We start from the raw sequence: 56127 nt of genomic DNA, 5'->3' as shown, positions 1-56127 counted from the left end.
CTACTGCGAGATAAGAGGGTTCGCCACCTACGGCAACGCCTATCACATGACCGGTCTGACACGGGAGGGCCTGGAGATGTCCGAGGCCATCGACCACGCGCTGGGACACGCGCGTATCGACAGTTCCGAGATCGACTACGTCAACGCACACGGCTCCGGCACCCAGCAGAACGACCGCCACGAGACCGCCGCGGTCAAGCGCTCGCTGGGCGAGCACGCGTACCGCACCCCGATGAGCTCGATCAAGTCCATGGTCGGACACTCCCTCGGCGCCATCGGGGCGATCGAGGTGGTGGCCTGCACCCTGGCCCTGGCCCACGGGGTGGTGCCGCCGACCGCGAACTACGACAAGCCCGACCCGGAGTGCGACCTCGACTACGTACCGCGGACCGCCCGTTCGCTGCCGCTGCGCCATGTGCTCTCGGTGGGCAGCGGGTTCGGCGGCTTCCAGTCGGCCGTGGTCCTCAGCCACGGGGGTGCGTCATGAGGGAGCGGGCGACCGGACACGGCCGTGGCGCGGTCATCACCGGCCTCGGCATCGTGGCGCCGAACGGTGTGGGCACCGACGCCTACTGGAAGGCCGTACGGGAGGGCATGACCTTCCTGGACGAGCTCTCCCGGGAGGGCTGCGAACACTTCCCGCTGCGGGTCGCGGGCCAGGTCCGCGGTTTCGAACCGGGCGCGGTGATCGAGGAGCGCTATCTCGTCCAGACCGACCGCTTCAGCCATTTCGCAATGGCGGCGGCCGATCTGGCCGTGGAGGACGCCCTGCTCCCGGCCGCGGAGATGTCGCCGTTCGCGGTGGGCGTGGTGACGGCGGCGGGCTCGGGCGGCGGTGAGTTCGGTCAGCGCGAGCTCCAGCAGCTCTGGGGCAAGGGCCCGCGGTATGTGGGCCCGTACCAGTCGATCGCCTGGTTCTACGCGGCCAGCACCGGCCAGATCTCCATCCGCGGCGGCTTCAAGGGGCCGTGCGGGGTGGTGGCCAACGACGAGGCGGGCGGTCTGGACGCGATCGCGCACGCCTGCCGGTCCATCCGGCGCGGCGCGGACGCGATGGTGGTGGGCGCCGCCGAGGCGCCGCTCGCCCCCTACTCGATCGTCTGCCAGCTCGGCTACGAGGAGATGAGCCTGGCCCGTGAACCGGGCCGGGCCTATCTGCCGTTCACCGAGGACGCCCGCGGATTCGCCCCCGGGGAGGGCGGCGCGATGCTGGTGGTCGAGGAGGAGGGCGCGGCGCTGCGCCGTGGCGCGCGGGTCCGCGGCCGGATCATCGGCCATGCCGCGACCTTCACCGGACCGTCCCAGTGGGAGCGCTCCCGGGAGGGGCTCGCCCAGGCCATCCGGGTCGCCCTGGCGGACGCGGACTGTGCGCCGGAGGAGATCGACGTGGTGTTCGCGGACGCCCTCGGCGTCCCGGCGGCGGACCGCGCCGAGGCGCTCGCGCTCACCGACGCGCTGGGCACCCACGGCCGGCGGGTCCCGGTGACCGCCCCCAAGACCGGCTTCGGCCGGGCGTACTGCGCGGCTCCGGCCCTGGACGTGGCGGCCGCGGTGCTCGCCATGGAGCACCGTGTGGTCCCGCCGACCCCGTACGTCACCGACGTATGCCATGACCTCGACCTCGTCACCGGTACCTCCCGTTCCGCGGAACCGCGGACGGCGCTGGTGCTGAGCCGGGGGCTCATGGGCTGCAACGCGGCGCTCGTGCTCCGCGGCCCGGAAGGAGATAACTGATGTCCACTCAACTGTCCTACGGCGAACTGGCGACGCTCATGAAGAGCTGCGCCGGGCTCACCGTCGATCCCCAGCTTCTCGAAACCCGTCCCGACGCCACCTTCGAGGAGTTCGGACTGGACTCGCTCGGGCTGCTCGCCATCGTCGGCGAGCTGGAGAACCGCTACGGCACCCCGATCGAACCGGGCGCCGAGTCCTCCAAGACCCCCGGCGACTTCCTCGACGTCATCAACACCTCACTCACCACGGGAGCATGAGATGGCCGCCCACACCGACAACGAGATCGTGATCGCGGCTCCCCTGGACCTGGTCTGGGAGATGACCAACGACCTGGAGAACTGGCCGGAGCTGTTCAGCGAGTACGCCTCGGTGGAGGTCCTCCAGCGCAGCGGTGACACCACCACCTTCCGGCTGACCATGCACCCCGATGAGAACGGCAAGATCTGGAGCTGGGTCTCCGAGCGGGAGACGGCCCGCGATGTGCGGACCGTCTGGGCGCGCCGGGTCGAGACGGGCCCCTTCGCCTTCATGAACATCCGCTGGGAGTACGACGAGGAGCCCGAGGGCACCCGGATGCGCTGGACCCAGGACTTCGAGATGAAGCCCGACGCCCCGGTGGACGACGCCGGGATGACGGAGCACATCAACCGCAATTCCAAGATCCAGATGGAGCTGATCCGGGACAAGATCGAGCAGCGCGCCCGCGCGCGGGTGGGTGCGTGAGCCATGTACCGATCCCTGATCGTCGCCAGGATGAAGGAGGACGCGGCTCCGGACATAGCCTCGGTCTTCGAGGAGTCCGACCGCGGTGAACTGCCGGAGCTGATCGGTGTCAGCGGCCGCAGCCTGTTCCAGTTCGGCGATGTGTACCTGCACCTGATCGAGGCCGACCGGCCGCCGGGACCCGAGGTCGCGCGGCTGGCCGGCCATCCGGAGTTCCGCGACATCAGCGACCGGCTCGCCGCGTACGTCCAGGCGTACGACCCCGCGACCTGGCGGGAGCCGAAGGACGCGATGGCCCGCGAGTTCTACCGCTGGGAACGGGACCGGAGCCGCCCGTCCGCGAGCTGAAGGGAGCGTCACGTGGTCGCCGACTGGGTGCGCTGCGCGGGCTGTGCCGGGCTCGTCTACGGCAAGCGGTTCACCCGGTGCGCGCATGTCTGCCCGGACTGCGGCCGGCACGGCCCCCTCACCGCGCGGCAGCGGCTGGACCAGCTACTGGATCCGGGCACCGCGGAACCGCTGCAGGCGGTGCGGACGGTGGAGGACCCCCTCCGTTTCACCGACACCCGGCCCTATCCGGACCGGCTGGCCGAGGCGCGAGCGGCCACCGGCCTGGAGGAGGCGGTGGTCTGTGTCCGGGGCCGGATCGAGGACCGGCCGGTGGTGGTGGCGGCGATGGACTTCCGCTTCCTGGGCGGCAGTCTGGGCTGTGCGGTCGGTGAGCTGATCACCGAGGCGGCACGGACGAGTCTGCGCCACCGCGTCCCGCTGCTGCTGGTGACCGCCTCGGGCGGGGCGCGGATGCAGGAGGGCGTGCTCTCCCTGCTCCAGATGGCCAAGACCGCGCAGGCGCTGGCCGCGCTGGACGCGGCGGGTGTGCTCACCGTCTCGCTGGTGACCGACCCGACGTACGGGGGCGTGGCGGCGTCGTTCGCCACGCTCACCGACGTGATCATCGCTGAACCCGGTGCCCGGCTCGGTTTCGCCGGACCGCGGGTCATCGAGCAGACGACCCGTCAGCGGTTGCCGGAGGGCTTTCAGACCGCTGAATTCCTGCTGGAGAACGGCATGGTGGACACCATCGTGCCGCGTCCCGGGCTGCGGTCCGCGCTCGGCCGGCTGCTGGGTCTGGGGCGGCCCGCCCCCTCTCCCGGCTCCGGTGCGGACCCCGCCGGTGCGGACCCCGCCGGTGCGGACCCCGCCGGGGAACCGCTGCGGCCCGGTGCGGCCGATGTGCTCCTGCGGAACCCGGAGGAGCTGGCGGAGCGGGATCCGTGGGAGGCGGTACGGCTGGCCCGGCACCCCGGGCGCCCCACCGCGGCCGACCACATCGGCCATCTCCTGGACGACTTCCTGCCGTTGCACGGCGACCGGCTGGCCGGGGACTGCCCGGCCGTGATCGGCGGGCCCGGACGGCTGAACGGCACACCGGTGATGGTGATCGGCACCCACAAGGGCGGTCCCACGCTGGCCGAACGGCAGGCCCACTCCTTCGGGATGGCCACCCCCAGCGGCTACCGCAAGGCGGGCCGGCTGATGCGGCTGGCCGCCAAACTGGGACTGCCGGTGATCACCCTGGTGGACACCCCCGGCGCCCACCCCGGGACCGACGCCGAACGCGGCGGCCAGGCGCTGGCCATCGCGGAGAACCTGCGGCTGATGTCCGGGCTGCCGGTGCCCATCGTGGCGGTGGTGACCGGGGAAGGCGGCAGCGGTGGCGCCCTCGCGCTGGCCGTCGCCGACCGGGTGCTGATCAGCGAGGGCGGGGTGTACTCGGTCATCAGCCCCGAGGGCTGCGCCGCCATCCTGTGGAAGAGCCCGGAGGCCGCGCCCGCCGCGGCGGAGGCGCTGCGCATGGATCCGCGGGAACTGCTGCGCCTGGGCGTGGTCGACGGGGTCGTGGCGGAGCCGCCGGACGGCGCCCACAGCGACCATGCCAAGGCGGCGGCGCTGCTCGGTGACGCGCTCACCGCCGTCCTGGGCGAGTTGGTCCCGTGGGACCCGGACCGGTTGCGGCAGGAGCGGGTCCGCCGCTTCCAGCGGATCGGCGTCGCCACCGGATCCGCCGGGGCGGCCGTCGCCACCCCGGCGGCGGACCGGAGCGGTGCGGACAGGAGCGGTGCGGACCCGCACGACGGCGACGCGGGGGCAGACGACGGAAGAGGTGCATGACCATGGACGGCCCTGTGACGAACACGGCGGAGCACCGGGAGAACGGCCACCACCGGCCCGGCACGGTGGTGCTGCCCCCGCACCCCACCCTGGACTCCCTGTGCCGCAGTGTGACCGAACTGGCGAAGGCCGCCGACCAGCAGCCGCGCCGGATCACCCTGCGGCACGGACAGATCACGGTCGAGATGGAGTGGCCGGATCCGGGCGGGGCCGCTCACGCGCCACCGGCGCCGCCCGGCGCGGCCACCGCCCCGGCGCCCCAGGCCGCCCCCGTCGACGGGACACATCCCCGGCAACAGCCCCCACAGCCGCAGCACACCGCGCAGCCCGGGAAGGCGCCGCAGGCCGCCGCGGCGGGGCTGAGCTATGTGCAGGCCCCCACGGTCGGCACCTTCTACCACGCGCCCGAGCCCGGCGCCCCGCCGTTCGTCGCCGTGGGCGACCTCGTCGCACCGGGGCAGCCGGTGGGCGTGCTGGAGGTCATGAAGATGATGAGCACCGTCGAAGCGGACACCGCGGGGCGGGTGGTGGAGATCCTGGTGCCCAACGCCCAGCCCGTGGAGTACCAGCAGCGGCTGCTCGCGGTGGAGCCGCTGTCCGGCACCGGACCGGGGTGAGGACGGTGTTCTCCACCGTCCTCGTCGCCAACCGCGGCGAGATCGCGATCCGGGTGGTGCGCGCCTGCCGTGAACTGGGCATGCGCACCGTCGCGGTGTACTCCACCGCGGACCGGGAATCGGCCGTCGTCCGGCTCGCGGACGAGGCCGTGCACATCGGTCCGGCGCAGTCCCGGCGCAGTTACCTCGCCATCCCGGCCCTGATCGAGGCGGCCAGGCGCACCGGCGCCCAGGCCATCCACCCGGGGTACGGATTCCTCTCCGAGGACCCGGACTTCGCGGAGGTCTGCGAGGACAACGGCATCACCTTCATCGGTCCCCCGGCCGCGGTGATGCAGCGGCTCGGGGACAAGTCCGCGGCGCGCGCCCTGATGGAACAGGCCGGGCTGCCGGTACTGCCGGGGAGCACCGGCGCGGTGGCGACCCCGGCGGAGGCCCGGGAGATCGCCGAGCGGATCGGCTATCCGCTGATCCTCAAGGCGGTGGCGGGCGGCGGCGGCCGGGGGATGGCGGTGGTGCGCCAACCCGACGCTCTGGTACGGGCCTTCAACGAGACGCGCGCGCACGCGCGCGCGGTTTTCGGGGACGAACGCCTCTACATGGAGCGGTTCGTCGACCGGGCGCGCCATGTCGAGGTGCAGGTGATCGCGGACCGGCACGGCCGGGTGGTCCATCTCGGCGAACGGGACTGCTCGGTGCAGCGGCGCCACCAGAAGATGGTGGAGGAGGCCCCGGCGCCGAACCTCCCGCCGGAGCGCCGGGAGGAGATGTGCGCGGCGGCGGTGCGCGGCGCGGAGGCGGTGGGCTATGTCGGCGCGGGTACCTTCGAGTTCGTGCTCTCGCCGGGTCATGAATTCCATCTGATGGAAATCAACTGCCGTCTGCAGGTGGAACATCCGGTGACCGAGATGGTCACCGGTATCGATATCGTCCGGGAACAGATCCTCATCGCCGCCGGACAGCCGCTCTCCATCCGCCAGGAGGACGTGGTGCGGCGTGGGGTCGCCATCGAATGCCGGGTGAACGCCGAGGATCCGGACCGGGAATTCATTCCGGCCCCTGGACTCCTCACCGAATTCATTCCGCCCGGCGGCCCCTTCGTGCGGGTGGACACCCATGCCTTCCCGGGCTGGCGGGTGGGTCCCGACTACGACTCGCTGCTGGCGAAGACCGTGGTCTGGGCGCCTGACCGGGAGCAGGCGCTCGCGCGCATGGACCGGGCCCTGGGTGAGTTCCGGGTCACCGGCGAGGGGGTGCGGACCACCCTCGGCTTTCTGCGGCGCACGCTCGCGCATCCGGATTTCCGCTCCGCCACCCACACCACTGGGCTTATCGGAACGATGTCCGCCGAGAAGGTGACGCGGCATCAGTCCATTCGCGCGGCGAAAGAGTGATCATTGCGCTTATCTCCACTCGGAGGGTCTAACGCCGACCGGATTGCAGGCCGCGTCAGGTGGCAGTGGAGCCCCTCTTCGCTGACGGTGGATAAGACGCCTACGCGATCCCTTTGTCTGGCAAATAGTCAGTCATCGTGCAGGCGCCGGAAGGAATGACTCATGCGATCTACTCGCGCACTCTTCACCGGGGCGGCGATTGCCGCCACCCTGACCCTGGGCGCCCCCGCCGCCGCGTTCGCCGCCGACGTCTCGGACCCGGGCCACGGTGGGTACTCGAGCAGCCAGGAGTCCTCCGAGGACGAAGGCGGCCGGGGAGGCGACTCCTGGAAGGACCGTAAGCACCACGAGGAGGAGGGCAAGGAGGAGGGCAAGGACGAGGGCGGCTGGTCCGGCAAGGAGAGCAAGGAAGGCAAGGACGAGGGCGGCTGGTCCGGCAAGGAGGAGAGCAAGGACGAGGAGGGCTGGTCGGGCAAGAAGCACGACTGGCAGGGCGGCGACTGGAAGCACGAGAAGCCGAAGGGCGGCGTCCACACCGGCGGTGGCGGTATGGCCTCCACGGGCGGCGGCATGGCCGCGGGCTCCGTTCTGCTCCTCGGTGGCCTCGGCGCCGGTGCCTACGCGCTGCGTCGCCGTAAGCCGGCGGGCACCGCTATCTGAGCCTGACTCTTCCGTATTCCGTGCTGCCGTGGCACCTCCGCACTGCGGTGGTGCCACGGCAGCGCTACGGGGGCTGCGAGAAAGGCACACACCTCCATGAGCAAGCAGGGCAAGCAGGGCGGCGCCGACGGCAACACCCGCGTGCTCCGGTGGGCCGCGGCCTCGGCCCTCATCGGTGTCTTCCTGATCTACAACTCCGTCGACGCGGCCTCCCAGAACACTCCGTCGGCCACACCCACGACGGCCGCCACGGCGAGCCGGCCCGAGACGCTTCCGGACACGGCGCCACCGCCGCTGCCGCGGCGGGACTCCGCCGAGGGCACGACGACCGCCCCGCAGTCCCGTCCCGGCCCCGCGCTCCCCCGCTCCCCCGCGACCCATCTGGACATCCCGTCGATCGGGGTGAGCGCACCGTTCACCGAGCTGTCGCTGGACGCCAACGGCACCCTGATCCCCCCGCCCGACACCGACAACAACCTGGTCGGCTGGTACAAGGACGGCCCCTCCCCCGGGGAGCGCGGCAACTCCATCGTGGCGGGACATGTGGACACCAAGATCGGCCCGGCCGTCTTCTACACGCTCAGCTCCCTCAAGGTGGGCGGCAAGGTGAACATCACCCGGGCCGACGGCATCGTCGCCACCTTCACCGTGGACAAGATCAAGACGTTCAAGAAGAACGCCTTCCCGGACAAGAAGGTCTACGGGGACACCCCCAACGCCCAGTTGCGCCTGATCACCTGTGGTGGCGCCTACGACCACAACGTCAAGGACTACACCGCCAACGTGGTGGCCTTCGCCCACCTCACCACCTACCAGTGGTCCTGAGCCCCTCCCGGATCCCCCGTGGGGGCGCGGGGGGGGGGGCGCGGGGGGGGGGGGGGGGCCCCCCGGGGGGCGGGGGGGGGGGCCCCCCCGGCCCCCCCGGGGGCCCGCCGCGGGGGGCCCGGGGGGGGCCCCCCTGGGGCGACGGGGTGACGGCGATTCAGCCCGGCACCCTGCTGTCGAAGGCGTGGAGGTAGCCGTTGACCGGGCGGACGTCGGTGACGATGAGCCCGGCGGCGGTCATCCGCTCCGTCATGCTCTCCGTGGTGTGCTTGCGGCCACCCACGTTGAGCAGCAGGAACAGATCCATCGCGGTGGTGAAGGAGGCGGGGCTGTTGTCGACCAGGTTCTCGATGACCACGACCCGGGCGCCCGGCCGCGCGGCCTTGACCACGTTGGCCAGGGTGCGGCGGGTGCTGTCGTCGTTCCACTCCAGGATGTTCTTGATGATGTACAGATCGGCCTGGACCGGGATCTCCTGACGGCAGTCGCCGGGCAGCAGCGTGGCGCGGTCGGCCAGCGGGCCGCCGTCGCGCAGCCGGGGGTCGGCGCCCGCCACCACGGGCGGGAGGTCCAGGAGCGTACCGCGCAGCGCCGGATGGCGCTCCAGCAGACCGGCCAGCACATGTCCCTGGCCGCCGCCGATGTCCACGACCTCCTTGATGCCCTCGAGGTCGAGGAAGGCGGCGACGTCCTCGGCGGACTGCCGGCTGGAGGTGGTCATCGCCCGGTCGAACACCCGGGCCGACTCGGGGGCGTCCTCGTGGAGGTAGCGGAAGAAGTCCTTGCCGAAGATCTCGTCGAAGATGACACCGCCGGACCGGACCGCGTCGTCGAGCCGCGGCCAGGCCTCCCAGGTCCATGGCTCGGTGCACCACAGCGAGATGTAGCGGAGGCTGTGCGGCGCGTCCTCGCGCAGCAGCCGGGAGACCTCGGTGTGGGCGAAGCGGCCGTCCTCGGTCTCGGTGAAGATGCCGCAGCAGGCCAGCGCGCGCAGCAGCCGCCGCAGCGGATCGGGCTGCGCGTCGACGGCGGCGGCCAGTTCGCCGACGGTGGCGGGCTGCTCGCCCAGGGCGTCGGCGACGCCGAGCCGGGCGGCGGCGCGCACGGCGGCCGCGCGGGCGGCGCCGAAGGCGATCTCGCGCAGCTGCCGGGTCGCCTGCGGCGGGGCGGGGGCGGAAGGGGTGGTCCCGGTGGTGGTCATGGCGTCGCCTCTCAGCACCGGCCCGCGGGGACGGAGGTCCCGCAGACGTTGTCGGTGAAGGTGTTCCTCGGGCCCTTGTCCCGGTCGGCCAGGTCGACCGGCCGGTTGCCGTTCATCACGTTGCGGCTGATGGCGTTCGTGGTGTTCGCTACGCCGACGAAGCTGTTGAAGAGCACCACACCACCGGACATCGGGGTGCGGCCCTTGTTGTTGAACACCTGGTTGCCGGTCACCTGGCTGCCCGCGGATCCGGTGAGCACGATGCCCGCGCCCTGGATGGCGGGGAGCCGGTTGCTGGCCGGGCAGAGCCGGTTGTTCTCCAGCACGATGTTGTGCCGGAGGGTCAGGGCACCGGCGCGGGGCTTGTTCTCGTCACCGATGACGAAGAGTCCGCCGCAGTTGCCGGCGATGACGTTCTGCTCGACGGTGACATGGCGCATCCGCCGGATCACCACGCCCAGACCGTTGCCGCTCAGCCGGTTGCCCGCCACCTCGGTGCCGCGCGCGTTGAGGGCTCCGGCCTCCTGGGTGTTGGTGTTGACGATGTGGATGCCGGATTCCCGGTTGCCGCGCAGGACGTTGCGGGTGAAGGCGGCGCGGGTGGACAGCTCCTGGCCGATGCCCTGCTGGCCGTTGCGGGCGGCGGTGACCCGGCGGATCCGCAGCCGGTCGGTGCGCGAGGCCCAGATGCCGTTCTTGGGAAAACCGCTGACCGTGAGCGACTGGATGCGGACATTGGTGACGGGCCGCTGGGCCGTCCCGGTGACGCACAGTCCGTGGCCCGCCTTGCCGCAGGCGTTGGCCGACGCCTTCCTGGCCGGCCGGAGCACGGTGCGGGGGCCCGCGCCGCGGATGGTCAGCCGGGAGGCGGTGATCTGGACGTTCTCCCGGTAGACGCCGGGCAGGAGCTGGATGGTGTCCCCGGGCCGGGCAAGCTCCACGGCCGTCTGGATGGACTGGCCGGGACGGACGACATGGAGGGGTTCGGGTCCGCCGCTCACCGCGGACCCGGTGGCCTGGGCGCTGGGGAGAGCGGCGAGTTCAAGGGCGAGGGCGGCCGCGGTGACGGCCGTGAGCAGGCAGAGTTTTCGTGTACGCATGAACAGGAAGCTAGGCGGGCCCCGCACCACTCGCCACTTATGATCCATTTGCCGGATTCGCCGGAATGCCCCTCATCCGAGTACGCGGGAGCCGCCGATCGGCAGGTCCCACAGCGCCTCGCGCGGAGCGCCGGTGGCCTCCCAGGCGGCCCGCACCCGGTGCAGCGGCTGCAGCGGCGGTTCGGCCGAGAGCAGGAAGGTGGACCAGTGCATGGGCACCAGCGCCCGTGCCCCCAGGTCGCCGAAGGCCCGTACGGCCTCCTCCGGATCGGTGTGCACCGTCCGCAGCATCCAGCGCGGGTCGTATGCGCCGATGGGCAGCAACGCCAGGTCGATACCCGGGTAGCGGCGGCCGATCTCCCGGAACCAGTGGCCGTAGCCGGTGTCCCCGGCGAAGTACACCCGCTGTCCGTCCGGCCCGGTGAGCACCCAGCCGCCCCACAGCGAACGGCAGGTGTCGGTCAGGGTGCGCTTGCTCCAGTGGTGCGCCGGGACGAAGTCGAAGCGGACCGGGCCGCCCTCACCGCCGAGTTCGGCCCCCTCCCACCAGTCCAGCTCGGTCACCCGGGTGAAGCGGCGGGCGCGGAACCACCGGGCCAGCCCGGCGGGGACGAACAGCGGGGTGGCGCGGGGCAGCCGGGCGAGGGTCGGCGCGTCCAGATGGTCGTAGTGATTGTGGCTGATGACGACGGCGTCCACCGGCGGCAGGTCCTCCCAGCGGACCCCGGGCGGGGTGACCCGGGCCGGGGTGCCCAGGATCCGGCGCGCCCAGACCGGGTCGGTGAGCACGGTGAGCCCGCCGATCCGGACCACCCAGGTGGCGTGGCCGACCCAGCTCAGCGCGGTCTGACCGGGGCCGGTCAGCGGCAGCGGACCGGGGGCGAAGGGGAGTTCGGGGATCTCGCGCAGCGCCTCCACCGGCGGCCGCAGCCGGCCCTCCCGGGCCAGTCGGGCGATGGCCCGCACCCCCGGCAGCGGTGAGGTCAGCCGGTGCACGAACGACCGCGGCCACGTGCGCACCTCGCCGAGCGGACGCGGCGCGGAGAGCGGGGGAACGGACAGCGGGGACACGGCCGGGGCGGGCGCCGGGGCCGGACGGGCCCGGTCGGCGGTGGGGGCCGCGTCGCGGTGCCGCTCGGCCGGTTCCGGCTCGGCCTGCTCGGCGTGGTCGGTCATGGCGTGGACTCCCTTCCCTCGGCGGGACCCCCGCGGGGGCGTCAGCCGCCGTCCTCGGTCAGCGTCCGGAAGGCCCTGTCGAAGGCGGCCAACGCCGCCTGCACATGCGGTAGTTCCAGCGGCTCCGGGGCGTCGAGCGCACGCTGCCGCTCCTCGTCGGTCGCCCCGAGGAAGGGCAGCGTGGACAGCCGGACCCGCAGGGTGTGCGGAGGGTCGCCGAACCGGTGGCCACCCGCCACGGCGCGGCCGGTCCGCGTGCTCAGCTCACGCTCCAGCTCCACCGAGTCGGTGATGTTGCGCGCGGCCAGCACTCCGCGCAGTTCGTCGAGGTCGGCGTAGAGATGGCGGCCGGCCTGGGGCGGCCGGCACAGCGCGCCCATGGCGGTGAGCGAGCGGTAGACCGCGGCGGCCACCGCACCGTGCGCCCTGGCCGCGGCCGCGGTGCGGGCCCGCACCGGCGGGGGCTCGTCCAGCGCGTACCCGGCGGCCGCGGCGACCGGGGCGGGCAGTCCTGAGCGTACGGCGGTGAGCAGGGAGAGCACCCGGGCCCGCAGCTCCAGCCCGCGGTCGGTGGCCGGGAAGCGGGCGATGGCCGCGGGCCATCCGGCCGGGGTGAACGCGCCGACGAGGTCGGAGAGCACGATCACGTCCTCGGGGCACATCTCGGCGGGGCTGAGCAGCACCGTGCCGTGCGGATGGTGGACGGTGTCCCGCCAGGTCTCATCGCTGACGATCAGCAGCCCCTCGGCCACGGCCGCCTCGCACACCTCGTGCGTCAGCTCCGGCGGGGCCACCGTGCCGGTCGGGTCGTCGGCCACCGACAGCAGCAGCATCCGCGGCCGTCCGTCCTCCGCGCGGATCCGGCGCACGGTCTCCAGCAGGGCGAACGGATCGGGCAGTCCGCCGCACTCGGCCGGGACGGGCGCGTGGTAGGCCCGCCGGTCGACCAGCCGCACCAGTGGCGCATACCAGGCGGCGCAGGGCCGGGGCAGCAGGACGTCACCGCCGGAGGCCGAGGCCAGCAGGGCGAGCAGCAGCGGTTCGGCACCGGGGGCGACCACCACATGGGCCGGGTCGGTCCACAGTCCGCGCCGTGACCAGTAGCCGCAGGCGGCGGCGCGCAGTTCGGCCGAGCCGCCGACCGGCTCCGGAGCGGTGCGGTGTGCCGCCCCGGCGAAGCGTTCGGCCAGCTCGGGGAGGACGGGCAGGCCCCCGTCGTCCCGGTCCGCCGGAGCCGGTGCGGTCCACTGCCGCTGCATCCGTCCACACCTCCGCCTGACTGCCCCCCGGTATCCGTGCTGACCTGTCCACCTTCGCAGATCTCCGGCACCGTTTCGCGGGACCGGGCCGGGGGACCCGGGCGGCATGACAGCGATGCCCGAACAGCGCGATGTGGTGGAGCTGCTCACCGAGGAGCACCGTCAGGTGCAGGAGCTCTTCGACGGCTACCGGGCGGCCGGGGACCCGGCGCAGCGGCGGCGGCTGGTGGAGCGGATCACCGTGGAGGTGGTGCGGCACTCGGTGGCCGAGGAGAGCCATCTCTACCCGACGGTGCGCACGGCCCTGCCGGACGGCGACCAGATCGCGGACGAGGAGATCGAGGAGCTGGCCGAGGCGGAACGGATCCTCGCCGAGCTGGACGCGCTGGACCCCCGGGACCGGGAGTTCGACCCGCTGGTACGGCGGCTGATGGACGTGGTGTCCATGCATATCCGCGGTGAGGAGGATCTGGTCTTCCCCGAGCTGCGGGACCGGCTCACCACCGAGGAGCTGCTGATCCTGGGCCTGCGGGTCGGGGAGACGACGGCCCCGGTGCCGCCGCTCAGCCCGGAGGGCCCTGGTCCGGGGCGGACCCTCGCCGACCGCGTCCGGGAGCGGCTGACCGGTCGAGGGCGATGAGGTTCTTCTCCAGCCCCCGGCCGCGGGTGCGCACCACGGTCCCGGCCAGTTCGGTGAGCTTGCGGTTGCTCCGCTGGGAGGTACGGCGCAGCAGGTCGAACGCCTCGTCCGGATCGCAGCCCAGCACATGCATGACGATGCCGCACGCCTGGTCGACGACGGGGCGGGAGCGCAGCGCCGCGTCGAGCTGGTCGACCTGGGCGAGGGCGTCGCGGTAGAGGCGGTCACGGGCCAGGCTCTCGGTGGCCAGGTCGCCGAGGAGTTCGGTGGTGCCGCGGGCGGCCTCGGCCAGGGGGCCGGGGCGCAGCCCGTAGAGCGAGACGGTCACCTCCAGACCGTCGCAGGCGAAGGGCAGGGTGACGGTGGAGCGGATGCCCGCGTCCAGCGCCCAGGCCCGGAAGGCCGGCCAGCGGGTCTCCCGCAGCAGATCGTCTGCGCCGACCGGGCAGCCGCCCTGCTGGGCCTCGGGGATCGGCCCCTCCCCGGCGCTGAGCTGCACCGAGACCAGTGAGGACAGATCGGGGTGGGTGGCCGCCGTGGCCGGGCCGCCGTCGGCGGCGGACCCCGGTCCGTCCGGGGCGGCCATGGCGGTGGCGGCGGCGCCGCATCCGGTGGGGGTATGGGCCAGCGCCTGTTCGGCGAGGTCGGCCAGGCCGCGGCCCAGGGACGGGGCGTCGGGCTGACAGGGGCGGCTGTGGCTGCGGTCCGGCATCACCCCTCCCTTCCGTCGTCCGTGGCCGGCTGTACGGTTGCGGCTTCCCACAGCGGTGTGCGGAAAACCACGGCCGGGCCGTGCACCGGAGACGATCACGCTACGGTGTGCCCATGACCGGGGCGCAGGAGTTCGGCGCGGAGCTCACAGACTTCCGCAGACGGGTCGAGGAACTGAGGAACGCGCGGGCGCTTCCCGCGCAGGAGCGGCTGTCCGTACTGGACGCCGCTCTTTTCGAGCTCCAGCACGTGGTGGACGTACTGGTGCCGCGCTACGAGGAGCTGGCCGGGACGGCGCGCGCCCCGGACGGGTCCCGGTCCGACGCCCGTGAGCAGCAGTTGCTGCGGGTGCTCTTCCAGCAACTGCCGGTGGCGGTGGTGCTGCTGGACCGCGAGGCGGTCGTACGGCGGATGAACGAGGCGGCCACCCGGCTGTTCAACACCCGGGCGGGATACGCCACCGGGCGGCCGCTGGCCTCGTCGCTGCGCCGGGACGGACAGGCGGCGCTGCGCTCCCAGGTGGCCGCGGTGGCCCGGGGCGAGGGCGGCCGCAGTCTGACGGTGCGCCTCTCACAGCCCTCGGCGGAGGGCGAGGTACGGGTGACCCTGGCGGCGCTGCGGCCACCGGGCGAACCGCATCCGGCGGTGCTGGCGGCGTTCCAGCCCGGGGTGCCCGCCGACACCGACGGCGCGGCGGACGCGCGGAAGCCGCGGCCGGGTCCCGACCTGGCCGAGGTGACCCGCCATGCGGAGCTGCTGGACCTGGTCGACGACATGACCGCGGCGCTGCTGGCGGGCACGGCACCGGCCGACGGCGGGCCGGAGGCGGTGCTGGCGCGGGCGGCGGAGGTGCTGCACGGCCGGTTCGCGGACTGGGTGATAGCCGACCTGGCGCCGGAGAAGCCCGACGGGGCGCCGCGCCGGGTGATGGCACTCGGCCCGCCGGAGGCGGTCGGCGACCGGGTCGCGTCGCTGGCCGGACAGAACCCGGCGGACTGTCCGCTGGTGCTGGACGCGCTGGAGGACGGGGTGTCGGCACTGCGGGTGAGCCCGCCGGACGCGGACGCCTTCGGCCAGGACGCGGCAGGGGCACCGGTGCTGGTCCGCGAGGAGGTGACCTCGCTGTTGTGCATACCCCTGCGCACCGCGCCCGACGGTCCGGTGCGGGGTGCGCTGACCCTGTTCCGGGTGGGCGGGCGGCACGGTTTCACGATGGCCGAGGCCGGGGTGGCGGACCGGGTCGGCCGCCATATCGCGCTGGCGCTGCCGCGTCCGGCGTCCGGATCCTGATCCGGCCCGCCCGGCGCGCCCGGCTCAGGCGGCGTCCGCTCCGGCCTCCTCGCCCAGCCGGGCGCAGGTCCGGGAGATGAGCCGGGAGACATGCATCTGGGACAGGCCCATCCGGTCGGCGATCCGGCTCTGGGTCTCGTCACAGAAGAACCGCAGATAGAGGATCTCCCGCTCACGTTCGGGCAGGGCCCGCAGCCGGGGCCGCAGGGATTCGCGCTGGACCACCCGCTCGTACGACGGCTCGGTCGATCCGAGGGTGTCCACCAGCGCGTAACCGTCGTCGGCGCCGCGCAGTTCGGCGTCCAGGGAGAGCGGGGCGAAGCTGCCCAGGGCCTCCATGCCGACGCGGACGTCCTCCTCGCTCATCCCGGTGTGGGCGGCGATCTCGGCGGCGCCGGGGGTCCGGTCGTCCGGGGTGCGGGTCAGTTCCTGGAGGGCGGTGCGGACCCGGTTGCGCAGTTCCTGGACCCGCCGCGGGACGTGCAGCCCCCACAGGTGGTCACGGAAGTGCCGTTTGACCTCGCCGACGACGGTCGGCACGGCGTAGCTCTCGAAGGCCGGGCCGCGCTCCGGGTCATATCCCCGGACCGCCTTGACCAGCCCGACCATGGCGACCTGGCGCAGGTCCTCGGTCGCCTCGCCCCGGTTGCGGAACCTCAGGGCCAGCCGTTCGGCCATGGGCATCCAGGCCCGGACCACCTCTTCGCGCAGGGCCTCCTTGGCGGGGCCGTCGGGCAGGGCGGAGATCCGGTGGAAGGCCGCCACGGTGTCGGGGGCGTCGTCGTGCGGATGTCGGGAGCGTGCTCGTACGGATGTCATGCGCCGGTGTCTCCCTTGAGCTATGGTCGGATCACCAAAAGGAGCAAAACCGGACAGAGTCGGCGACCAGTCGAGACACGCCTCTCGCAGCCAGGCTGCTCCATGGCGTGCCTCCGGTCCGAAGCACACCGTTCGCCTGCCCGTCGCGAGCCCCGCCAAACCGGGCCGAACCAGGTTTCCTTCCCGGCATTCCCCGGCTTTCCGTCGCACCGGCTGCCCGCCACGAGGAGGGCTCATGACCGAGTACGGCTACTTCCTGGCCGCCGAAGAACACGGACCCGCCGCACTCGTCGAACAGGCACGGATGGCGGAGCAGGCCGGATTCAGCGCCCTGTGGATCTCCGACCCCTTCCACCCCTGGACCGGCGCCCAGGGCCAGAGCCCCTTCGTCTGGTCGGTCATCGGCGCCCTCTCCCAGGCCACCAGCCTGCCCGTACAGACCGCGGTGACCTGCCCCCTCCTGCGGATCCACCCCGCGGTCACCGCCCAGGCCGCGGCGACCAGCGCGGTGCTGCTGGAGGGCCGGTTCCGGCTGGGCGTGGGCACCGGCGAGGCGCTCAACGAGCATGTACCGGGCGGTCCGTGGCCCCAGGCGTCGATCCGGCTGGAGATGCTGGAGGAAGCCGTCTCGGTGATACGCCAGCTCCTGGACGGCCAGGAGGTGAGCCACCACGGCAAGCACTACACGGTGGAGAACGCGCGGCTGTACACGCTGCCCGAGGAGCCGGTGCCCATCGACATCGCCGCCGCCGGTCCGGCCGCCGCGGAGCTGGCCGGACGGGTCGGCGACGGCTTCATCACCATGGTCCCGGACGCCGAGATCGTGGCGCGGTTCCGCCGCGGCAGCGGTGCGAGCGGCAACTCCAAACCCGTGCGCGGCGGACTCAGGGTCTGCTGGGGCACCGACCAATACGAGACGCTGGGCACCGCCCACCGGCTGTGGCCGAACCTGGGGATCCCCGGGGAACTGGCCCAACTGCTGCCCACCCCGGCCCATTTCGAGCAGGCCGCCGAGCTGGTCACCCCCGAACAGCTCGCGGACCGGGTGACCTGCGGCGACGACCCGGAGGCACACACCCGGGCGCTGGCGGCGTACGCCGAGGCCGGTTTCGACACCGTCTACGTCAACCAGATCGGCCCCGACCAGCGCGGGTTCTTCGACTTCTACCGCACCAAAGTGCTGCCCCAGCTCCCGGGTTGAGGCCGGCCATGACCGGGACCGTGGCCGATCACCTCCTCGCCCGGCTCGGTGAGTGGGGCGTGCCGCATGTCTTCGGCTGCCCCGGCGACGGTCTCGGCGGACTGCTCGCGGCCTGGGAGCGGGTGCGGGACGCACCGCGGTTCATCCGCTCCGGGCACGAGGAGCTGTCCGCCCTGGAGGCCGTCGGCTACGCCAGGTTCAGCGGCCGGCTCGGGGTCTGCGCGGCGCCCTCCGGACCGGGCGCGATCCAGCTCCTGGGCGGGCTGTACGACGCCCGGCTGGACCGGGTCCCGGTGGTGGCGCTGGTCGGACAGACCCCGCGCAGTGCGATGGGCGGCTCGTACCCGCGCGAGGTGGACCTGCCCGCCCTCTTCCACGATGTCGCCGCCGCGTTCCTGGAGACCGTGACCGTTCCCGAGCAACTGCCCAATGTGCTGGACCGGGCGATCCGCACCGCCTACGCGCGCCGCGCCCCCACCGCCGTGATCATCCCGTCCGATGTGCAGGAGCTCGTGTACGCCCCGCCCGGCCACGCATCCGCCATGGTGCCCTCCAGCCTGGACCGCAGCGGCTGGTCCGCGGTGCCGTCCGGCGCCGCGCTGGAGCGGGCCGCGGAGGTGCTCAACGCGGGTGACCGGGTGGCCGTGCTGATCGGCCGGGGCGCCGTCCGGGCCGGTGCCGAGGTGCGGCGGGTGGCCGAGCGGCTCGGCGCGGGCGTGGCCAAGGCGCTGCTCGGACTGGACGCGCTCAGCGATGAACTCCCCTACGTCACCGGGCCGATCGGACCGCTCGGCACCCGCCCCTCCTACGAGCTGATGCGGGACTGCGACACCCTGCTGACCGTCGGCTCCAGCTTCCCGTACAGCCAGTACCTCCCCGAGAGCGGCGCGGTCCGGGCGGTTCAGATCGATCTCGACCCCCATATGATCGGGCTCCGTTACCCCTACGAGGTCAATCTGGTCGGCGACGCCCGGGAGACCCTGCTGCGGCTGCTGCCCCTGCTGCACCGCGCCGAGGACCGCGACTGGCAGGACGGGGTCGTGGCGGGCGTCCGGCGGTGGCGCCGGGCACTGGCGCACCGCGCGGCGCTGCCCGCCGACCCTCTCAACCCCGCGTATGTGGCCGACCGCCTGGATCCGCTGCTGCCCCCGGACACCATCGTCACCTGCGACTCCGGGGCCGTCACCCCCTGGTACGCACGCCATCTGCGGATGCGCGGCGAACTGCGCGCCGCGCTGTCGGGCACGCTCGGCACGGCCGGGTGCGCCGTCCCGTACGCGATCGGGGCGAAGTTCGCCCGCCCCGAACGGCCGGTGGTGGCGCTGGCCGGGGACGGCGCGATGCGGAGGACCGGTCTGGCCGGGCTGGTCACGGCCGCCGCGTACCGCGATGCCTGGGAGAACCCGCGGCTGGTCATCGGCGTCTGGCACGACCGGGAGGACGGGGGTGCGGCGTCGCAGGGCTGCCCCCAGGTGCCCTACGCGGGGTTCGCCCGGTCCCTCGGACTGACCGGGATCCGGGTGGAGCGGCCGGAGTACGTGGAACAGGCGTGGCGCGAGGCGCTGGGGGCGGACGGCCCGGCGGTGGTGGAGTTCCGGACCGACCCCGGGGTGACACCGCTGCCGCCGGACGCGGACTGGGCGGAGTGGGAGGGCCCGCCGGAGACCGGCGAGGAGGACGGTGCGGACGCCGGGGCGGCGGGCACGGTCCGCCGGGGATTCGGCGCCAGGGCGCGGGAGTTCCTCCCGCACCGGGGTGAGGACCGGTGAACCGCGGAGGGAGCGCACGGTACGACGGAACCGAAGGCGTTCGACGAGGCGCTTGTGCAGGAGCTCGCGACGAAGGGAGCCTCCCCATGACGGACGACCGCAAGGAGCGGCAGCGCGAGGCGTACCGGGCCGCCGAACCCGCCGAGGGCCCCCTCACCACCGACCAGGGTGTGGCGGTGGACCACAGCGACGACTCGCTGTCGGCGGGTGACCGCGGCCCCACGCTGATGGAGGACTTCCACTTCCGCGAGAAGCTGACGCACTTCGACCACGAGCGGATCCCCGAGCGCGTGGTGCACGCCCGGGGCGCGGGCGCGTACGGCTACTTCGAACCGTATGAGTCCTGTGCGGAGTTCACCCGGGCCGCCTTCCTCCAGGACCCGTCGGTGCGCACCCCGGTCTTCGTCCGGTTCTCGACCGTGCAGGGGGCGCGCGGTTCGGCGGACACCGTGCGCGACGTCCGGGGCTTCGCGACGAAGTTCTACACCTCGGAGGGCAATTACGATCTCGTCGGCAACAACATGCCGGTCTTCTTCATCCAGGACGGCATCAAGTTCCCCGACTTCGTGCACGCGCTCAAACCGGAGCCGCACAACGAGATCCCCACCGGTGCGTCCGCCCATGACACGCTGTGGGACTTCGTCTCGCTCCAGCCCGAGACCATGCACATGATCATGTGGCTGATGTCGGACCGGGCGATCCCGCGCAGCTACCGCATGATGCAGGGGTTCGGGGTGCACACCTTCCGCTTCGTGAACGCACGCGGCAAGGGCACCTTCGTGAAGTTCCACTGGAAGCCCCGGCTGGGGGTGCACTCGCTGGTGTGGGACGAGGCCCAGGAGTGCCAGGGCCGGGACCCGGACTTCAACCGGCGTGATCTGTGGACGGCGATCGAGTCGGGCGAGTACCCGGAGTACGAGCTCGGGGTGCAACTGGTCGCGGAGGAGGACGAGTTCACCTTCGACTTCGATCTGCTCGACGCTACGAAGATCATTCCGGAGGAGCAGGTGCCGGTGCGGCCGATCGGCCGGATGGTGCTGGACCGCAATCCGCACAACTTCTTCGCCGAGACCGAACAGGTCGCCTTCCACACCGCGAACGTGGTCCCCGGGATCGACTTCACCAATGACCCGTTGCTCCAGGCCCGCAACTTCTCCTATCTGGACACCCAGCTGATCCGGCTGGGCGGCCCCAATTTCGCGCAGATCCCGGTCAACCAGCCGGTCGCCCCGGTGCGCACCAACCAGCGCGACGGCCTCCACCAGAGCGCGATCCACACCGGCACCAGCTACTCCCCCAACTCCCTGGGCGGTGGCTGCCCGGCCATCGCCGGACCGGACGGCTACGCCTTCTCCCACTACGCGGAGCGGGTCGACGGCGCCAAGATCCGCAAGCGCAGCGCCAGCTTCCAGGACCACTACAGCCAGGCGGCGCTGTTCTGGAACAGCATGAGCGCATGGGAGCGCCGGCATATCGTCGACGCCTTCCGCTTCGAACTGGGCAAGGTCGGAACGGTGGAGATCCGGGAACGGACCGTCGGCGAGCTGGCGCGTATCGACCACGGCCTGGCCACCGCGGTGGCCGAGGGCATCGGGATCGCCGTGCCCGCACCCGGTCCGGACGACCACAAGCCGCTGGCCTCCCCCGCGCTCAGTCTCGACCAGTTGCGCGGTGACCATTCGATCCGCACCCGCACCATCGCGGTGCTGGTCACCGACGGGGTGGACACCGTTCAGCTCGGCCAGGCGAAGGAGGCGCTGTCCGCGCGGGGCGCCGTGGTGGAGGCCCTGGCCCCGCACGACGGCACGGTACGGGGCAGCGACGGCGAGGACTGTCCGGTGGACCGGGCGCTGCCGACCGTCGCGTCGGTGCTCTACGACGCGGTGCTGCTGCCCGGCGGACCGGTCGGGACCCCGGAGCTGTCCGCCGACAGCGCGGCGATGCGGTTCGTCCGGGACGCGTACCGGCACGGCAAGCCGATCGGCGCGCTGGGCTCGGGGGTGGGACTCCTGGCGGCACTGGAGACCGAGGGGCTGCACATCGCCTCGGGCCACGGCCATGTGTGCGCGGACCGCGGAGTGGTCACCGACACGACGACGGGTGCGGCGAGCGAGGAGTTCACCGGGGCGTTCACCGAGGCCGTCGCCGCGCACCGGCACTGGGACCGGCCCACGGCGCGCTGCTGAGGAGCTTCGCCGAGGCACGGGGAGCGGCAGCTCGGTCCGGTCCGTCTGCCGGTCTCCGCGGATCAGTCCGCGGAGACCGGTGCCAGGCGTCGTGGGCCCCGCGGACCGGCCTACGCCTGGCGGCCGAGGAGGGCCAGCAGCTTGGTCTGCGCATCGGCGCCCTGCGGCGGTTCCACCGGGGCGGCGAACAGTCCGCTCGCCTCCAGATCGACGGCGTACGGTGCGACCTCGCGGACCGAGAAGTCCACCAGCGGCCGGGGGATGCGCTCATCCGCGCCGATGGCCCGCGCCAGGTCCCAGGCGTGCACGACCGCGTCCGCCGTCATCTGGGCGCAGTAGTGCGCCGCGGGGGTCTCACCGAAGGACAGGTCCACCGTCCGGTCGAGGGCACCGGGCTCGCGGAACGCCGCGCGGGCGCCGGCCGCGACCGCGTCCCAGGTGGCGACGGGGTCGTCGCCCAGCAGATCGCCCTCCAGGGCCTCGCCCTGGTCGGCGAGGCTGGATCCGTCCGTCACCAGCGGTGGCACCCACATCTGCTCGACGGCCAGGTGGTTCACCAGGTCACGTACGGTCCACTCGGTGCAGGGCGTCGGGGCGGCCCACTGGTCGGGGGTGATCGCATGCACCCGCTCGGTGAACAGATCCAGCGCCTCGGCGTACCGGGCCAGCAGCGGTTGATCGGCCATGGTGCTCCTCGTCGTGCCGCCCCCGGCGGCGGTCGTCCCCCGTCAGGGGTCAGCCCCGGTGCGGCGGACCCGGTGGTTCGGCGGGCGGCTCGGGTGGCGTGGGCGGCGCCGGCGGGGTGGCCGGGGCCGAAGGGTCATTCGCGCCGAGCTGGGACCTGGGCGACCACTGGGCCTGCGGCCGGGCCCGCGGTGGCCGGCCCGCGGAGTTCTTGAGGACCGCGGCCAGCACCATCAGCATCGCGCCGACGATCAGCGCCGCCGCCCAGCCCGGCATCGCGAGGGCGAACAGCAGCACCAGACACGCGGTGAACACCGCCCCCGCGTAGATCGCGACCGCCGCCGCGCCGCCCCAGAGCCGGACGGTCCGCTGCCGGGACTGCTCACGCAGCTCCTCCCGCAGCTCGCTCCGTATCTCATCCCGTATCTCGTCCCGCAGGACGCGCAGCTCCTCGCGGATCTCTTCACGCACGATCCGGGCGACCGGACCCGACGGCTCCCCCGCCGACGGCACGGCCGACCCGTCCCCCGGCCCCGGACGGGCCGATTCTTCAGTCATGCGCGCCGGGTACCCGTGGCCCACCGCTGCTAACACCGAGCCGGGCGCCCGGCGCGCGCACAGGGGCCACGGCGCCGGGGGGGGGGCCCCCCGCTCCCCCCCCCGGCGCCCCGCCACACTCCCAGGGCGCCGGGCGCGGGCCCCTGATCTCCCGCGCCCGGCGCCGCTCCTCACTCCCTGCGGGCCGCTCGGCCAGCCCCCGGGTCCCCCTCGGGGCGACGGCCAAACCTGCCGCGAACAGGAGTCATGTCCAATCGGCCGAACCTCGTGTTGAAGACGCGTCGACGGGTACGCAAGGGGCACGGCGGGATGACCGGAACCGGCCGTACCGCCGAACGGGGGCGAGAAACGGAGTGAAAGGACCTCGGGACCATCGACCAGCCCGAGGTGACACGGACCCGCTGGAAGGGGACCGACATGCAGCGAGGCAGCAACCGGGTGAGCGTCCGCAGGGACGATGAGATGAAGCACGAGCTCCAGGGTCTGATCCGCTCCGGACACCCGACGCGGGTGGAGGAGTGGCACGACCCGGAACCCGCCGCCGATGACGATCCGCCGGTCATGACCGGACCGGTGCCCTCCCCCGGGACGGGCGGCGAGGCGGAGGCCGTGCGGTTCGAGTTCGCCCGGCGTCTGGGACGTACGACGTTCCCCGCGGAGCGCGGCACCGTGCTGCGCACCCTGGAGGAGCGCCACGCCCCGGACCGGCTGATCGCCCTCGCCGAGGAGCTGCCCCCGGACCGCACCTACCACACGGTCGGGGAGGTGGTCTCGGCCCTCGGCCTGCGGCCCGGGGCGTAGCCGGACCTCGGGAGGGGAGGGAGCGGCGCCGCGGATGTGCGGCACCGCCTCTCCCCTCTTCCACAGAGTCTTCTACATAGTGAGACGGCACTCTCGCGATCCGAGACGAGCTTCTAGGGTGGAGCCGTGCCCGGCCGCTGGGTCGGCACATCAACCCCGAGGGCTCGAAGGGGAGTTCCGCCATGTCGTCCGCTCTGCCGAAGGACACCGCCGTGTACACCCACGGACACCATGAATCGGTGCTGCGCTCGCACACCTGGCGTACGGCGGCCAACTCCGCGGCCTATCTGACCGGCCATCTCGAACCCGGGATGCGGGTCCTGGACATCGGCTGCGGCCCCGGCACGATCACCGCGGACCTCGCCGAGCTGGTGCCGGAGGGCGAGGTCGTCGCGGTCGACGCCGACAGCGGCGTACTGGAGCGGGCGCAGGCGGTGGCGGAGGAGCGGGGGCTGTCCCACGTCCGCTTCGCGGTCGCCGACGTCCACGGGCTGGACCACCCGGACGACTCCTTCGACGTGGTCCACGCCCATCAGGTGCTCCAGCACGTCGGCGACCCGGTGCGGGCGCTGCGCGAGATGCGGCGGGTGTGCCGTCCGGGCGGCCTGGTGGCGGTGCGGGACAGCGACTACGCGGCCATGACCTGGCACCCCTCCGTCCCGGGAATGGACGAGTGGCTGGATCTGTACCGGCGGGTCGCCCGCGCAAACGGCGGGGAACCGGACGCCGGACGACGGCTGCGCTCCTGGGCGCTGGCCGCCGGCTTCACGGACCTCACCGCGACCGCCACCGCCTGGTGCTATGCGACCCCGGAGGAGCGGTCCTGGTGGAGCGGGCTGTGGGCGGACCGTACGGTCGCTTCCGGCTACGCCCGGCTCGCGGTGGACGGGGGCCATACGACCGAGGCCGGACTGCGGGAGATCGCGGACGCATGGCGGGCCTGGGGAGCGTGCGCGGACGGCTGGTTCGCCGTCCTGCACGGTGAACTCCTCTGCCGTGTCTGAGCGGTGCGACCGCGCACGGCGGTTCAACTAGGCTCGCCCGCATGGACATTCTCGGGACTTCACTGCGCGTATGCGTCGACGACCTGGACTCGGCGATCCCCGTCTATGAACGACTGACCGGTGCCGAGGCGTTCCGCTTCCAGCGCGGAGGAGTCTCGGTCGCGGCGGTCGGCTGCTTCTTCCTGATGAGCGGTCCGGAGACGGAGCTGTCGATCCTCCGCAAGATCACGGCCACGCTCGCGGTGAAGGACGTGGACGAGGCGGTGGCCGATCTGACCGCCGTGGGCGCACAGATCGTCGCCGGTCCCCTGCCCGCACCGGTGGGCCGCACGCTGGTGGCCCGCCACCCCGACGGCTCGGTCTTCGAGTACGTCGACCGCAACCCGACGGCCTGACGGGCCCGGCAGCCTGACGGGTTCGCGGCCTGACGGGCCCCGGGGCTACGACGGGCGCATCCGGAATTCGTAGGGCTCGGGGAGGGGGTGCTCGGCCCTCGCCCGCGTCCGCGTCCGGTCCGTCCGCGGTTCGCCCGCCCGCGCGGTCAGCGCCTCGGCGATGGCGAACCAGGTGTCGCTCAGCGCCTCGTCGCCCTCGCGCAGATCGCAGACCTCGAACCCCTCGTCGAAGACGGCACGGGCGGATACCGCGTCGCCCTGGGCCAACAGCACCTGTGCCCGGAGCAGTTGGAAGCGCCCCCGGGCGCGGATCTCCGGGCGCAGCGCCTCCAGCACCGCGCGGGCGTCGTCGGCACGGTCCACGGCGAGCAGCGCGACCACCGCCTCCCGGCCCAGCGCCGCCTCGGCCGCCTCCCTGGCGGAGCCGTCCGAGCCGGCTTCCGGGCCGGCGGGGGCGGGTGGCGCGACGACCGAGACGGCGCGGCGGGCGCCCGTGGTGTCCATGGCGTCGCGTGCGGCGGCGTCCGGTGCGGGCGCGACCGCTTCGGTGGCCGCCGTTCCGGCGCCGGTCAGCACCAGCCGTACCGCGCGCAGCAGCCGTTCCGCCGCCCGCGACGGATGACCCGCCTCGCTGTCGGCGACGGCGAGACAGCGCAGTGCCCAGGGGGTCTCGGCACACCGCAGCGACCGCTCCCAGCTCCGCTCGGCCTGCGCCCGGTCGCCCGCGTGCCACTGGGCGACACCCAGGTGGTACTCGGCGGCGGCCGTGGCCGGTGCGGCCTCCAGCAGATCGCGCCAGGCCGGGGAGACCAGGGATGCGCCGGGGTCGGTCCGGACACGGCCCGCCTCCCAGGCGGGGAACGCGCCGGAGCGCAACAGCCGCCGCCAGGGGAGCTGTTCCTCGCCCAGGGTACCGGGGTCGAAGGGGGTACCGGGCAGCCGGTGGCCACCGCGCTCGACCTCCAGCGCGCCCCATCCGGACCCGGTGGCGAGGCGCTGTTCCGGTTCGGCATCCGCGTACGGCCGCCAGGCGTCGTACGCGGCCTCGACGGTGGCGCGCGGCAGCGCCGCTTCGAGCCGCTCCCCGGCCGTCCGCCGGGCCGCCGCCCAGTCCTCGCCGTGCACGGCGGCCGGGTCGGCGGACAGCGGTCCGTACGCCTCCAGCCAGGCGAACTCCTCCCCCGCGTCGAGGGGGATGTGCTCAAGCTGGGTGCGAGCCAGCCCGGCCTGGATCTCGGCATAGCCGCCGGTGCCGGGTTCGGTGAGCCAGCGCTGCCAGCGACGGCCGCCGGGTCCCGCGCCCCACAGGAAGAGCTTGCGGCCGCGCAGCAGATCGGTGGAGGTCTGCACGAGGCCATGGCCCCGGGCGTCCAGGGAGGCGATCCAGCGGCGGGCGTCCTCGGGCAGTTCGTAGAAGTAGTCGGCGGGGTGGCCGCCGCGCAGCGGATAGCTGCGGTCGGCGCCGTTCCACTCGGGGACCGGGACCCGGGTGAGGGTGCGGGTGTAGCCGAAGTGCCACGCCTCGTCGGCGGGGGCGAGGACACGAGTGCCCTCGTCCTCGGGGACGGCGATGTTGGACCACCAGTAGACGGGGGCGGGGTGGTGGTGCGGATTGCGGATCCGTACGCCCACGTAGAGGAACGCGGAGTCGGCCGGCAGCCACAGATCGACCTGGAAGGGCAGGTCGCGCAGCCGCTCCCACTCCCACAGCCGCACCATCACGCCCCCGTCGGCGGCGTCGGGCGCGGGTACCCGGGCGGCGTGCAGGGGCGCGCAGGACAGTGTGGTGTGGCCGGTGGCGCCGATGTTCCACTCGATGCCGCCGGAGAACCAGGCGCCGTTGAGCGCGAAGTCGGCGGGCTGGAACACCGGGTTGCGGTAGAGGAGTTCCCGGTCGCCGGGCTTGTGGTGGAGGGAGTGCACCCGGCCGCCCAGGCCGGGCAGCACGGTGACGCGGAGGTGGTCGTTCTCCAGGACGAGGGCGTCGAGCGCGGTGGGGACGCGGTCGCGGCCGTAGCCGTCGAGCAGCCGCACCGGGAGCACCGAGCGCAGCGGGCGGTAGGCGACCTGACGGGCCATATCGGCGGGGAGGGTGGCGCGGACGCGTTCGTCGACGCGGTGGGTCTCGTCGAGCGGACGCAGCGCGGGCAGGGGGTTCCCGGGCCCGAGCGGAGCGGCGGGAAGGGTCAGGGTGGTACGTCGCACGGTCGTGGCCACGGGCTGCCTCGTTCCGACTGGCTCGGGTCACCTCTGCTGTGGCGACCGTCCGATGACCATGGAACCGCGTCGGCGGCTCGGTGAACAGAGCCGCCGCGCACCGGGGTCAGGTGCCGGGGTCGGTGTCGAGCATCTCGCTGGTGATGGCCCAGCGCTCGTGGTCGCGCCATGCGCCCCCGATATGGAGGAAGTCGGGTGAGAAGCCCTCCAGCCGGAGGCCGTGGCGCTTCACCAGGCGCAGCGACGCCTCGTTGCCCGGCTGGATGTTGATCTCGATGCGGTGCAGTCCGAGCGGGCCGAAGGCATGGCGCAGGACCAGTCCGAGCGCCTCGGACATATAGCCCTCTCCGGCGTACGGCGCGAACGCCCCGTAGCCGATGGAACCGCACTGGAAGGCGCCGCGCACGATGGCGTTGATGTTGATGAACCCGGCGAGGGCGCCGGTCTCGCGGACACAGACGAGGAAGCCCTCGCGGTCCTCGCGCTCAAGCTGGGAGATGAACCCCTCGTATGCCTGGTCGGTGGTGGGGAGGGTCAGCCAGGGGCGGTGGAACCCGGCGCTCGCGCGGGCGCACCGGATGAACTCCGCGCGGTCCTCACGCCGGTGGGGCCGGATGGCCGCGCGGGCTCCCTCGGCGGCATACGGATGATCGGGCATGGGGTCATGATGGTACGGAGCGGTGGCGCGCGCCACCGCTCCGCCCGCGCCCCCGCGGGGAACGGTCAGCCCGCCCGGCCGGGGTCCAGCAGGGCCAGCGCCGCCGCGTAGGCGGAACCCGGGGGCACGGCATCGGCGAGGGGGACGTCGAGCAGGGTCCAGGGGCCGACCGGCACCGGCTCGGGGCCCGTGCCCACATAGCTGACCGACGGGTCCTGGGACAGCCCGGTGCCGATGCCCTTGAGGTACGCCTCCTTACGCGTCCAGCAGCGGGCGAACGCGGCGGGCCGGTCACCCGGCGCCAGCGCGTCCAGTTCGGCGCGCTCCGAGGGGTGCAGGCTCCCGGCGACCGTCTCGACCACGGAGGCGGGCTGGAGCTTCTCGACATCGGCCCCGACCGGTGAGCCCGCGAAGGCGAACAGCACCAGATCACCGGCGTGGGACATATTGAAGTGCAGCGGATGGCCGGGCACCGCGGGGCGGCCGTGCGGACCCCCGCAGCCGGGGCACGCCTCCCGGGTGAACGGCACGGCGGCGGGCTCCAGATCGAGATAGCGGCCCAGCAGCCGGCGCAGCCCCATATGGGCGGCGGTGTACCGCAGGCGGTCCTCCTCGCGCAGGAACTTCCCCGCCCGCTCGCGCTCCTCGGCGTCCAGGACCTTGTCGGGGTCGTCCGTCTCCGGTGCGGAGGCGTAGGCGGAGACACTGAGCAGCCAGGTCTCGGGCCCGCCGTGCGGCCAGGTGCCGGACAGGGCGGCGGGCAGCGGCTCACTGCCGACGATGCGCGGGGCCCGTGGGGGTGTCAACTCGCTCCTCCAGAAAGGGTGATGGCGATATGCCCGGTGTCAGCGGCTGGTCAACGCTACCGGGTCAGCTCCAGTGCGGGGACGTCGGCGCGCTCGATGCCGAAGGTCTGTGCGTACAGGGCGAGTTCGGCTTCCAGCACCCGGATCATGGTGTCGGCGCGCCGGAAGCCATGGCCCTCGCCCTCGAAGGTGAGATAGGCATGCGGCACCCCGCGCCCGGCGATGACCTGAAGGAGGCGCTCGCACTGCGCGGGCGGGCAGATGGTGTCCTCCAGCCCCTGGAGCAGCAGGAAGGGCGCGCGGATCCGGTCGGCGCGGTGCACCGGGGACCGCTCGCGATAGCGCTCGGGGACCTCGGCCAGCGGTCCGACCAGCGACTCCGTATAGCGGGATTCGAAGTCATGGGTACCGCCGGTGGCCCAGGCGGTGAGGTCGAGGATGGGGTAGATGACGGTGCCGCAGGCGTAGAGACCGGTGGTGGTGAGGGAGACGGCCGCGGTCCAGCCGCCGGCGCTGCCCCCGCGGATGGCCAGCCGGGCGCGGTCCGCGGAGCCCTCGTCGGCGAGGGCCCGTGCGACGGCGGCGCAGTCCTCGACGTCGACCACGCCCCACTGGCCGCGCAGCCGGTTGCGGTAGGCCCGGCCGTGGCCGGTGGAGCCGCCGTAGTTGACCTCGGCGACACCGATACCGCGTGAGGTGAAGTAGGCGATCTCCAGGTCCAGGACGAGCGGGGCGCGGGAGGTGGGGCCGCCGTGGGCCCAGACCACGAACGGCGGCAGCTCTCCCTCGGGCGCGGTGTGATCGGGGTTGTGCGGGGGGTGGATCTGGGCGTGGATCTCCCGGCCGTCCGGTCCGGTGAAGGTGCGGCTCCGCGGCTGGGGGTAGTAGGCGGGGTCGACCGGATCGGTGTGCGGACTGCCGATGACCCGGGCGCGGCCGGTGCGGACGTCCAGCTCGACCACCTCATGGCCGCTGCGGGGACCCGCGGCCACGCCCCGCACCCGGGTGCCGTCCACCGCGAGCGTCGGCTCCCATTCGGTCCACGGTCCGGGGACATCGGCCAGCGCACCGGTGGCGGGGTCCAGGATGCCGAGCACCTGTGCGCCGCGGCCGTGCAGGACGGCGATCAGTCCGCCGGGCAGCGGGGCGAACCAGCGGTGGCCCAGCTTCCACAGCGGACCGCCGAACTCCTCCGGCCGGTCGCACAGGGTGGTGCGCGACGCGCCGCCGCCGTCGGGCGCCCCGTCGGGGTCGAGGCGCTGGAGCTGCCACCAGCCGCCGCGGTCGGAGACGAACAACAGCGAGCCGTCGGGGGCCCATTCGGCCTGGGCCACCGACTCCTCGGCGGACCCGGCCACCGGCCGCACCCCGGTGAACCCGCCCTCGGCGGCGACCTCGGCGAGCATCACCTCCGTACCGTCCCAGGGCATCCGCGGATGGTCCCAGGCGATCCAGACGGCCCGGCGCCCGTCGGGCGAGAGCCGGGGGCCGGTGACGAAGTCATGGCGGACGTCGGTGAGCTCCCGGACCGCCGCGCGGTCCCCGGCGGCCGATCCGTCCAGCGGTACGGCGGCGATCACCCGCCGTACGTCACCGGGCCGCTCACCGGTGAACTCCTCCAGCACGCCCCACACTTCACCGCGCCCGGGGTGGATCCGCAGGTCCGCCCAGCGCAGCCCGCCGCCCACCGGCGACACCGGGGTCAGCGGACGTGGCGCGGCGCCCTCCGGGGCATCGGGCTCGACGGCGTACAGCCGCTGGTCGTCGAAGTGGACGAAGACCACCAGCGGCCCCCGGCCGGGGCGGGGCACCGCGGCCCACGGCACACCGCCGTACCCCATGACCCGGCTGCGCACGTTCCACGGCGGGGGCAGCACCGAGCGCTCCGCGCCGTCGGCCAACCGCCGCACCAGGGCGCGGCGGCCGCCCTCCTCGGGGCGCGGCGCGGTCCACCACACCTCCTCCCCCACGCTGCCCAGATACTCGGGGTGGCCGTCATGGGAGGCGGCGAGCCCGGCGCTCACCGGGGAGTGCCAGCTTCCGTAGGGGGCGGGGGCGGGAGCGGTGGTCGTCTGCTGCCGGCGCATCGCTCACGCCCTCTGCAGGAAGTGGTCGAGCACCCGGACCCCGAAGTGCAGGGCGTCCACCGGCACCCGCTCGTCCACACCGTGGTAGAGCGCCTGGTAGTCGAAGCCCTCGGGGAGGCGCAGCGGTGAGAAGCCGTAGCCGAGGATGCCGAGACGGGAGAACTGCTTGGCGTCCGTGCCGCCCGACATGCAGTAGGGCACCACATGGCCGCCCGGGTCGAACCGCTCCACGGCGGCGCGCATCGCCTGGTACGTCGGGGCGTCCGGCCCGACCGGCGCTTGGAGCGGGACTTCGCGGTGGTGGAATCCCCACTCCACGTCCGGCCCGGTGAGCCGGTCCAGGGTGGTGGAGAACTCCTCCTCCGCACCGGGCAGCATCCGGCCGTCCACATAGGCGGTGGCGCTCCCGGGGATCACATTGACCTTGTAACCGGCCTCCAGGACCGTGGGGTTGGCGCTGTTGCGCACGGTCGGCTCGACCAGGGCCGCGGCCGGGCCGAGCGCGGCGAGCAGCGCGTCGATGTCGAGGTCCGGCGCGTCCAGGTCGGCCGGGACGCCGTGCAGCGCGGCCAGTTCGGACAGTGCGGCCTTCACCGTGGGCGTGAGCCGCACCGGCCACTGGTGCTCACCGATCCGGGCCACGGCGGCGGCCAGTCTGCTGACCGCGTTGGCCCGGTTGACCTTAGAACCGTGTCCGGCCCGGCCGCGCGCGGTGAGCTTGAGCCAAGCGGTGCCGCGCTCCCCCGCCGCGATGGGGTAGAGCCGCATCCCGGATCCGGTGTGGAAGGTGAAGGCGCCCGATTCGCTGATGCCCTCGGTGCAGCCCTCGAACAGCTCGGCGTGCCGGTCGGCGAGGAAGCCGGAGCCCGCCTCGGCGCTGTCCTCCTCATCGGCGGTGAAGGCCAGCACGATGTCCCGGCGGGGCCGGACCCCCGACCGGGCCCAGGCGCGCACGACGGCCAGCACCATCGCGTCCATGTTCTTCATGTCGATCGCGCCGCGGCCCCACACCACCCCGTCACGGACCTCACCGGAGAAGGGGTGCACGGTCCAGTCGGCGGGCTCGGCGGGCACCACGTCCAGATGGCCGTGGACCAGCAGCGCGGGGGCGGAAGGGTCGGTGCCCTCGATCCGGGCGACCACATTGGTCCGCCCCGGTGAGCGCTCCAGCAAGGTGGGGTCGATGTCCACGTCGCCGAGCATCTCCGCCACGTACTCGGCGGCCGGCCGCTCCGAGCAGTCGCCGCCGCCGCGGTTGGTGGTGTCGATGGCGATCAGCTCGGAGGTGAACCGCACCACCTCGTCGAGCGCCTGGGGGTCGATCGCGTCGATCGCCCGGGAACGGTCCGTGTCAGCCATACTGCTCCTCCACCGCGGCCGAGACGACCGTCGTGACCGCCTTGAAGCAGCGGATGCCCTCGTACATCGTGGCCGAGGTGTAGGCGACGCGACGCTCACCGCTAGGCTCCACCCCCGGCACCACACTCGCCGCGCCCGCCAGATGCGCGGCGTCGAACTCCAGCTCCACCGTGAACGGCCCGCCGCGCGCGGGCTCATGGCGCACCGCCAGGGCCGCCGCCTCCCGCGCGGCGGCCCTGATGTCCGCCGCGGTGCGGACGGGGGTGCGGCACACCGCCGCGTAGCGCGAGACATAGTCCTTGACGGCGACCGAACGGGCCTGCGGAGCATAGCCCTTGGCGTCCTCACAGGTGCGGTCGTCACCGGTCACCAGCACCACCGGCACCCCGTACTCGGCGACGACCAGGGCATTGAGCCTGCCCTCGCTCGCGGGGACGCCGTCCACCCACACCCCGGTGATGGAGTTGGCCAGATAGGTGTGGGCGAGGACGCCCTCGGTGCCCGCGCCGGTGTGGTACCCGACGAACGCGATCCCGTCCACATCGCCGTGCTGCACCCCCTCGACCATGCTCAGACTCTTGTGCCGGCCGGTGAGCATCTGCGCTCGCTCGTCCAGCTCCTCCAGCAGCAGATTGCGCATCGTCCAGTGCGCCTCGTTGATGAGGACCTCGTCCGCGCCCCCGTCGAGGAACCCGGCCACCGCGGCGCTCACGTCGGACGTGAACAGGCGGCGGCAGCGCTCCCACTGCGGGGTGCCAGGCAGCACATCAGCGGGCCAGGTCACGCCGGTGGCGCCCTCCATGTCGGCGCTGATAAGGATCTTCATGCCTTGTCACGTTACGCGCTGGGATGGGCACGAACCAGCCCTGTGGATAACTGGTCTAGCCCAGCCGGTGCCGCCCCACCACGAACCAGCGCGCCGGAAGCTCCACCCGGGAGCCGTCGGCCCACTGCTCCGTCTGGGCGAGCGCCGTCGGCCCCTCGGCCAGGATCTCCAGCCCCGCCGCCGCCAGCAGCTCCGGCACCTCGACGTCCGCCGCGTCGGCGGGCCGCAGACCGTGGTCGAAGACGCGCCGCAGTTTGGCGGGCGGACCGCCGGGGCTCTCGGCCAGCCTGGCCAGGGTGGCCTTGGACGCCTCGGTCAGCTCCACCACGAACGCCCGGCCGCGCGTGCCCACCAGCGTCGCCACCGCCTCGGCGACCGGCTGCCGGTCCCCCGCATCGCTCTGGTGGATCACGGCGCGCATATAGACATAGGCGTCCCCGAGCTCGTCGTGCAGCTCCCGCACCCCGTCGGCGTCGGTCAGGCTGAGCTGCCGGAACTCCGCGACCCCCGCGGTGTCCGCGCGCCGCGCGTGCTCCACCGCCGCCCACGACAGGTCGACACCGATCGCCCGCGGGAAGCGGGAGGCCAGATAGCGGGTCTGGGTGCCGTTGCCACAGCCGAGGTCCAGGACCGGCAGCGGGGCGTCCGCGTACGGCGCCAGCAGCTCGGTGTGCGGAGCCGCGCTCAGCGACGGGTCCGCGTCCCAGATGGCCTCCCCCGGATCGTCCGGGGTCTCCTTCCAATAGCTCTCCCACGCCTGCCTGTAGCGCTCCGACACGCTCATCGCCGCTCCCCGGGTCCGATTCGGCCGACTCCATGGTGCTGCCCCGCTGCCTACCGGCAGCGCCCCGCGCGGGCAAGTGCTCCGGCGCACGACGGCCCGCTTCCGCGGAATCCTTCACGCCGTGTTCGAACGGTCAGCGCGCCGGGCGCGGCAGCGCCTGCTCGAACCACACGGTCTTGCCCCGCCCGGAACGGCTGGTGCCCCACTCCCGCGCCAGCGCGCTGATCACCCGCAGTCCCCGGCCGAACTCGTCCTCACGGCCCGCGCCCAGCAGCGCGGGCAGCTCGTGGTCGTCGTCCGAGACCTCGCACAGCAGCGCCTCGGTACGCACCAGGCGCAGCACCACATGGTGGCTGTGGGCGTGCCGCACGGCATTGGTCACCGCCTCGCTCACCAGGAGTTCGGCCGTCTCGGCCGCCTCGCCGAGCCCCCAGCGCGCCAGCCGCTCCCGGACCAGCCGCCGGGCCCTGCCGACCTCCTGGGGATCCAGTGCCAGCCGCCACTGGGCGACGTCCTTGGGGCGGGATGCCGTTCAGCCGGGCCATCAGCAGCGCCACATCGTCCTTGCGGCCGTCGCGCGGGTTGAGCGCGCGGATGATGGTGTCGCAGGCGTCGTCCATGGACGCGGCCGGATGGGCGGCGGACTCGCACAGCGCCGCCAGCCCCGCGCCGATGTCCTGGCCGCGCACCTCGACCAGCCCGTCGGTGCACAGCACCAGCCGGTCGCCGGGGGCCACCCGGACCCGCGCCGTCTCGAACGGCACTCCGCCGACCCCTATGGGTGCCCCGGTCGGCAGCTCCAGCAGCTCACTGCGGCCGTCCTCGGCACGCACCAGCACCGGCGGGATGTGTCCGGCGTTGGCGATCAGCAGCTCGGAGCGGATCGGGTCGTAGACCGCGTACAGACAGGTGGCCAGATAGTGCTCACCGAGCCGCTGCGCCAGGTCGTCGAGGTTGCGCAGCAACTGGGCGGGCGGCAGGTCCAGGGCCGCCATGGTCTGGACGGCGGTGCGCAACTGCCCCATCATCGCCGCCGAGTTCAGCCCATGCCCCATCACATCGCCGACCACCAGCGCGGTACGCGAACCGGGCAGTTTGATGCTGTCGAACCAGTCGCCGCCGACCCGGCCGAGCCGGGTGCCGGGCAGATACCGGGTGGCGGTGTCACAGCCCGCCATCCGCGGGGTCACCTGCGGCAGCATGCTGTCCTGGAGCGTCTCGGCAACGTTCTCCTGGAAGGTGTACATCCGGGCGTTGTCCAGCACCAGCCCGGCGCGGGCGGCGAGTTCGGCACCGGTGGTCCGGTCCATGTCGTCGAACAGCTCACGCCCGGGGCGGCGCATCAGCACCATGAAGCCCAGCACCACATCGCGCGCCTTGAGCGGCACGATCAGCACCGAGCGGCCGTTCATCAGCGGCCGCAGGTCGCGCTTCTCGAACTGCCCGGCGATCCGGTCCCCCATCTCCTCGCTGAGGTGCGGGATCAGCACCGGCTCACCGGTGACCATGCACTGGAAGAACGGGGTGTGTTCGGGGAAGGCGATGCTCTCGCCGACCGGGACGGTGTCGTCCCAGCGGCCGGGTTCATCGTTGTGCTCGACCCAGACGCGGTGCCAGACGGTGGTGACATCGGGCGGGCCGTCGGGGAAGCCCTCGCCCGCGAGGACCTGGGCGCGCAGATGGGTGCCGGCGAAGTCGGCGAAGCGCGGGACGGCGGCGCTGGTGACCTCACGGATGGTGCGGGCGAGGTCCAGGGAGCTGCCGATACGGCCGCTGACCTCGTTGAGGAACTCCAACCGCTCCCGGACGGCGGCGTGTTCGAGGTCGATCCCCTCGGGGTCGGTCTGCGGAACGGACGCGCCGGGCGCGGGGGTGTCCCCGAGGGTGTGCGGATGGGGCCGCGCGCCGTCCGTCAGCTCCACGCGCCGCCGGGCCGCCTCCTGGCGCGCCTGGCGTTCGCGGTAGCGGGGCGTGCCCCAGTCCGGGGTCACCGGCACCCGTTCATGGTGGCTGATCTCCAGGACCGGATAGCCCAGTTCGAGGACCTGGGAGACGATCCGGCCGATGGCGGCCGGGCCCATGTTGGGCAGGATGTCCGGCAGCCGTCCCGCCAGCGCCTCGGCGCCCGGGAACTCGGTGTGCAGCGCGAATCCGGGGGTGTGGCGCTCATGCTCCCCACCCGCCTCCGCCCCGGGGGCGTCCGCCGTCCCGGCGAGCGCGGCGGCGTCCGCGGCCAGTACCAGCAGCCGCTCCGGCCCCGGGCCCACCAGCGGGTACGCCCACCACAGCACATCGGCGCGATGCCGCGCCCGGTCCGCAAGCCGGGCCCGGCCCGCGGTCGGATAGCGGACCGGCCCGTTCAGCGAGTCCTCGAGTGCGGGACGGTCGGCGGGGACCTCCGTCCCGGGCAGCGCGCCCGAGACAGGCATCAGATCCACGGCGGGGCGGCCGACGGCGTGCTCACGGCTGTGCCCGAAGAGCCTGCGCGCCCCGGAACTCCAGTGCGTGATCAGCCCCTCGGTGTCCACCACGACCACGGCGAGCGGCATCCGCCCTGGTACGGCCCTGGGCGGCGCCGGTACCGCGGACACGCCGCCCCGCTCGTCGTCGCCGTGCGACGTGCCATGCTCCATCGGGGGCAGCTCCTTCGCACGCAAGATCTCCGACACCGCTACCCACGGTACGACCGTGATGGCCGCCCGTGTGGGGCAATACCCGAATAGGTGCCATGTGGCGGCGGACGGGGGACCTATGGCCCCGCCGGACGCGAACGCCGCCGGGTGGCACCCCGGTTCGGGGGCGCCACCCGACGGCGTCGGAGGTCAGCGGCGAAGGAACGTTCAGTCCTCGTGGCCCAGTTGGAGATCGCGTTCGGTCCGGCCGCCACCCGCCACCTGGAGCACGGTCGCCACCGGCGGATAGCCCGCGGCGATCACCGTGTACTCGCCCGCCGACAGATCGATGAAGCGGAAGGCGCCGTCCGCCCCGGTCGTGGCGGTGTCGACGACATTGCCCGCCGCGTCCAGCAGGGTGACCCGGGCGTCCTCCACCGGCCGCCCGCCACCCGCGCGGACCACCCCGCGCAGCACCGCGCCGCCCGCCAGCTCGATGTCCTGCCGGGTCTCCCGCGCGGCCTGCACGGTGACCGGCAGGGCCGCGGGACGGAACGCGGGGGCGCTCGCCGCGAGAGTGTACTCCCCCGCCACCAGCTCACCCATCACATAGCCGCCCTCGCGTCCGCTGCGGCTGGAGGCGACCACCTCGCCGCGGACATCGGTCAGGGTCACCGTGGCGTCCCGCACCGGGGTGCCGTCCGCGGTGAGCACCGCCCCGGCCAGCCGTCCCGCGCCGCCGAGGACCACGTCCAGCTCCACCGGGCGTTCGCCGACGGTGACGCTGACCGCCCGGGGCTGGTGTCCCCCGGCCGCCGCGATCAGGACGTAGGAACCGCTGCCCGGGGTGCTCAGCGCGTACCGGCCGTCCTCGCCGCTCGCACCGCGTCCGATCTGACGGCCGCCCACGTCGATGAGGGTGAGCGCGGCCCGCGGAACCGTCGTGCCGTCATGGTGCTGGACGGTGCCGCAGACCGGCACGCCCGCGGTGAGCGGCGGACCGGAGGAGGCGCCGGCGTGCCGCGGCGCCGTGCCGGTGCGCGCCGGGGGGACGACGGGGTCTGGCTGGACGGCAAAGTCGGTGTGGGACACCAGAGGTTTCTCCTTCAGCAGGAAGGCGAGCAGGAAGCCCAGGACGAGCACCGGCACGAGATAGAGGAAGATCCGCGGCATGGCGTGGGCGTACGCCGCGATGTACCCGTCGCGGAAGGGCCCCGGCATGGCGTGCACCATCTGCGGGGTGACCGACTCGGGGTCGGGCAGTCCGGCCCCGTCGGCGCCCCGGCCGGAGGCCGCCCCGGAGGGCAGTTCGACCGCGAGCCGGTCGGCGAGGCGGTTGGCGAAGAGGGTGCCGAAGACGGCGGCGCCGACACTGCCGCCGATCTGCCGGAAGTAGTTGTTGGCGCTGGTGGCCGAGCCGAGGTCGGCGGGGGGCACCGAGTTCTGGACGGCGAGCACCAGCACCGGCAGCACCAGGCCGATACCGAGTCCGAGGACACCCATCCAGAGGCTGTAGTCCTGCCGGGAGGTGTCCTCGTCCAGCCGGGACAGCAGCCACATACCGCCCACCGAGATCAGTCCGCCCAGCACGGGGAAGACCTTGTAGCGGCCGGTGCCGCTGATGAGCTGGCCGGTGATGATCGAGGCCAGCACCATGCCGCCCATCATGGGCACCATCAGCAGACCGGACTCGGTGGCCGAGACCCCGTCGACCATCTGGAGGAAGGTGGGCAGGTAGCTGGCGGCGCCGAACAGGGCCACCCCGATGACCGCGCCGATCAGCCCGCTGACGCAGAAGACCGAGTCGCGGAACAGCCGCATGGGGATGATCGGTTCGGGCGCGACACACTCCACCACGACGAAGAGGACCGCCGAGCCCAGCGCGCCCAGTCCGAGCCCCAGGATGACGCGGTCGCCCCAGGCGTACTCGGTACCGCCCCAACTGGTCAGCAGCACCGCGCAGGTGGAGAACACCGAGAGAAACAGCGCGCCCAGGAAGTCGAACCGGGCCCGGCGGGGTGCCTCGGGCACCCGCAGGACCACGGCCACGACCGCCAGCGTGACCAGGCCGAACGGGACGTTGACGTAGAAGCACCAGCGCCAGGAGGCATGGTCGGTGAAGAAGCCGCCGATCAGCGGGCCGGCGACGGAGGCGAGGCCGAACGCGGCGCCGATGAGCCCCATGTAGCGGCCGCGTTCCCGGGGCGGCACGATATCGGCCATGATCGCCTGAACGCCGATCATCAGCCCGCCCGCGCCCACACCCTGGACCGCGCGGAAGATGATCAGTTCCTCCATCGTGCGCGACCAGCCCGCCAGCGCGGACCCGGCGATGAAGACGACGATCGCGAAGATGAAGACGCTCTTGCGGCCGATGAGATCGCCCAGCTTGCCGTAGAGCGGCAGCACGATCGTCACGGCGAGGAGGTAGGAGGTGACGGTCCAGGACATCTTGTCCAGACCGTGGAGTTCACCGACCACCTCGGGCAGGGCGGTGGCCACGATGGTCTGGTCGAGCGCCGCCAGCAGCAGCGCCAGCATCAGCCCGATGAAGACCGTACGGACCCGGGCCGGGCTGAGCGGGGCGCCCGGGGCGCCGTCGGCCGGCGGAGGTCCGTCCGCCTCGGGGACCGGGGCGGTGACGGTGACGGAGAGGGGGGTGCCCATGGGCCCGTACCCCTCGGCGTCCCCGGCTCCGTCCGGCCCCTTCGCCAAGGTGGTCCCGGTGGTCTGGCCCACGTCCTGCTCCCCTCGTCACACCTGCGCCGCCGCCCATTTCTCGCATTGCGCGTCACTACCGGCAAACCACGACGAATCGTCGGCGAGGGGGGCGGGGAGACGTTCTCCCCGGTGAGAGGGTGTGCGGACGATATGCCGCACCGAGCGGGAAACCACTCGAACCGGTGACCGCGGCAGCCGCTCCCTGACGGGAGGGGCCGGCCGCGGCCCGGCCGGAAGGGTCCTACGCCGTCCGCAACGGGGGACGGCGGAAGGTCACTTGGACCCCTGGGCGGCGACCTCGGCCGCCAGCTTCTCCAGCAGCTCGTCATAGATGCGGGCGAGCCCCTTGGGGGCGAAGGTCCGCTCGAAGAAGCCGCCGATACCGCCCGCCCCGTTCCAGACGGAGGTGATGACGACCCGGGACTGCCCCTCGCCCGCCGGGGTCACCGTCCAGGTGGTCACCATCGAGGAGTTGCGGTCCTTCTCGACGAGCTGCCCGTCGGTGGGCTCGGAGACCTCGAGCAGGCAGTCGCGCACCCGCTTGCTGGTGGCCTGGAGCTTCCAGTGGACGACGGTGCCCTCGCCGTCGCCGCCCTCGCGCACCTCGTACTCGCTGAAGTGCTGCGGAAGCAGCCGGGGGCGGGTCTCGCGGTAGTCGGCGAGTGCATCGAACACATCCTCGGGCTTCCCCGTGACGACGCGCTCCGTGGTGGCCTCGACCTGCCCCATTGCTCTTCCTCCGTGATCGACCGTGAACCGGCGGGCGCCCTGCTGACCGCGGCGCCCCTGGCAGCGGCAAGCCAACCACCTCCGGGTCGGCCGCCCAAATCCAGGGTTGACGGAACCGAATGAAACATGTGTTCTATTAGATACGAGCGAGACCCGGAGGTGCGTGCCATGCGCTGGGACAACCTGACCAACGACACCGAAGCGGCCGCCCCCGCCTTGTTCGCGGCGGACGCGGTCACCACCCGTACCTTCGACCGCCCTGAATTCCGCGGGATGACCTTCCACGAGATCCGGGCCCGCTCGATCGTCAACCGGGTGCCGGGCGCCTCCCGGATGCCCTTCGAATGGACGGTGAACCCGTACCGCGGCTGCACCCACGCCTGCGTCTACTGCTTCGCGCGCAAGACCCACAGCTATCTGGACCTGGACACCGGGCTGGGCTTCGACTCCCAGATCGTGGTGAAGGTCAACGCCCCGGAGCTGCTCCGCCGCGAGCTGGCCTCACCGCGCTGGCGCGGGGACCACATCGCCATGGGCACCAACGTGGACTGCTACCAGCGCGCCGAGGGCCGGTACCAGCTCATGCCCGGCATCCTCGCCGCCCTCGCCGAACGCGCCAACCCGTTCTCGATCCTCACCAAGGGCACGCTGATCCTGCGCGATCTGGAGGTGCTGCGCCGGGCCGCGCGCGTCACCGACGTCGGGGTCTCGGTCTCGGTCGGATTCACCGACCGAGAGCTGTGGCGGACCGTCGAGCCCGGCACCCCCTCCCCCGAGCGGCGGCTGGACGTGGTGCGCACCCTCACCTCCCACGGCATCCCGTGCGGGGTGCTGATGGCCCCGGTGATCCCCTTCCTCGGTGACTCCCCCGAGCAGCTCCGCGCCACCGTACGGGCCATCGCGGAGTCCGGGGCGACCTCGGTGACCCCGCTGGTGCTGCATCTGCGGCCGGGCGCCCGCGAGTGGTTCACCGCCTGGCTCACAGAGCACCACCCGCGGCTGCTCCGCCGGTACGACGCGCTGTACGAGGGCGGCACCTACGCCCCGAAGTGGTACCAGCGGCGGATCACCGGGATGGTCCACGACCTGGCCGCCGAATACGGCATCGGCCCCTATGAACCGGGCGCGCACCGCAACCTCCGCGCGCCCGAGCCCGAACCGCCCGCCGCGCCGGAACCGGCCCAGCTCACCCTGATGTGAGCGTTCGCCCCGCGCTCAGCGCGGCGGCCGGATCCGGCAGCTCTGCTGTGCGGCACGGGCGTGCGGGAAGACGGCCCCGGCGGCGCGGGCCAGATCGGCCGCGTCCTGTGAGCGGCCGTCCAGGCCGGGCCAGTTGATATGCGCCACCTCGCCCAGGCCGCGGGCCGCCAGTGACTCCAGGAAGGCGGTCCAGCAGTCGCGCGGGCGCAGCGCGATCACCCCGTCGGCGTCGTACGCCCGCAGGAACCGCAGTTCCGTCCGGACACCCGCGTCCCGTACCCACTGGGTGGGGGCGTCCAGGGTGATCCGCTCCCGGTGGACCGGGGGCAGCGGGCGCGCGGTCAGCTCATCCACCGCCGAGTCCAGCAGCGCGGCCAGCGCGTCCAGGGCCGGGCCGGACGGCGGGGCGGCCCCGACCCGCCGCGCCAGCCGCACCACCCGGTCCCGAGCGCCGGGCAGCGCATAGCCGAGACGTACGACCGGCGGCAGCGCGCGGTCGTCGGCGGGCCGGTCCAGCGCCGCGGCGAGCGCGGCCACCCGCCGCGTCACGCCCGGGGCGTGGTGCGCGTCCAGATGGCGGGCGAACCACTCGTGCTCCGGGACCTGTTCGGGATGTCCGGGCCGCGTCATGGCGCCGCCACCCGGTCCAGCGCCTCGGCCAGCCGGTCCCGGGCCCGGGTCTGGGCGGCGATCCGCGCGTCGAGGACGGCCAGCCGGTCCCGGGCGATGCGCAGCCCTTCCGGGCTGGGCGGCACGGTCGCCATATCGCCGTCCAGACACGGGCTGAAGCAGCCGACGTCGTCCAAGGTGAGGCCCACGGCCAGCAGATGACGGATATTGCGTACGCGTACGGCGGCACGCTCGTCGTAGACGCGATAGCCGTTGTCCGCCCGGCACGATGTGATCAGCCCCGCCTGTTCGTAGTGGCGCAGCGCCCGCGGTGTCGTGCCCGTCGCCTTCGCCAGCTCCCCGATCCGCACCGGCCCCACCTCCGGGGCCCGTTCTATATCAGCGCGCCGGGCGCCGTCATCCGACGACCGCCCCGCCGTCGACCGGCAGCACCACACCGGTGATGAACGACGCACCGGGCGAGGCGAGCCGGGTGATGGCCCACGCCACCTCCTCGGGCCGTCCGATCCGTCCCAGCGGGGTGTGGTCGAGCTGCCAGGCGCGCACCCGGGCGCGCTGTTCGGGCGAGAGCCCCGAGTGCTCCCCGATGGGCGTCTCGATCGCCCCGGGCGCCACGCACACCACCCGCACCCCGCGCGGCGCCAGTTCCACCGCCCAGCTACGGGTCAGCGTCTCCAGCGCGGCCTTGGTGGCCGCGTAGACCGAACTGCCCGGCCAGCCCCGCCGGCCGATCGAGGTGCTGACGTTGACGACCACGCCCCCGCTCTCCTCCAGCGCGCCGAGGGCGGCCTGGGTGAGCAGGACGGGTGCGATGACATTGGTCTCCAACTGGGCGTGGACCGGTTCGCGGGCGATGGCGCCCAGCGGTGCGCCGCGCACCACGGCGGCGTTGTTGACCAGGACGTCCAGCCGTCCGTGGGTCTCCAGGGCGTGGCGGACGATGTCCTCGGCGGCCCCGGCCGCGGTGAGGTCGGCGGGGAACGGACGGATCAGCGGATGTCCCTCTGCGGTCCGGGCGAGCGGTTCCGGCCGCCGTCCGACGGCCACGACGCGGATGCCCTCCCCGGCGAGAGCGCGGGCGGTGGCCCGGCCGATACCGGTGCCCGCCCCGGTGACGACGGCGACCCGGTCCGGCGGCTCGGTGTGCTGTGCGGAGTTCATGGCACGGATCGTGTGACCCTGCCGCCAGTGACAAGGTCAAGCCGCCTACGGTGGGGCCATGGACGGGGTGCTGGTACGGGAGATGACCGAGGCGGACATCGACGCGGTGGCGGCGGTGCGGGTGCGCGGATGGCAGGAGGCGTACGCCGGGCTGATGCCGCAGTCGTATCTGGACGGACTGAGCGTCGAGGAGGACGCCGGACGGCGGCGGGAGTTCTTCTCACGGGGCGTCGGGGACGTGGTCAACCTCGTGGCGGAGGAGAACGGCGGCGGCGTGGTGGGCTGGTGCTGCTTCGGGCCGTACCGGGAGCGCGATGTGCCGGAGGGGGACGCCGAGTTGTACGCGCTGTACGTACGACCGGGGCTGGTGGGCACGGGCATCGGCCGCGCCCTGCTCGGGGAGTCCCTGGACCGGGTCGCCGAGCGGGGTTTCCCGCGGCTGCGGCTGTGGGTGCTGCGGGACAACGCCCGCGCCCGCCGGTTCTACGAGCGGGCGGGGTTCGCGCCGGACGGCGGCGCGGAGGCGTACGACGTGGACGGGGTGTCCGTGCCCGAGGTGCGGTACGCGCGGCGGCTGGACCCGGCGGCGGCCTGAGGCCCGCGCGCCGGTGCGGCGAGGCCGTGCCGCGCGAAGAGGCCATGCCGGGCGCGAGTCCCGGCCACCGCAAAATGCCGCCGGCCACGAGTCCCGACCGCCGCAAGGTCCCGCCGCCGCAAAATGCCGCCGGCCACGAGTCCCGACCGCCGCAAAATGCCGCCAGGCGCGAGTCCCGACCGCCGCAAGGTCCGGCCACCGCAAGGTCCCGCCGGGCACGAGTCCCGGCTGCCGTGCGTCCCCGGCCGCGTGCCCGGCCGGGGACGGTGCCGGCGCACCGCCCGTACCGCGTACCCGACGGGATCCGGCTGGAGGTGACCCGGCCGGACAGGTCCCGGGACCTGCTGCCGCTCGGCGGGGCCCGGCGGCGGTCCGGCTGCGGGACGGCAGGGGGTGACACCGGACCGCCGGGCGGCTCAGCGCAGTCCGGCGACTACCTCCGGGCGCAGCACGGCGGCGAGCCGTACGGACCGCCCGCACCGCGCGGACGTGCCGCATCGTGCGCATCGACCACGCCGGACGGGACGGCACCGCGCGGACGGACCGCGCCCGGGCCCGGCGGCCGCAGCGGGTCCCGGCCGCCCCTGGGGCGTGTCCGCGAAGTCCCGCCGGGCCCGCGGCGTCGCGGACACACCCTGGCGCGCGGGGCGCGCACCACCCGGACCGCACGGACCTCACGCACCGCACGGACGATCCGCACCGCACGCACCGCACGGACTGCACGGACGAGCCGCACCGCGCGCACCGCACGGACGAGCCGCACCGCACAGACGACCCGCACCGCACAGACGATCCGCACCGCGCGGACGGACCCCGCGGCGGGGGAACGCCGCGGCCGCGCGGCCGACGGCGCCGCCGTCACCGCGCGTGCGCCTTGTCCGCCGCCCCGGACGGTCCGCCGCCGCCCCCGCTGATCCGGGCCAGCGCCGCGGCGGCCGCCGCGCTGAGCCGGATGTACTTGCCCGCGCGCGTCAGGGCCGGGACGGCGCGCTCGTCTCCGATCGCGCCAAGACCCTCCACACAGGCCCGTGCGATCGGCCAGTGCCGGTCCCGGGCGGCCAACTGCCGCTCCAGCGCGGCGACCAGCGCGGGCACCGACTCCGGTGCGCGCAGCTCCACCAGCAGCCGGATCGGGTGCAGCGAGTACGCGGTGCGCAGCGGATTGGTGGCCAGGGCCGCGGCGGCGCGGGCGGTGCGCGGATCGTCGAGCCGGGCCAGCACCCGGGCGGCGGTCGCGCAGCGGGCGGGCTCGCGGTAGTTGAGCAGCAGCACGAGGGTTTCGAAGGCCCGGCGGTCCCCTGCGCTGCCGAGGACGAAGGCCGCGGTCTCCCGCGCCCACAGCGGCTGCTCCGGCGCGACCAGGATGCGGGCGAGCTGCTCACGCGCGGCGGGGGTGCCCTTGCGGACCAGTGAGAGGAGCGAGGCGTGGGCCGCCGCCTCCTGTGGTGTGGTGAGCGAGGCCCGTACCCGCTCGGTCAGCGTCCGGAATTCATCGTCCATGCGAGGTCTCCCCTCCCCGGTGAGCCGCGCCACCGCGACGGCTCGCAATCTGCTCTGGCGTCTTGGTTACCCGCGAGTTAATATGACGACACGAGCAGCACCCCTGCTCGGGCGGCCTGGTGACGCAGCCGCCGTGTGTGACGTCGGTTCGGCAGTATCAGCAGTACGGCACGGCCCCGGGACAGGGCCCGCCGGTATCTCCCACGGGCAGTTTCCTCCGTGCGGCGCTGTCCGCCAGGGAGCGTGCAAGCCCTTCCGTCGGAGTTGTGTGTCATCCGCACCAGACCCCAGCGCATCAGCGGCATGACCGCCAGCTCCCCTCAGTCGTCACTTCATCCCCGCTGTTGACGGGGAACACCCTCTGGAGTCCGCGATGGACCGTCTCCCACACACCGGCGTCAGCACCACTCCTTCCTCTGATCTCTCCCCCTCCGCGGCCCCGCTCACTACTGTCGCCGTCGTCGGTCTCGGCACGATGGGCACCGGCATCGCCGAGATCCTGGCCCGTGCGGGGCGCGAGGTGATCGGCATCGACATCAGTGAGCACGCCTGTCAACGGGCCGTGACCGCACTGGAGGTCGCCACATCACGCGCGGTCGAGCGCGAGCGGATCAGCGAGGAGGAACGGACCGGCATCCTGTCCCGGTTCCGGGTCTCCACCGATCTGCGTACCGCCGCCGACGCGCAGCTGGTGATCGAGGTCGTGCCCGAGGACTACGGCATCAAGCACGAGGTCTTCACCGAGCTGGACACCGTGGTCGGCCCGGGCACCATCCTGGCGACCGGCACCAACGCGCTCTCGGTGACCCGGCTGGCCGCCGAATCCGCCCGCCCGGAACGGGTGCTGGGCCTGCACTTCTTCAACCCGGCGCCGGCCATGAAGCTGGTCGAGATCGTCTCCAGCGTGCTGACCGCGCCCGCGGCCGTCACCGCGGTCACCGAACTCGCCCGCGATCTGGGCAAGGAGCCGGTGGCACTCGGTGACCGGCCCGGTTTCATCGCCGACGGGCTGCTGTTCGGCTACCTCAACCAGGCCGCCGCGATGTACGAGGCCAAGTACGCGGCGCGCGAGGACATCGACGCGGCGATGAAGCTGGGCTGCGGGCTGCCGATGGGCCCGCTGGAGCTGCTGGACCTGATCGGGATCGACACCGCCCGGACCGTCCTGGAGGCGATGTACACGGCCTCCGGCGACCGGCTGCACGCGCCCGCGCCCATCCTGGGACAGCTCTCCGAGGCCGGGCTGACCGGCCGCAAGGCGGGCCGCGGCTTCTACACCTACGAGGCGCCGGGCAGCGGCACCGTGGTCCCGGACGGGGCGACGCCGGACGAGCGGGGTGCCGCGGACGGCGCGCGCCCGGTGCGTGCCGTGGGCGTCGCGGGCTCGGGCACGATGGCCAGTGGGATCGCCGAGGTCTTCGCCAAGGCGGGGATCGATGTGGTGCTGACCGCCCGGACCCAGGCGAAGGCGGACACGGCCAAGGCCCGGATCGCCAAGTCCCTGGACCGCTCGGTCGCCAAGGGCCGGATGACCCAGGAGGTCCGGGACGGCGCGCTGGCCCGGATCACCGCGGCCGACTCGCTGGACGCCTTCGCCGATGTGGACCTGGCCGTGGAGGCGGTCGCCGAGGACCTGGACGTCAAGCAGGAGCTGTTCCGGGTGCTGGACAAGGTCTGCAAGCCCGGTGCGGTGCTGGCCACCACCACCTCCTCGCTGCCGGTGATCGCCTGCGCCCGGGTCACCTCCCGTCCGCAGGACGTGATCGGGATGCACTTCTTCAACCCGGCGCCCGCGATGAAGCTGGTCGAGGTGGTGCGGACGGTCCTGACGGCGGACGATGTCCGGGCGACCGCGCACGCGGTCTGCACGGCGGTGCGCAAGCACGCGGTGGACTGCGGCGACCGGGCCGGGTTCATCGTCAACGCCCTGCTGTTCCCGTACCTCAACAACGCCGTGAAGATGGTCCAGGAGCACTACGCGACCCCCGATGACATCGACGCGGCGATGAAGCTGGGCGGCGGCTATCCGATGGGCCCCTTCGAACTGCTGGACGTCGTCGGCCTCGATGTCTCGCTGGCGATCGAGAAGGTGCTGCACCGCGAGTTCCGCGATCCGGGACTGGCCCCGGCGCCGCTGCTGGAGCACCTGGTCGCGGCGGGGTGCCTGGGCCGCAAGACCGGGCGCGGCTTCCGCGAGTATGCAAGGCGCTGAGTACGACCCGGGGTGGGGCGGACTGCTGGAGCCCCCCGGAGGTCCGCCCCCGCACCGGCACTCACAAGCGTGTTACGTTCCCCACATGTCCCAGTCCGTGAAGGCCGCTCGTAGCAAGTCCGCGCACTCGTCCACCTCCTCCGACGGCGGTGAGAGCGCGGGAAGCCGCCGCGCCGCCGCCCAGCGTCTGACCATGCGCCGCAAACTGGCCGCGGCGGCGATGGAGTTGTTCGCGACGCAGGGGTACGAGGCGACGACGGTCGACGAGATCGCGGCACGGGCGGGGGTGGCCCGGCGCACCTTCTTCCGGCACTTCCGCTCCAAGGAAGAGGCGATCTTCCCGGACCACGACGACACGCTGGTGCGCGCCGCGGCCGTACTGGACGCCGCCCCGCCGCATGAGAACCCGCTGGACACGGTGTGCCGGGGGATCAAGGAGGTCATGCGGATGTACGCGGCCTCCCCCGGGGTCTCCGTGGAGCGCTACCGGCTGACCCGTGAGGTACCGGCGCTGCGGGAGCGGGAGATCGCCTCGGTGGCCCGTTACGAGCGGCTGTTCACCCGCTATCTGCTGGGCCACTTCGACGAGGGCGCCCATCACGACGGCGATGACGACCCGCTGCTGGCGGAGGTGGCCGCCTCGGCGGTGGTCACGGCGCACAACCACGTCCTGCGGCGCTGGCTGCGGGCGGGCGGCGAGGGGGATGTGGAGACCCAGCTCGACCACGCCTTCGCGATCGTCCGGGAGACCTTCGGCACCGGGATCGGCGCCGGACGCCCCGCTCCGGGGCGCCAGGCGGCCACGGTGACGGCGCAGGAGGAGGAAGACGTGGTGGTGATGGTGGCACGCACCGACGCACCGCTGAACGAGGTCATGCGGACGATCGAGCGGGCCCTCAAGCGCTGACCGATCGCACATAACCGAACACCATCGGCAACGGCCGCCCCATCCGGGGCGGCCGTTCTTGCTCATGCGTGCACGCCGTATGACAACTGAGAGAAATTGTTGGCACGCAGTGTCTTGCGGGGTGGCACAGCGTGCCATACGGTGAAGGTGTCCGGACGGCCGGCGCGCTGAAAACACCCCGCGCGCCGGCTGTCCCCGCAAAACGCTTTGCGCGTCCGGACACCGCCTGCGTCACCAGGCGTTCCCGGCGCTACCCGCGCCCATCGAGCAGCACCTCCGCCGAACCGACGGCACAGCAGCAGCATCACCCGTCACGAGCCCAGCGTTCCCTCAAGCGTCCCCATGCGACGCTTCGCCGGAGGCACCGATGAACGAGATACTTGACGCGATCCTGGCGTCGGACACAGCACCCGAGGACTTCGCCGCACTGCGCATCCCCGAGTCGTACCGCGCGGTGACCGTGCGCAAGGACGAGGCCGATATGTTCGCCGGCCTCACCACCAAGGAGAAGGACCCCCGCAAGTCGATCCACGTGGACGAGGTGCCGGTGCCGGAACTCGGCCCCGGTGAGGCCCTCGTCGCCGTGATGGCCAGCTCGGTCAACTACAACTCGGTGTGGACCTCCATCTTCGAGCCGGTCTCGACCTTCAGCTTCCTGGAGCGGTACGGCAAGCTCTCCCCCCTCGCCAAGCGGCATGACCTGCCGTACCACGTGATCGGCTCCGACCTCGCGGGTGTGGTGCTGCGCACCGGTCCCGGGGTCAATGCCTGGAATCCGGGCGACGAGGTCGTGGCCCACTGTCTGTCGGTGGAGCTGGAGAGCGCCGACGGCCATGGCGACACCATGCTCGACCCCGAGCAGCGCATCTGGGGCTTCGAGACCAACTTCGGCGGTCTCGCCGAGATCGCCCTGGTCAAGTCCAACCAGCTGATGCCCAAGCCCGGACACCTGAGCTGGGAGGAGGCGGCCGCCCCCGGCCTGGTCAACTCCACCGCCTACCGGCAGCTCGTCTCCCGCAACGGCGCCGGGATGAAGCAGGGCGACAACGTCCTGATCTGGGGCGCCAGCGGTGGACTCGGCTCCTACGCCACGCAGTTCGCGCTGGCCGGTGGCGCCAACCCGATCTGTGTCGTCTCCTCGCCGCAGAAGGCGGAGATCTGCCGGAAGATGGGCGCCGAGGCGATCATCGACCGCAACGCCGAGGACTACAAGTTCTGGAAGGACGAGCGCACCCAGGACCCGCGCGAATGGAAGCGGTTCGGCAAGCGCATCCGCGAGTTCACCGGTGGCGAGGACATCGACATCGTCTTCGAGCACCCGGGCCGTGAGACCTTCGGCGCCAGTGTCTTCGTCACCCGCAAGGGCGGCACCATCACCACCTGCGCCTCCACCTCGGGCTATATGCACGAGTACGACAACCGCTACCTGTGGATGTCGCTGAAGCGCATCGTCGGCTCGCACTTCGCCAACTACCGCGAGGCGTGGGAGGCCAACCGGCTGATCGCCAAGGGCAAGATCCACCCCACCCTGTCCAAGACCTACCGGCTCGACGAGACCGGCCAGGCCGCGTACGACGTGCACCGCAACCTCCACCAGGGCAAGGTCGGCGTGCTCGCCCTCGCACCCGAGGAGGGCATGGGCGTGCGCAACCCGGAGATGCGCGCCAAGCACATCGACGCCATCAACCGCTTCCGGAACATCTGATGAGCGGCTCACCTCGCGAACGGGACCGCCCGTGGCTGATGAGGACGTATGCCGGTCACTCCACGGCCGAGGCGTCGAACGAGCTGTACCGGCGTAATCTGGCCAAGGGCCAGACCGGTCTCTCGGTCGCCTTCGACCTGCCGACCCAGACCGGCTACGACCCCGACCACATCCTCGCCCGTGGCGAGGTGGGCCGGGTCGGGGTTCCCGTCTCCCATCTGGGGGACATGCGGCGGCTGTTCCAGGACATCCCGCTGGAGCAGATGAACACCTCGATGACCATCAACGCGACGGCGATGTGGCTGCTGGCGCTGTATCAGGTGGTCGCGGAGGAACAGGGCATCGAGGGAGAAGCGCTCTCCAAGCTCCAGGGGACGACCCAGAACGACATCGTCAAGGAGTACCTGTCCCGCGGGACGCATGTCTTCCCGCCGGGGCCGAGCCTGCGGCTGACCACCGACATGATCGCGTACACGGTCAACCACATCCCCAAGTGGAACCCGATCAACATCTGCAGCTACCACCTCCAGGAGGCGGGGGCCACCCCGGTCCAGGAGATCGCGTACGCGATGTCGACGGCGATCGCGGTACTGGACGCGGTGTTCGACTCCGGACAGGTGCCCGAGGACCGCAAGGGCGATGTGGTCGCCCGGATCTCCTTCTTCGTGAACGCGGGCGTCCGGTTCATCGAGGAGATGTGCAAGATGCGCGCCTTCGGCCGCATCTGGGACCGCATCACCCGTGAGCGGTACGGGATCAAGAACCCCAAGCAGCGCCGGTTCCGCTACGGCGTCCAGGTCAACTCGCTCGGACTGACCGAGGCGCAGCCGGAGAACAACGTCCAGCGCATCGTGCTGGAGATGCTGGCCGTGACCCTCTCCAAGGACGCCCGCGCCCGCGCGGTGCAGCTCCCGGCCTGGAACGAGGCCCTGGGGCTGCCCCGCCCGTGGGACCAGCAGTGGTCGCTGCGGATCCAGCAGGTGCTCGCCCATGAGAGCGATCTGCTGGAGTACGAGGACATCTTCGCCGGTTCCCATGTGATCGAGGCCAAGGTCGCCGCGCTGGTCGAGGAGACCGAGGCCGAGATCGAGCGGATCCAGGGGATGGGCGGGGCGATGTCCGCCGTGGAGTCCGGCTACCTCAAGGCGCAGCTCGTCGCCTCGCATGCGGAGCGCCGGGCGCGCATCGAGGCCGGCCAGGAGAAGATCATCGGCGTCAACTGCTACGAGGGCACCGAGCCCAACCCGCTCACCGCGGACCTGGACACCGCCATCATGACGGTGGACCCGGCCAATGAGGCGCGGGTGGTCTCGGCCCTGCACCACTGGCGCGAACAGCGGGACACCGCCCGGGCCGAAGAGGCCCTCTCGCGCTTGCGGAAGGCGGCCGCGGGCACCGAGAACCTGATGACGGCCACCCTCGAATGCGCCCGCGCGGGCGTCACCACGGGCGAATGGTCCTGGGCGCTGCGCGATGTGTTCGGCGAGTTCCGCGCCCCCACGGGGGTGGGGGGCGCGCCGCTCGCGGTCGCGGCGGAGGCGGGCTCCCTGCTCGCCTCCGTCCGCGAGAAGGTCGAGAAGACCGCGGCGGAGCTGGGCGGCGGACGGCTGCGGCTGCTGGTCGGCAAACCCGGTCTGGACGGCCACAGCAACGGTGCCGAGCAGATCGCGGTACGGGCCCGGGACGCCGGGTTCGAGGTGGTCTACCAGGGGATCAGGCTGACCCCGGAGCAGATCGTCTCGGCGGCGGTCGCCGAGGACGTGCACTGCGTGGGTCTGTCGATCCTCTCCGGTTCGCACGCCGAGCTGGTGCCGGACGTCCTGGAGCGGCTGCGGGCCGCGGGCGCCCAGGACATTCCCGTCATCGTCGGCGGCATCATCCCGGCCGCGGACGCCGCGGCACTGCGCTCGGCGGGTGTCGCCGCCGTTTTCACCCCCAAGGACTTCGGTATCACGGAGATCATCGGTCGTATCGTCGATGAGATCCGTACCGCGAACACGCTTCCCGCTCTGGAGGTTCCCGTATGACCGCCCCCGAGGGCACCGCGCCCAACCGGCTGCGTCCGCGCCGCTCCTGCCTGGCCGTGCCGGGCAGCAATCCCCGCTTCCTGGAGAAGGCGCAGGGGCTCCCGGCCGACCAGGTCTTCCTGGACCTGGAGGACGCCTGTGCCCCGCTGGCCAAGCCCGAGGCGCGGCACACCATCGTGAAGTTCCTCAACGAGGGCGACTGGACCGGCAAGACCCGGGTGGTGCGGGTCAACGACTGGACGACCGAGTGGACCTACCGCGATGTCGTGACCGTCGTCGAGGGCGCGGGCCCGAACCTCGACTGCATCATGCTGCCGAAGGTGCAGGACGCCCAGCAGGTGGTGGCGCTGGACCTGCTGCTGACCCAGATCGAGAAGACCATGGGCTTCGAGGTCGGCCGGATCGGCATCGAGGCGCAGATCGAGAACGCGCAGGGCCTGAACAACGTCAACGCCATCGCGCAGGCGTCGCCGCGGGTGGAGACCATCATCTTCGGCCCGGCCGACTTCATGGCGTCCATCAATATGAAGTCGCTGGTCGTGGGCGAGCAGCCGCCCGGCTACCCGGCGGATGCCTACCACTACATCCTGATGAAGATCCTGATGGCCGCCCGCGCCAACAACCTCCAGGCGATCGACGGCCCCTACCTCCAGATCCGCAATGTCGAGGGCTACCGCGCGGTCGCGCAGCGCGCCGCGGCGCTGGGCTTCGACGGCAAGTGGGTGCTGCACCCCGGCCAGGTGGAGGCGTCCAACGAGATCTTCTCGCCCTCCCAGGAGGACTACGACCACGCCGAGCTGATCCTGGACGCGTACGACTACTACACGTCCGAGGCGGGCGGCAAGAAGGGCTCGGCGATGCTCGGCGACGAGATGATCGACGAGGCCAGCCGCAAGATGGCCCTGGTCGTCTCCGGCAAGGGCCGCGCCGCCGGAATGCAGCGCACGTCGAAGTTCGAGATCCCGGAGGCCTGAGCGCGATGCAGTTCGGACGCACCTACGAGGAGTTCGAGGTCGGGGCGGTCTACAAGCACTGGCCCGGGAAGACGGTCACCGAGTACGACGACCACCTCTTCTGTCTGCTCACCATGAACCATCACCCGCTGCACATGGACAGCAACTACGCGGAGAAGACGACCGACTTCGGCAAGAACGTCGTGGTCGGCAACTACATCTACTCCCTGCTGCTGGGCATGTCGGTGCCGGACGTCTCCGGGAAGGCCATCGCCAACCTGGAGATCGAGTCGCTGCGGCATGTGGCGCCGACCTTCCACGGCGACACCCTCTACGGCGAGACCACCGTCCTGGACAAGACACCGTCGAAGTCCAAGAACGACCGCGGCATCGTGTACGTGGAGACCAAGGGCTACAAGCAGGACGGCACGCTCGTCTGTGTCTTCCGCCGCAAGGTGATGGTGCCCACCGCCACGTACATCAAGGAACGCGGCGGCGAACAGCCGGGCCGCCCGGAGCTGGGAGAGCAGTGACATGAGCCGTCTCGCGCAGACCGAGGGCCTGACCGACATCCAGCGGGAGATCCTCTCCACGGTCAGGAATTTTGTCGACAAGGAGATCCTGCCGGTCGCCACCGAGCTGGAGCACCGCGACGAATACCCGACCGCGATCGTCGAGGGCCTGAAGGAACTCGGCATCTTCGGGCTGATGATCCCGGAGGAATACGGCGGTCTGGGTGAGTCACTGCTCACCTACGCACTGTGCGTGGAGGAGATCGCGCGCGGCTGGATGAGCGTCTCCGGCATCATCAACACCCACTTCATCGTGGCCTACATGATCAAGCAGCACGGCACCCAGGAGCAGAAGGACTACTTCCTGCCCAAGATGGCGCTGGGCGAGATCCGGGGCGCCTTCTCGATGTCGGAGCCGGGTCTCGGCTCGGATGTGTCCGCCATCACCAGCAAGGCGGTGCGGGACGGCGACGACTACGTCCTCAACGGCCAGAAGATGTGGCTGACCAACGGCGGCAGCTCCACACTCGTGGCGGTGTTGTGCCGGACCCCCGAGGGGGCCGTGGAGGGTGCCGCCCCGCATAAGTCGATGACCACCTTCCTGATCGAGAAGGAGCCGGGCTTCGGTGAGGTCCGGCCGGGCCTGACCATCCCCGGCAAGATCGAGAAGATGGGCTACAAGGGTGTCGACACCACCGAACTGATCATGGACGGACTGCGCATTCCGGCCGATCGGGTCCTCGGCGGCGCCCCCCATCGCGGTTTTTACCAAATGATGGACGGAGTCGAGGTCGGCCGGGTCAATGTGGCCGCCCGTGGCTGTGGCGTCGCACAACGCGCGTTCGAGCTGGGCGTTGCGTACGCACAGGAACGGCACACGTTCGGTAAAGCCATCGCTCAGCACCAGGCCATCCAGTTCAAACTGGCTGAAATGGGAACAAAGGTCGAGGCGGCCCATGCGATGATGGTCAATGCGGCCCGCAAGAAGGACGCGGGCGCACGCAACGACCTCGAAGCGGGAATGGCGAAGTACCTGGCGTCCGAGTACTGCAAAGAGGTCGTGGAGGACGCCTTCCGCATCCACGGCGGCTACGGCTTCTCCAAGGAATACGAGATCGAGCGCCTCTACCGCGAGGCACCGATGCTTCTCATCGGCGAAGGCACCGCTGAGATTCAGAAAATGATTATTGGACGACGACTGCTGGAGGAATACCGAACCCAAGGCTGAACGTCCCTTTTGGGGTGGTATCCGAGAGAAGAAGGTCACACCGCGCCAGGGGTCTTCGGCCACCGACAGGCCCTGGCGCTTGCCCAGTTACCGCTCGCAACCGATACCATCCCCGGAAAGCCGCCGTCCCCAGTCTCGCGTCGCGGCATCCTCCGCCACGAAGGTCATCCATGCCCCACAGCCATTCCTCTGCACAACGCGGTCGCGTCCGCCTCGCGCGCGGAGCGTCGCCGTGGCTCCTCCCGACCGTCGCCACCGCGGCGGTCAGTCTCACCCGTGCCCGTCGTTCCGGTCGCTGGGCGGCGGCTGCCGTGCCCGCCACCGCACTCGCCGCGGGCATGCTGTGGTTCTTCCGCGACCCGGAGAGAGAGATCACCCAGGGCCGGGTCATCTCCCCCGCCGACGGCGTGGTGCAGAGCATCATGCCCTGGAAGGACGGACGCACCCGCGTCGCGATCTTCATGAGCCCGCTCAATGTCCACGTCAACCGCGCCCCGCTCGCCGGCACGGTGACCTCGGTCGAGCACATCCCCGGTGGCTTCGTTCCCGCCTTCAACAAGGAGAGCGAGAACAACGAGCGCGTGGTGTGGCACTTCGACACCGAGCTCGGAGACATCGAGATGATCCAGATCGCCGGAGCCGTCGCCCGGCGCATCGTCCCCTACGTGCCCCAGGGCACCAAGGTCGAACAGGGTGAGCGTATCGGCCTCATCCGCTTCGGCTCGCGCGTGGACATCTACCTCCCCGAAGGTGTCGACGTCGCGGTCGAGGTCGGTCAGGCCACCACCGCGGGGGTGACTCGACTTGACCGTGATTGATCCCGACGCGCAGGCTTCCTGGGTGCCGGAAGCCGAGATGGACGTGGACGACGTCGACGAGACGGATGACATGCCGCTGTCGACGCGACTGTCGATAGCCGACACCCTCACCCTCGGCAACGCCACATGCGGCTTCCTGGCCGTGTACTTCACCACCACCGGCGTCCTCATCCCGCACCTCACGGGCAGCGAGGACGGCGGTATGACGCGGCACAGCGCCGCGTCGGCCGTGATGCTGATGCTGCTGGCGTCCGTGTTCGACCTCTTCGACGGGCTCGTCGCGCGGAAGCTGCGCAGCTCGGCGATGGGTGCCGAGCTGGACAACCTCTCGGACCTGATCAGCTTCGGTCTGGCCCCGGCGTACTTCGTGGCGGTCTGGGGCATCGTCGCCGACGGCGTCCATCAGCGGGTGTCGGCGGTGGCCGCCATCGTGGTGCTGCTGGCGGTGGTGCTGCGGCTTGCGAGATTCTCCTGTGTGACGCTGCGTGACGGCGTCTTCCAGGGCATGCCGAGCCCGTTCGGCGCGCTGACGGTCGTCTCGGTGGTCCTGCTGGGCCTGCCGTTCGTGCCGACCCTGCTGGCGATCATCGGTGTCGCCTGGCTGATGGTGAGCCGGGTGGAGTACCCCAAGCCGCGCGGACGCCTCGCGGTGGCCATGCTCGGCTGGATCGTCACCAGCATGGGCCTCCTGGCGGCCTGGGCCTTCGAGGCCCCCGGCGGCGAGCTGCTGCTCCAGTCGGCCTGTGCCCTCCAGGTGGTCATGGGCGCGGTGATCCCGCTCTTCGCCACCGCCCGCCGGGTGAACGCCTTCCGCGACAACCGCCGCGAGGCCCGTACGGCGGAGATCCCCTAGGCAGCAGGTACCAAGAACAACGGCGTGGGGGGCCCCCCCCCCCCCCCCGGGGCCCCCCCCGGGGGGGGGGGGCCCCACCCCCGCGCGGCCCCCAAACCCCGGGGGCCC

Annotated in this window: 50 protein-coding genes and 1 pseudogene (1 of these 51 running past the window's edge); 29 read left to right on the top strand and 22 right to left on the bottom strand. The window is 72.5% G+C overall.

All coding sequences use genetic code 11. The annotated features are described in order from the left end of the window. The 10 genes from NMK44_RS02475 to NMK44_RS02430 all read left to right on the top strand — a co-directional run. Positions 1 to 487, top strand: the 3' end of a protein-coding gene (locus tag NMK44_RS02475) for a beta-ketoacyl-[acyl-carrier-protein] synthase family protein (RefSeq protein WP_308358126.1). 773 nt of this gene lie to the left of the window's left edge; the window shows 487 of its 1260 coding nt (coding positions 774-1260); its start codon lies off the left edge, out of view; the stop codon is at positions 485 to 487. Further along, a complete protein-coding gene (locus tag NMK44_RS02470) occupies positions 484 to 1734 on the top strand; it encodes a ketosynthase chain-length factor (protein WP_254737636.1) in 1251 nt (416 codons plus the stop codon). Before NMK44_RS02475 ends, NMK44_RS02470 begins: the two co-directional genes overlap by 4 nt. After that, positions 1734 to 1991: an acyl carrier protein gene (locus NMK44_RS02465; protein ID WP_254737634.1), complete on the top strand. Its 258-nt coding sequence runs from the start codon at positions 1734 to 1736 to the stop codon at positions 1989 to 1991. The genes NMK44_RS02470 and NMK44_RS02465 overlap by 1 nt, the downstream gene beginning before the upstream one ends. 1 nt (position 1992) lies before the next feature. Further along, entirely contained in the window at positions 1993 to 2457 is a 465-nt protein-coding gene (locus tag NMK44_RS02460) for an SRPBCC family protein (protein WP_254737632.1), read from the top strand. Between the two features lie 3 nt (positions 2458 to 2460). After that, positions 2461 to 2805 carry a TcmI family type II polyketide cyclase gene (locus NMK44_RS02455; RefSeq protein WP_254737630.1) on the top strand — a complete coding sequence of 115 codons (345 nt, stop codon included), beginning with the start codon at positions 2461 to 2463 and terminating at the stop codon, positions 2803 to 2805. A 12-nt stretch (positions 2806 to 2817) separates the two neighbouring features. After that, complete coding sequence (gene accA / locus NMK44_RS02450; protein ID WP_254737628.1) at positions 2818 to 4629, top strand: carboxyltransferase subunit alpha; 1812 nt, start codon at positions 2818 to 2820, stop codon at positions 4627 to 4629. Positions 4630 to 4631: 2 nt separating this feature from the next. Continuing rightward, entirely contained in the window at positions 4632 to 5246 is a 615-nt protein-coding gene (locus NMK44_RS02445; RefSeq protein ID WP_254737626.1) for an acetyl-CoA carboxylase biotin carboxyl carrier protein, read from the top strand. A 5-nt stretch (positions 5247 to 5251) separates the two neighbouring features. Next, a complete protein-coding gene (accC, locus tag NMK44_RS02440) occupies positions 5252 to 6640 on the top strand; it encodes an acetyl-CoA carboxylase biotin carboxylase subunit (RefSeq protein ID WP_254737624.1) in 1389 nt (462 codons plus the stop codon). A gap of 162 nt (positions 6641 to 6802) precedes the next feature. Then, positions 6803 to 7300: a hypothetical protein gene (locus tag NMK44_RS02435; RefSeq protein WP_254737622.1), complete on the top strand. Its 498-nt coding sequence runs from the start codon at positions 6803 to 6805 to the stop codon at positions 7298 to 7300. Between the two features lie 96 nt (positions 7301 to 7396). Then, positions 7397 to 8125, top strand: coding sequence for a class F sortase (locus NMK44_RS02430; RefSeq protein ID WP_254737620.1), 729 nt, complete (start codon positions 7397 to 7399; stop codon positions 8123 to 8125). Between the two features lie 157 nt (positions 8126 to 8282). Here the strand turns inward: NMK44_RS02430 and NMK44_RS02425 are convergent, their stop codons facing one another. The 4 genes from NMK44_RS02425 to NMK44_RS02410 all read right to left on the bottom strand — a co-directional run bounded on the left by NMK44_RS02425 (position 8283) and on the right by NMK44_RS02410 (position 12861). After that, positions 8283 to 9326: a methyltransferase gene (locus NMK44_RS02425; RefSeq protein ID WP_254737618.1), complete on the bottom strand. Its 1044-nt coding sequence runs from the start codon at positions 9324 to 9326 to the stop codon at positions 8283 to 8285. An 11-nt stretch (positions 9327 to 9337) separates the two neighbouring features. Beyond that, a complete protein-coding gene (locus NMK44_RS02420; RefSeq protein ID WP_254737616.1) occupies positions 9338 to 10426 on the bottom strand; it encodes a right-handed parallel beta-helix repeat-containing protein in 1089 nt (362 codons plus the stop codon). Positions 10427 to 10498: 72 nt separating this feature from the next. Further along, positions 10499 to 11602 carry an MBL fold metallo-hydrolase gene (locus NMK44_RS02415; RefSeq protein ID WP_254737614.1) on the bottom strand — a complete coding sequence of 368 codons (1104 nt, stop codon included), beginning with the start codon at positions 11600 to 11602 and terminating at the stop codon, positions 10499 to 10501. A 41-nt stretch (positions 11603 to 11643) separates the two neighbouring features. Further along, positions 11644 to 12861 carry an aminotransferase class I/II-fold pyridoxal phosphate-dependent enzyme gene (locus tag NMK44_RS02410; RefSeq protein ID WP_254737611.1) on the bottom strand — a complete coding sequence of 406 codons (1218 nt, stop codon included), beginning with the start codon at positions 12859 to 12861 and terminating at the stop codon, positions 11644 to 11646. A 106-nt stretch (positions 12862 to 12967) separates the two neighbouring features. On the opposite strand from NMK44_RS02410, the gene NMK44_RS02405 reads away from it, so the two are divergent. After that, a complete protein-coding gene (locus NMK44_RS02405) occupies positions 12968 to 13501 on the top strand; it encodes a hemerythrin domain-containing protein (RefSeq protein WP_254737609.1) in 534 nt (177 codons plus the stop codon). On the opposite strand, the gene NMK44_RS02400 is transcribed toward NMK44_RS02405, so the two are convergent. Next, positions 13425 to 14213 (bottom strand): ANTAR domain-containing protein, encoded by a 789-nt coding sequence (locus NMK44_RS02400; protein ID WP_254737607.1) that lies wholly within the window; start codon positions 14211 to 14213, stop codon positions 13425 to 13427. The two genes, NMK44_RS02405 and NMK44_RS02400, sit on opposite strands and share 77 nt — an antisense overlap. Before the next feature lie 113 nt (positions 14214 to 14326). On the opposite strand from NMK44_RS02400, the gene NMK44_RS02395 reads away from it, so the two are divergent. Continuing rightward, the gene (locus NMK44_RS02395) at positions 14327 to 15502 is read left to right on the top strand and encodes a PAS domain-containing protein (RefSeq protein WP_254737605.1); all 1176 of its coding nucleotides are present in this window, start codon (positions 14327 to 14329) and stop codon (positions 15500 to 15502) included. Positions 15503 to 15526: 24 nt separating this feature from the next. Here NMK44_RS02395 and NMK44_RS02390 read toward each other — a convergent pair whose 3' ends face one another. Next, the gene (locus NMK44_RS02390) at positions 15527 to 16321 is read right to left on the bottom strand and encodes a SigB/SigF/SigG family RNA polymerase sigma factor (protein WP_254737604.1); all 795 of its coding nucleotides are present in this window, start codon (positions 16319 to 16321) and stop codon (positions 15527 to 15529) included. Positions 16322 to 16556: 235 nt separating this feature from the next. Between NMK44_RS02390 and NMK44_RS02385 the strand changes: the two genes are divergently transcribed. The 3 genes from NMK44_RS02385 (at position 16557) to NMK44_RS02375 (ending at position 21477) form a co-directional block, all read left to right on the top strand. Next, positions 16557 to 17522: a TIGR03557 family F420-dependent LLM class oxidoreductase gene (locus NMK44_RS02385; protein ID WP_254737602.1), complete on the top strand. Its 966-nt coding sequence runs from the start codon at positions 16557 to 16559 to the stop codon at positions 17520 to 17522. 8 nt (positions 17523 to 17530) lie between these two features. Next, positions 17531 to 19291 (top strand): thiamine pyrophosphate-requiring protein, encoded by a 1761-nt coding sequence (locus NMK44_RS02380; RefSeq protein WP_254737600.1) that lies wholly within the window; start codon positions 17531 to 17533, stop codon positions 19289 to 19291. A gap of 86 nt (positions 19292 to 19377) precedes the next feature. Beyond that, on the top strand, positions 19378 to 21477 hold the full coding sequence (locus NMK44_RS02375; RefSeq protein WP_254737598.1) for a catalase: 2100 nt from the start codon (positions 19378 to 19380) through the stop codon (positions 21475 to 21477). Between the two features lie 110 nt (positions 21478 to 21587). Here the strand turns inward: NMK44_RS02375 and NMK44_RS02370 are convergent, their stop codons facing one another. Together NMK44_RS02370 and NMK44_RS02365 are read right to left on the bottom strand one after the other, a co-directional pair. Beyond that, a complete protein-coding gene (locus NMK44_RS02370) occupies positions 21588 to 22163 on the bottom strand; it encodes a TIGR03086 family metal-binding protein (protein WP_254737596.1) in 576 nt (191 codons plus the stop codon). Between the two features lie 49 nt (positions 22164 to 22212). After that, the gene (locus NMK44_RS02365) at positions 22213 to 22719 is read right to left on the bottom strand and encodes a phage holin family protein (protein ID WP_254737595.1); all 507 of its coding nucleotides are present in this window, start codon (positions 22717 to 22719) and stop codon (positions 22213 to 22215) included. A 417-nt stretch (positions 22720 to 23136) separates the two neighbouring features. On the opposite strand from NMK44_RS02365, the gene NMK44_RS02360 reads away from it, so the two are divergent. The 3 genes from NMK44_RS02360 to NMK44_RS02350 all read left to right on the top strand — a co-directional run bounded on the left by NMK44_RS02360 (position 23137) and on the right by NMK44_RS02350 (position 24919). Next, positions 23137 to 23520: a DUF2795 domain-containing protein gene (locus tag NMK44_RS02360; RefSeq protein WP_254737594.1), complete on the top strand. Its 384-nt coding sequence runs from the start codon at positions 23137 to 23139 to the stop codon at positions 23518 to 23520. Between the two features lie 182 nt (positions 23521 to 23702). Next, positions 23703 to 24524, top strand: coding sequence for a methyltransferase domain-containing protein (locus tag NMK44_RS02355; RefSeq protein WP_254737593.1), 822 nt, complete (start codon positions 23703 to 23705; stop codon positions 24522 to 24524). A gap of 41 nt (positions 24525 to 24565) precedes the next feature. Beyond that, positions 24566 to 24919 carry a VOC family protein gene (locus NMK44_RS02350; RefSeq protein ID WP_254737592.1) on the top strand — a complete coding sequence of 118 codons (354 nt, stop codon included), beginning with the start codon at positions 24566 to 24568 and terminating at the stop codon, positions 24917 to 24919. Between the two features lie 45 nt (positions 24920 to 24964). Here NMK44_RS02350 and NMK44_RS02345 read toward each other — a convergent pair whose 3' ends face one another. From NMK44_RS02345 to NMK44_RS02300, 10 genes and pseudogenes are all read right to left on the bottom strand, one after another. Further along, positions 24965 to 27136 carry a DUF5107 domain-containing protein gene (locus tag NMK44_RS02345; RefSeq protein WP_254737591.1) on the bottom strand — a complete coding sequence of 724 codons (2172 nt, stop codon included), beginning with the start codon at positions 27134 to 27136 and terminating at the stop codon, positions 24965 to 24967. A gap of 106 nt (positions 27137 to 27242) precedes the next feature. Further along, a complete protein-coding gene (locus NMK44_RS02340; protein ID WP_254737590.1) occupies positions 27243 to 27794 on the bottom strand; it encodes a GNAT family N-acetyltransferase in 552 nt (183 codons plus the stop codon). A gap of 65 nt (positions 27795 to 27859) precedes the next feature. Continuing rightward, positions 27860 to 28600, bottom strand: a complete 741-nt coding sequence (locus NMK44_RS02335; protein ID WP_254737589.1) for a 4'-phosphopantetheinyl transferase family protein — start codon at positions 28598 to 28600, stop codon at positions 27860 to 27862. 56 nt (positions 28601 to 28656) lie between these two features. Beyond that, a complete protein-coding gene (locus NMK44_RS02330) occupies positions 28657 to 30687 on the bottom strand; it encodes a S9 family peptidase (RefSeq protein WP_254737588.1) in 2031 nt (676 codons plus the stop codon). Between the two features lie 3 nt (positions 30688 to 30690). Beyond that, positions 30691 to 32046 carry a M20/M25/M40 family metallo-hydrolase gene (locus tag NMK44_RS02325; RefSeq protein WP_254737587.1) on the bottom strand — a complete coding sequence of 452 codons (1356 nt, stop codon included), beginning with the start codon at positions 32044 to 32046 and terminating at the stop codon, positions 30691 to 30693. Continuing rightward, the gene (locus NMK44_RS02320) at positions 32039 to 32872 is read right to left on the bottom strand and encodes a M55 family metallopeptidase (RefSeq protein WP_254737586.1); all 834 of its coding nucleotides are present in this window, start codon (positions 32870 to 32872) and stop codon (positions 32039 to 32041) included. Before NMK44_RS02320 ends, NMK44_RS02325 begins: the two co-directional genes overlap by 8 nt. A 55-nt stretch (positions 32873 to 32927) precedes the next feature. Continuing rightward, positions 32928 to 33656, bottom strand: coding sequence for a class I SAM-dependent methyltransferase (locus NMK44_RS02315; RefSeq protein ID WP_254737585.1), 729 nt, complete (start codon positions 33654 to 33656; stop codon positions 32928 to 32930). Positions 33657 to 33789: 133 nt separating this feature from the next. Next, a pseudogene (locus NMK44_RS02310) lies at positions 33790 to 36289 on the bottom strand (ATP-binding SpoIIE family protein phosphatase). 207 nt (positions 36290 to 36496) lie between these two features. Further along, positions 36497 to 38935, bottom strand: coding sequence for an MFS transporter (locus NMK44_RS02305; RefSeq protein WP_254737850.1), 2439 nt, complete (start codon positions 38933 to 38935; stop codon positions 36497 to 36499). Between the two features lie 327 nt (positions 38936 to 39262). Beyond that, positions 39263 to 39718 (bottom strand): SRPBCC family protein, encoded by a 456-nt coding sequence (locus NMK44_RS02300; RefSeq protein ID WP_254737583.1) that lies wholly within the window; start codon positions 39716 to 39718, stop codon positions 39263 to 39265. 168 nt (positions 39719 to 39886) lie between these two features. On the opposite strand from NMK44_RS02300, the gene NMK44_RS02295 reads away from it, so the two are divergent. After that, entirely contained in the window at positions 39887 to 40918 is a 1032-nt protein-coding gene (locus NMK44_RS02295) for an Rv2578c family radical SAM protein (protein WP_254737582.1), read from the top strand. A 15-nt stretch (positions 40919 to 40933) separates the two neighbouring features. On the opposite strand, the gene NMK44_RS02290 is transcribed toward NMK44_RS02295, so the two are convergent. Genes NMK44_RS02290 through NMK44_RS02280 form a run of 3 tightly spaced genes read right to left on the bottom strand, consistent with a single transcriptional unit; the run spans position 40934 to position 42709 of the window. Next, on the bottom strand, positions 40934 to 41548 hold the full coding sequence (locus NMK44_RS02290; RefSeq protein ID WP_254737580.1) for a hypothetical protein: 615 nt from the start codon (positions 41546 to 41548) through the stop codon (positions 40934 to 40936). Continuing rightward, a complete protein-coding gene (locus NMK44_RS02285; RefSeq protein ID WP_254737579.1) occupies positions 41545 to 41898 on the bottom strand; it encodes a MerR family transcriptional regulator in 354 nt (117 codons plus the stop codon). The genes NMK44_RS02290 and NMK44_RS02285 overlap by 4 nt, the downstream gene beginning before the upstream one ends. Positions 41899 to 41944: 46 nt before the next feature. After that, the gene (locus NMK44_RS02280; protein WP_254737577.1) at positions 41945 to 42709 is read right to left on the bottom strand and encodes an SDR family NAD(P)-dependent oxidoreductase; all 765 of its coding nucleotides are present in this window, start codon (positions 42707 to 42709) and stop codon (positions 41945 to 41947) included. Positions 42710 to 42767: 58 nt separating this feature from the next. Between NMK44_RS02280 and NMK44_RS02275 the strand changes: the two genes are divergently transcribed. Continuing rightward, positions 42768 to 43304 (top strand): GNAT family N-acetyltransferase, encoded by a 537-nt coding sequence (locus NMK44_RS02275; protein ID WP_254737576.1) that lies wholly within the window; start codon positions 42768 to 42770, stop codon positions 43302 to 43304. 858 nt (positions 43305 to 44162) lie between these two features. Here NMK44_RS02275 and NMK44_RS02270 read toward each other — a convergent pair. Next, positions 44163 to 44804: a HEAT repeat domain-containing protein gene (locus NMK44_RS02270; RefSeq protein WP_254737574.1), complete on the bottom strand. Its 642-nt coding sequence runs from the start codon at positions 44802 to 44804 to the stop codon at positions 44163 to 44165. A 373-nt stretch (positions 44805 to 45177) separates the two neighbouring features. Here NMK44_RS02270 and NMK44_RS02265 point away from each other — a divergent pair, with 373 nt between their 5' ends. The 9 genes from NMK44_RS02265 to pssA all read left to right on the top strand — a co-directional run bounded on the left by NMK44_RS02265 (position 45178) and on the right by pssA (position 56019). Then, positions 45178 to 47016 (top strand): 3-hydroxyacyl-CoA dehydrogenase family protein, encoded by a 1839-nt coding sequence (locus NMK44_RS02265; protein ID WP_302887650.1) that lies wholly within the window; start codon positions 45178 to 45180, stop codon positions 47014 to 47016. Positions 47017 to 47101: 85 nt separating this feature from the next. Then, positions 47102 to 47923 (top strand): TetR family transcriptional regulator, encoded by an 822-nt coding sequence (locus tag NMK44_RS02260; protein ID WP_254737573.1) that lies wholly within the window; start codon positions 47102 to 47104, stop codon positions 47921 to 47923. Between the two features lie 367 nt (positions 47924 to 48290). Continuing rightward, positions 48291 to 49628 (top strand): crotonyl-CoA carboxylase/reductase, encoded by a 1338-nt coding sequence (gene ccrA / locus NMK44_RS02255; RefSeq protein ID WP_254737571.1) that lies wholly within the window; start codon positions 48291 to 48293, stop codon positions 49626 to 49628. After that, on the top strand, positions 49628 to 51655 hold the full coding sequence (locus NMK44_RS02250) for a protein meaA (protein ID WP_254737570.1): 2028 nt from the start codon (positions 49628 to 49630) through the stop codon (positions 51653 to 51655). The genes ccrA and NMK44_RS02250 overlap by 1 nt, the downstream gene beginning before the upstream one ends. Next, positions 51652 to 52629, top strand: a complete 978-nt coding sequence (locus NMK44_RS02245; protein ID WP_254737569.1) for an HpcH/HpaI aldolase/citrate lyase family protein — start codon at positions 51652 to 51654, stop codon at positions 52627 to 52629. Before NMK44_RS02250 ends, NMK44_RS02245 begins: the two co-directional genes overlap by 4 nt. A 5-nt stretch (positions 52630 to 52634) precedes the next feature. Next, complete coding sequence (locus tag NMK44_RS02240) at positions 52635 to 53141, top strand: MaoC family dehydratase (RefSeq protein ID WP_254737567.1); 507 nt, start codon at positions 52635 to 52637, stop codon at positions 53139 to 53141. Position 53142: 1 nt separating this feature from the next. Beyond that, positions 53143 to 54348: an acyl-CoA dehydrogenase family protein gene (locus tag NMK44_RS02235; protein ID WP_254737566.1), complete on the top strand. Its 1206-nt coding sequence runs from the start codon at positions 53143 to 53145 to the stop codon at positions 54346 to 54348. Between the two features lie 170 nt (positions 54349 to 54518). Then, on the top strand, positions 54519 to 55166 hold the full coding sequence (locus tag NMK44_RS02230; RefSeq protein WP_254737565.1) for a phosphatidylserine decarboxylase: 648 nt from the start codon (positions 54519 to 54521) through the stop codon (positions 55164 to 55166). Further along, positions 55153 to 56019: a CDP-diacylglycerol--serine O-phosphatidyltransferase gene (gene pssA / locus NMK44_RS02225; protein ID WP_254737564.1), complete on the top strand. Its 867-nt coding sequence runs from the start codon at positions 55153 to 55155 to the stop codon at positions 56017 to 56019. The genes NMK44_RS02230 and pssA overlap by 14 nt, the downstream gene beginning before the upstream one ends. Positions 56020 to 56127 lie beyond the last annotated feature (108 nt).

The sequence above is a fragment of the Streptomyces cucumeris genome, from assembly GCF_024295805.1.
GTDB lineage: Bacteria > Actinomycetota > Actinomycetes > Streptomycetales > Streptomycetaceae > Streptomyces > Streptomyces cucumeris.
This window is presented reverse-complemented; position numbering and strand designations above follow the sequence as displayed.

Excerpts from the sequence above, each read along its gene's own strand:
- NMK44_RS02470 (WP_254737636.1), top strand. The coding sequence starts at position 484 with ATGAGGGAGCGGGCGACCGGACACGGCCGTGGCGCGGTCATCACCGGC.
- NMK44_RS02465 (WP_254737634.1), top strand. The coding sequence starts at position 1,734 with ATGTCCACTCAACTGTCCTACGGCGAACTGGCGACGCTCATGAAGAGC.
- NMK44_RS02460 (WP_254737632.1), top strand. The coding sequence starts at position 1,993 with ATGGCCGCCCACACCGACAACGAGATCGTGATCGCGGCTCCCCTGGAC.
- NMK44_RS02455 (WP_254737630.1), top strand. The coding sequence starts at position 2,461 with ATGTACCGATCCCTGATCGTCGCCAGGATGAAGGAGGACGCGGCTCCG.
- NMK44_RS02445 (WP_254737626.1), top strand. The coding sequence starts at position 4,632 with ATGGACGGCCCTGTGACGAACACGGCGGAGCACCGGGAGAACGGCCAC.
- NMK44_RS02435 (WP_254737622.1), top strand. The coding sequence starts at position 6,803 with ATGCGATCTACTCGCGCACTCTTCACCGGGGCGGCGATTGCCGCCACC.
- NMK44_RS02430 (WP_254737620.1), top strand. The coding sequence starts at position 7,397 with ATGAGCAAGCAGGGCAAGCAGGGCGGCGCCGACGGCAACACCCGCGTG.
- NMK44_RS02425 (WP_254737618.1), bottom strand. The coding sequence starts at position 9,326 with ATGACCACCACCGGGACCACCCCTTCCGCCCCCGCCCCGCCGCAGGCG.
- NMK44_RS02420 (WP_254737616.1), bottom strand. The coding sequence starts at position 10,426 with ATGCGTACACGAAAACTCTGCCTGCTCACGGCCGTCACCGCGGCCGCC.
- NMK44_RS02415 (WP_254737614.1), bottom strand. The coding sequence starts at position 11,602 with ATGACCGACCACGCCGAGCAGGCCGAGCCGGAACCGGCCGAGCGGCAC.
- NMK44_RS02410 (WP_254737611.1), bottom strand. The coding sequence starts at position 12,861 with ATGCAGCGGCAGTGGACCGCACCGGCTCCGGCGGACCGGGACGACGGG.
- NMK44_RS02405 (WP_254737609.1), top strand. The coding sequence starts at position 12,968 with ATGACAGCGATGCCCGAACAGCGCGATGTGGTGGAGCTGCTCACCGAG.
- NMK44_RS02400 (WP_254737607.1), bottom strand. The coding sequence starts at position 14,213 with ATGCCGGACCGCAGCCACAGCCGCCCCTGTCAGCCCGACGCCCCGTCC.
- NMK44_RS02395 (WP_254737605.1), top strand. The coding sequence starts at position 14,327 with ATGACCGGGGCGCAGGAGTTCGGCGCGGAGCTCACAGACTTCCGCAGA.
- NMK44_RS02390 (WP_254737604.1), bottom strand. The coding sequence starts at position 16,321 with ATGACATCCGTACGAGCACGCTCCCGACATCCGCACGACGACGCCCCC.
- NMK44_RS02385 (WP_254737602.1), top strand. The coding sequence starts at position 16,557 with ATGACCGAGTACGGCTACTTCCTGGCCGCCGAAGAACACGGACCCGCC.
- NMK44_RS02380 (WP_254737600.1), top strand. The coding sequence starts at position 17,531 with ATGACCGGGACCGTGGCCGATCACCTCCTCGCCCGGCTCGGTGAGTGG.
- NMK44_RS02375 (WP_254737598.1), top strand. The coding sequence starts at position 19,378 with ATGACGGACGACCGCAAGGAGCGGCAGCGCGAGGCGTACCGGGCCGCC.
- NMK44_RS02370 (WP_254737596.1), bottom strand. The coding sequence starts at position 22,163 with ATGGCCGATCAACCGCTGCTGGCCCGGTACGCCGAGGCGCTGGATCTG.
- NMK44_RS02365 (WP_254737595.1), bottom strand. The coding sequence starts at position 22,719 with ATGACTGAAGAATCGGCCCGTCCGGGGCCGGGGGACGGGTCGGCCGTG.
- NMK44_RS02360 (WP_254737594.1), top strand. The coding sequence starts at position 23,137 with ATGCAGCGAGGCAGCAACCGGGTGAGCGTCCGCAGGGACGATGAGATG.
- NMK44_RS02355 (WP_254737593.1), top strand. The coding sequence starts at position 23,703 with ATGTCGTCCGCTCTGCCGAAGGACACCGCCGTGTACACCCACGGACAC.
- NMK44_RS02350 (WP_254737592.1), top strand. The coding sequence starts at position 24,566 with ATGGACATTCTCGGGACTTCACTGCGCGTATGCGTCGACGACCTGGAC.
- NMK44_RS02340 (WP_254737590.1), bottom strand. The coding sequence starts at position 27,794 with ATGCCCGATCATCCGTATGCCGCCGAGGGAGCCCGCGCGGCCATCCGG.
- NMK44_RS02330 (WP_254737588.1), bottom strand. The coding sequence starts at position 30,687 with ATGCGCCGGCAGCAGACGACCACCGCTCCCGCCCCCGCCCCCTACGGA.
- NMK44_RS02325 (WP_254737587.1), bottom strand. The coding sequence starts at position 32,046 with ATGGCTGACACGGACCGTTCCCGGGCGATCGACGCGATCGACCCCCAG.
- NMK44_RS02320 (WP_254737586.1), bottom strand. The coding sequence starts at position 32,872 with ATGAAGATCCTTATCAGCGCCGACATGGAGGGCGCCACCGGCGTGACC.
- NMK44_RS02315 (WP_254737585.1), bottom strand. The coding sequence starts at position 33,656 with ATGAGCGTGTCGGAGCGCTACAGGCAGGCGTGGGAGAGCTATTGGAAG.
- NMK44_RS02305 (WP_254737850.1), bottom strand. The coding sequence starts at position 38,935 with ATGGGCACCCCCCTCTCCGTCACCGTCACCGCCCCGGTCCCCGAGGCG.
- NMK44_RS02300 (WP_254737583.1), bottom strand. The coding sequence starts at position 39,718 with ATGGGGCAGGTCGAGGCCACCACGGAGCGCGTCGTCACGGGGAAGCCC.
- NMK44_RS02295 (WP_254737582.1), top strand. The coding sequence starts at position 39,887 with ATGCGCTGGGACAACCTGACCAACGACACCGAAGCGGCCGCCCCCGCC.
- NMK44_RS02290 (WP_254737580.1), bottom strand. The coding sequence starts at position 41,548 with ATGACGCGGCCCGGACATCCCGAACAGGTCCCGGAGCACGAGTGGTTC.
- NMK44_RS02280 (WP_254737577.1), bottom strand. The coding sequence starts at position 42,709 with ATGAACTCCGCACAGCACACCGAGCCGCCGGACCGGGTCGCCGTCGTC.
- NMK44_RS02275 (WP_254737576.1), top strand. The coding sequence starts at position 42,768 with ATGGACGGGGTGCTGGTACGGGAGATGACCGAGGCGGACATCGACGCG.
- NMK44_RS02270 (WP_254737574.1), bottom strand. The coding sequence starts at position 44,804 with ATGGACGATGAATTCCGGACGCTGACCGAGCGGGTACGGGCCTCGCTC.
- NMK44_RS02265 (WP_302887650.1), top strand. The coding sequence starts at position 45,178 with ATGGACCGTCTCCCACACACCGGCGTCAGCACCACTCCTTCCTCTGAT.
- NMK44_RS02260 (WP_254737573.1), top strand. The coding sequence starts at position 47,102 with ATGTCCCAGTCCGTGAAGGCCGCTCGTAGCAAGTCCGCGCACTCGTCC.
- ccrA (WP_254737571.1), top strand. The coding sequence starts at position 48,291 with ATGAACGAGATACTTGACGCGATCCTGGCGTCGGACACAGCACCCGAG.
- NMK44_RS02250 (WP_254737570.1), top strand. The coding sequence starts at position 49,628 with ATGAGCGGCTCACCTCGCGAACGGGACCGCCCGTGGCTGATGAGGACG.
- NMK44_RS02245 (WP_254737569.1), top strand. The coding sequence starts at position 51,652 with ATGACCGCCCCCGAGGGCACCGCGCCCAACCGGCTGCGTCCGCGCCGC.
- NMK44_RS02240 (WP_254737567.1), top strand. The coding sequence starts at position 52,635 with ATGCAGTTCGGACGCACCTACGAGGAGTTCGAGGTCGGGGCGGTCTAC.
- NMK44_RS02235 (WP_254737566.1), top strand. The coding sequence starts at position 53,143 with ATGAGCCGTCTCGCGCAGACCGAGGGCCTGACCGACATCCAGCGGGAG.
- NMK44_RS02230 (WP_254737565.1), top strand. The coding sequence starts at position 54,519 with ATGCCCCACAGCCATTCCTCTGCACAACGCGGTCGCGTCCGCCTCGCG.